Origin of the sequence: Microbulbifer guangxiensis (genome assembly GCF_021729075.1) — a bacterium.
Taxonomy (GTDB): domain Bacteria; phylum Pseudomonadota; class Gammaproteobacteria; order Pseudomonadales; family Cellvibrionaceae; genus Microbulbifer; species Microbulbifer guangxiensis.
In genome coordinates this window covers 115,343-173,013 of the sequence record NZ_JAJSAQ010000007.1, presented here as the reverse complement: position 1 = coordinate 173,013, position 57,671 = coordinate 115,343, and the positions used below count along the sequence as shown (strand labels likewise).

51 protein-coding genes and 1 tRNA gene (1 of these 52 cut by a window edge) are annotated in these 57,671 nt (G+C 61.6%); 25 read left to right on the top strand and 27 right to left on the bottom strand.

Annotation, left to right across the window (positions count from 1 at the left end; translation table 11 throughout):
* The first annotated feature begins 151 nt into the window (after positions 1-151).
* The 3 genes from LVD12_RS15215 to LVD12_RS15205 all read left to right on the top strand — a co-directional run bounded on the left by LVD12_RS15215 (position 152) and on the right by LVD12_RS15205 (position 5,091).
* Entirely contained in the window at positions 152-2,074 is a 1,923-nt protein-coding gene (locus LVD12_RS15215) for a PrkA family serine protein kinase (RefSeq protein ID WP_237068577.1), read from the top strand.
* 159 nt (positions 2,075-2,233) lie between these two features.
* Positions 2,234-3,511, top strand: coding sequence for a YeaH/YhbH family protein (locus LVD12_RS15210; protein WP_237068576.1), 1,278 nt, complete (start codon positions 2,234-2,236; stop codon positions 3,509-3,511).
* Positions 3,511-5,091 (top strand): SpoVR family protein, encoded by a 1,581-nt coding sequence (locus tag LVD12_RS15205; protein ID WP_237068575.1) that lies wholly within the window; start codon positions 3,511-3,513, stop codon positions 5,089-5,091. Before LVD12_RS15210 ends, LVD12_RS15205 begins: the two co-directional genes overlap by 1 nt.
* 90 nt (positions 5,092-5,181) lie before the next feature.
* Here LVD12_RS15205 and LVD12_RS15200 read toward each other — a convergent pair whose 3' ends face one another.
* A complete protein-coding gene (locus tag LVD12_RS15200) occupies positions 5,182-5,748 on the bottom strand; it encodes a response regulator (protein ID WP_237068574.1) in 567 nt (188 codons plus the stop codon).
* Positions 5,749-6,282: 534 nt separating this feature from the next.
* On the opposite strand from LVD12_RS15200, the gene LVD12_RS15195 reads away from it, so the two are divergent.
* Both LVD12_RS15195 and LVD12_RS15190 read left to right on the top strand, forming a co-directional pair.
* Positions 6,283-7,503 carry a multifunctional CCA addition/repair protein gene (locus LVD12_RS15195; RefSeq protein WP_237068573.1) on the top strand — a complete coding sequence of 407 codons (1,221 nt, stop codon included), beginning with the start codon at positions 6,283-6,285 and terminating at the stop codon, positions 7,501-7,503.
* Positions 7,496-8,224: a pteridine reductase gene (locus tag LVD12_RS15190; protein WP_237068572.1), complete on the top strand. Its 729-nt coding sequence runs from the start codon at positions 7,496-7,498 to the stop codon at positions 8,222-8,224. Before LVD12_RS15195 ends, LVD12_RS15190 begins: the two co-directional genes overlap by 8 nt.
* A 50-nt stretch (positions 8,225-8,274) precedes the next feature.
* On the opposite strand, the gene folK is transcribed toward LVD12_RS15190, so the two are convergent.
* The 3 genes from folK to tsaD are packed head-to-tail and all read right to left on the bottom strand — an operon-like array spanning position 8,275 to position 10,198.
* Entirely contained in the window at positions 8,275-8,766 is a 492-nt protein-coding gene (folK, locus tag LVD12_RS15185; protein WP_237068571.1) for a 2-amino-4-hydroxy-6-hydroxymethyldihydropteridine diphosphokinase, read from the bottom strand.
* A gap of 2 nt (positions 8,767-8,768) precedes the next feature.
* Positions 8,769-9,149 (bottom strand): dihydroneopterin aldolase, encoded by a 381-nt coding sequence (folB, locus tag LVD12_RS15180; protein ID WP_237068570.1) that lies wholly within the window; start codon positions 9,147-9,149, stop codon positions 8,769-8,771.
* Positions 9,149-10,198, bottom strand: a complete 1,050-nt coding sequence (tsaD, locus tag LVD12_RS15175) for a tRNA (adenosine(37)-N6)-threonylcarbamoyltransferase complex transferase subunit TsaD (protein ID WP_237068569.1) — start codon at positions 10,196-10,198, stop codon at positions 9,149-9,151. Before tsaD ends, folB begins: the two co-directional genes overlap by 1 nt.
* 174 nt (positions 10,199-10,372) lie before the next feature.
* Here tsaD and rpsU point away from each other — a divergent pair, with 174 nt between their 5' ends.
* From rpsU to LVD12_RS15120, 11 genes are all read left to right on the top strand, one after another.
* Positions 10,373-10,588: a 30S ribosomal protein S21 gene (gene rpsU / locus LVD12_RS15170; RefSeq protein ID WP_020411530.1), complete on the top strand. Its 216-nt coding sequence runs from the start codon at positions 10,373-10,375 to the stop codon at positions 10,586-10,588.
* Between the two features lie 201 nt (positions 10,589-10,789).
* Positions 10,790-11,236: a GatB/YqeY domain-containing protein gene (locus LVD12_RS15165; RefSeq protein ID WP_237068568.1), complete on the top strand. Its 447-nt coding sequence runs from the start codon at positions 10,790-10,792 to the stop codon at positions 11,234-11,236.
* Positions 11,237-11,282: 46 nt separating this feature from the next.
* Positions 11,283-13,295, top strand: coding sequence for a DNA primase (dnaG, locus tag LVD12_RS15160; RefSeq protein WP_237068567.1), 2,013 nt, complete (start codon positions 11,283-11,285; stop codon positions 13,293-13,295).
* Positions 13,296-13,480: 185 nt separating this feature from the next.
* Positions 13,481-15,352, top strand: coding sequence for an RNA polymerase sigma factor RpoD (gene rpoD, locus LVD12_RS15155; protein WP_237068566.1), 1,872 nt, complete (start codon positions 13,481-13,483; stop codon positions 15,350-15,352).
* A 98-nt stretch (positions 15,353-15,450) separates the two neighbouring features.
* Positions 15,451-15,840 carry a diacylglycerol kinase gene (locus tag LVD12_RS15150; protein WP_237068565.1) on the top strand — a complete coding sequence of 130 codons (390 nt, stop codon included), beginning with the start codon at positions 15,451-15,453 and terminating at the stop codon, positions 15,838-15,840.
* Positions 15,841-16,001: 161 nt separating this feature from the next.
* Positions 16,002-17,033: an autotransporter outer membrane beta-barrel domain-containing protein gene (locus LVD12_RS15145; RefSeq protein ID WP_237068564.1), complete on the top strand. Its 1,032-nt coding sequence runs from the start codon at positions 16,002-16,004 to the stop codon at positions 17,031-17,033.
* A gap of 83 nt (positions 17,034-17,116) precedes the next feature.
* Positions 17,117-17,193, top strand: a tRNA-Ile gene (locus LVD12_RS15140).
* Between the two features lie 600 nt (positions 17,194-17,793).
* Positions 17,794-18,342 (top strand): hypothetical protein, encoded by a 549-nt coding sequence (locus LVD12_RS15135; protein WP_237068563.1) that lies wholly within the window; start codon positions 17,794-17,796, stop codon positions 18,340-18,342.
* Between the two features lie 79 nt (positions 18,343-18,421).
* Positions 18,422-18,865 (top strand): RidA family protein, encoded by a 444-nt coding sequence (locus LVD12_RS15130; protein WP_237068562.1) that lies wholly within the window; start codon positions 18,422-18,424, stop codon positions 18,863-18,865.
* Between the two features lie 155 nt (positions 18,866-19,020).
* On the top strand, positions 19,021-19,359 hold the full coding sequence (locus LVD12_RS15125; protein ID WP_237068561.1) for a cupin domain-containing protein: 339 nt from the start codon (positions 19,021-19,023) through the stop codon (positions 19,357-19,359).
* 337 nt (positions 19,360-19,696) lie between these two features.
* Complete coding sequence (locus LVD12_RS15120; protein WP_237068560.1) at positions 19,697-20,074, top strand: DUF805 domain-containing protein; 378 nt, start codon at positions 19,697-19,699, stop codon at positions 20,072-20,074.
* Between the two features lie 600 nt (positions 20,075-20,674).
* On the opposite strand, the gene pepB is transcribed toward LVD12_RS15120, so the two are convergent.
* Positions 20,675-21,964, bottom strand: a complete 1,290-nt coding sequence (pepB, locus tag LVD12_RS15115; RefSeq protein ID WP_237068559.1) for an aminopeptidase PepB — start codon at positions 21,962-21,964, stop codon at positions 20,675-20,677.
* 151 nt (positions 21,965-22,115) lie between these two features.
* Between pepB and LVD12_RS15110 the strand changes: the two genes are divergently transcribed.
* Positions 22,116-23,534 carry a hypothetical protein gene (locus LVD12_RS15110; protein WP_237068558.1) on the top strand — a complete coding sequence of 473 codons (1,419 nt, stop codon included), beginning with the start codon at positions 22,116-22,118 and terminating at the stop codon, positions 23,532-23,534.
* Positions 23,535-23,540: 6 nt separating this feature from the next.
* Here the strand turns inward: LVD12_RS15110 and LVD12_RS15105 are convergent, their stop codons facing one another.
* The 5 genes from LVD12_RS15105 to LVD12_RS15085 form a co-directional block, all read right to left on the bottom strand.
* Positions 23,541-24,944 carry a rhomboid family intramembrane serine protease gene (locus LVD12_RS15105; RefSeq protein WP_237068557.1) on the bottom strand — a complete coding sequence of 468 codons (1,404 nt, stop codon included), beginning with the start codon at positions 24,942-24,944 and terminating at the stop codon, positions 23,541-23,543.
* A 134-nt stretch (positions 24,945-25,078) separates the two neighbouring features.
* The gene (locus tag LVD12_RS15100) at positions 25,079-27,253 is read right to left on the bottom strand and encodes a mechanosensitive ion channel domain-containing protein (RefSeq protein WP_237068556.1); all 2,175 of its coding nucleotides are present in this window, start codon (positions 27,251-27,253) and stop codon (positions 25,079-25,081) included.
* A gap of 148 nt (positions 27,254-27,401) precedes the next feature.
* Positions 27,402-28,079 (bottom strand): DUF6515 family protein, encoded by a 678-nt coding sequence (locus LVD12_RS15095; protein WP_237068555.1) that lies wholly within the window; start codon positions 28,077-28,079, stop codon positions 27,402-27,404.
* A gap of 94 nt (positions 28,080-28,173) precedes the next feature.
* Positions 28,174-28,992 carry a LytR/AlgR family response regulator transcription factor gene (locus tag LVD12_RS15090; RefSeq protein WP_237068554.1) on the bottom strand — a complete coding sequence of 273 codons (819 nt, stop codon included), beginning with the start codon at positions 28,990-28,992 and terminating at the stop codon, positions 28,174-28,176.
* A 43-nt stretch (positions 28,993-29,035) separates the two neighbouring features.
* Entirely contained in the window at positions 29,036-30,124 is a 1,089-nt protein-coding gene (locus LVD12_RS15085) for a sensor histidine kinase (RefSeq protein ID WP_237068553.1), read from the bottom strand.
* A gap of 213 nt (positions 30,125-30,337) precedes the next feature.
* Here LVD12_RS15085 and LVD12_RS15080 point away from each other — a divergent pair, with 213 nt between their 5' ends.
* A complete protein-coding gene (locus LVD12_RS15080) occupies positions 30,338-30,796 on the top strand; it encodes an EVE domain-containing protein (RefSeq protein ID WP_237068552.1) in 459 nt (152 codons plus the stop codon).
* A 66-nt stretch (positions 30,797-30,862) separates the two neighbouring features.
* Here LVD12_RS15080 and LVD12_RS15075 read toward each other — a convergent pair whose 3' ends face one another.
* From LVD12_RS15075 to bioD, 4 genes are all read right to left on the bottom strand, one after another.
* Positions 30,863-31,531, bottom strand: coding sequence for a nitroreductase family protein (locus LVD12_RS15075; protein WP_237068551.1), 669 nt, complete (start codon positions 31,529-31,531; stop codon positions 30,863-30,865).
* The gene (locus LVD12_RS15070) at positions 31,531-31,713 is read right to left on the bottom strand and encodes a DUF3094 family protein (protein ID WP_237068550.1); all 183 of its coding nucleotides are present in this window, start codon (positions 31,711-31,713) and stop codon (positions 31,531-31,533) included. Before LVD12_RS15070 ends, LVD12_RS15075 begins: the two co-directional genes overlap by 1 nt.
* Positions 31,714-31,813: 100 nt before the next feature.
* Positions 31,814-33,595, bottom strand: a complete 1,782-nt coding sequence (locus tag LVD12_RS15065) for an acyl-CoA dehydrogenase C-terminal domain-containing protein (RefSeq protein ID WP_237068549.1) — start codon at positions 33,593-33,595, stop codon at positions 31,814-31,816.
* A 104-nt stretch (positions 33,596-33,699) separates the two neighbouring features.
* The gene (bioD, locus tag LVD12_RS15060) at positions 33,700-34,383 is read right to left on the bottom strand and encodes a dethiobiotin synthase (RefSeq protein ID WP_237068548.1); all 684 of its coding nucleotides are present in this window, start codon (positions 34,381-34,383) and stop codon (positions 33,700-33,702) included.
* Between the two features lie 275 nt (positions 34,384-34,658).
* Here bioD and LVD12_RS15055 point away from each other — a divergent pair, with 275 nt between their 5' ends.
* Entirely contained in the window at positions 34,659-35,144 is a 486-nt protein-coding gene (locus LVD12_RS15055; RefSeq protein WP_237068547.1) for a L,D-transpeptidase family protein, read from the top strand.
* 24 nt (positions 35,145-35,168) lie between these two features.
* On the opposite strand, the gene bioC is transcribed toward LVD12_RS15055, so the two are convergent.
* From bioC to bioB, 3 genes are read right to left on the bottom strand one after another with little or no spacing between them, the layout of a single operon-like run.
* Complete coding sequence (gene bioC, locus LVD12_RS15050) at positions 35,169-36,791, bottom strand: malonyl-ACP O-methyltransferase BioC (protein WP_237068546.1); 1,623 nt, start codon at positions 36,789-36,791, stop codon at positions 35,169-35,171.
* Positions 36,788-38,002, bottom strand: a complete 1,215-nt coding sequence (bioF, locus tag LVD12_RS15045) for an 8-amino-7-oxononanoate synthase (protein WP_237068545.1) — start codon at positions 38,000-38,002, stop codon at positions 36,788-36,790. The genes bioC and bioF overlap by 4 nt, the downstream gene beginning before the upstream one ends.
* The gene (gene bioB / locus LVD12_RS15040) at positions 37,999-39,063 is read right to left on the bottom strand and encodes a biotin synthase BioB (protein WP_237068629.1); all 1,065 of its coding nucleotides are present in this window, start codon (positions 39,061-39,063) and stop codon (positions 37,999-38,001) included. The genes bioF and bioB overlap by 4 nt, the downstream gene beginning before the upstream one ends.
* 335 nt (positions 39,064-39,398) lie before the next feature.
* Here bioB and LVD12_RS15035 point away from each other — a divergent pair, with 335 nt between their 5' ends.
* The 5 genes from LVD12_RS15035 to LVD12_RS15015 all read left to right on the top strand — a co-directional run bounded on the left by LVD12_RS15035 (position 39,399) and on the right by LVD12_RS15015 (position 43,778).
* Positions 39,399-39,887 carry a ComF family protein gene (locus tag LVD12_RS15035; protein WP_237068544.1) on the top strand — a complete coding sequence of 163 codons (489 nt, stop codon included), beginning with the start codon at positions 39,399-39,401 and terminating at the stop codon, positions 39,885-39,887.
* Between the two features lie 204 nt (positions 39,888-40,091).
* Positions 40,092-41,237 (top strand): beta-ketoacyl-ACP synthase III, encoded by a 1,146-nt coding sequence (locus tag LVD12_RS15030; RefSeq protein ID WP_237068543.1) that lies wholly within the window; start codon positions 40,092-40,094, stop codon positions 41,235-41,237.
* A gap of 346 nt (positions 41,238-41,583) precedes the next feature.
* On the top strand, positions 41,584-42,087 hold the full coding sequence (gene alaE, locus LVD12_RS15025; protein WP_237068542.1) for an L-alanine exporter AlaE: 504 nt from the start codon (positions 41,584-41,586) through the stop codon (positions 42,085-42,087).
* A gap of 273 nt (positions 42,088-42,360) precedes the next feature.
* On the top strand, positions 42,361-43,350 hold the full coding sequence (locus LVD12_RS15020; protein WP_237068541.1) for a coiled-coil domain-containing protein: 990 nt from the start codon (positions 42,361-42,363) through the stop codon (positions 43,348-43,350).
* A 74-nt stretch (positions 43,351-43,424) separates the two neighbouring features.
* Complete coding sequence (locus LVD12_RS15015) at positions 43,425-43,778, top strand: DUF4870 family protein (RefSeq protein WP_237068540.1); 354 nt, start codon at positions 43,425-43,427, stop codon at positions 43,776-43,778.
* A 97-nt stretch (positions 43,779-43,875) separates the two neighbouring features.
* Here the strand turns inward: LVD12_RS15015 and LVD12_RS15010 are convergent, their stop codons facing one another.
* From LVD12_RS15010 to LVD12_RS14975, 8 genes are all read right to left on the bottom strand, one after another.
* The gene (locus LVD12_RS15010; protein WP_237068539.1) at positions 43,876-45,123 is read right to left on the bottom strand and encodes a DUF945 family protein; all 1,248 of its coding nucleotides are present in this window, start codon (positions 45,121-45,123) and stop codon (positions 43,876-43,878) included.
* Between the two features lie 129 nt (positions 45,124-45,252).
* Positions 45,253-46,167 carry a hydroxymethylglutaryl-CoA lyase gene (locus tag LVD12_RS15005; protein WP_237068538.1) on the bottom strand — a complete coding sequence of 305 codons (915 nt, stop codon included), beginning with the start codon at positions 46,165-46,167 and terminating at the stop codon, positions 45,253-45,255.
* Complete coding sequence (locus LVD12_RS15000; protein ID WP_237068537.1) at positions 46,164-48,164, bottom strand: acetyl/propionyl/methylcrotonyl-CoA carboxylase subunit alpha; 2,001 nt, start codon at positions 48,162-48,164, stop codon at positions 46,164-46,166. Before LVD12_RS15000 ends, LVD12_RS15005 begins: the two co-directional genes overlap by 4 nt.
* A 15-nt stretch (positions 48,165-48,179) precedes the next feature.
* Positions 48,180-48,977: an enoyl-CoA hydratase/isomerase family protein gene (locus LVD12_RS14995; RefSeq protein WP_237068536.1), complete on the bottom strand. Its 798-nt coding sequence runs from the start codon at positions 48,975-48,977 to the stop codon at positions 48,180-48,182.
* Positions 48,978-49,023: 46 nt separating this feature from the next.
* Complete coding sequence (locus LVD12_RS14990; protein ID WP_237068535.1) at positions 49,024-50,631, bottom strand: carboxyl transferase domain-containing protein; 1,608 nt, start codon at positions 50,629-50,631, stop codon at positions 49,024-49,026.
* A 207-nt stretch (positions 50,632-50,838) separates the two neighbouring features.
* Positions 50,839-52,008: an isovaleryl-CoA dehydrogenase gene (locus LVD12_RS14985; protein WP_237068534.1), complete on the bottom strand. Its 1,170-nt coding sequence runs from the start codon at positions 52,006-52,008 to the stop codon at positions 50,839-50,841.
* Positions 52,009-52,034: 26 nt separating this feature from the next.
* Complete coding sequence (locus LVD12_RS14980; RefSeq protein ID WP_237068533.1) at positions 52,035-52,442, bottom strand: MerR family transcriptional regulator; 408 nt, start codon at positions 52,440-52,442, stop codon at positions 52,035-52,037.
* 164 nt (positions 52,443-52,606) lie between these two features.
* Complete coding sequence (locus tag LVD12_RS14975; RefSeq protein ID WP_237068532.1) at positions 52,607-53,674, bottom strand: hypothetical protein; 1,068 nt, start codon at positions 53,672-53,674, stop codon at positions 52,607-52,609.
* Between the two features lie 109 nt (positions 53,675-53,783).
* Between LVD12_RS14975 and serB the strand changes: the two genes are divergently transcribed.
* Positions 53,784-54,914: a phosphoserine phosphatase SerB gene (gene serB, locus LVD12_RS14970; RefSeq protein WP_237068531.1), complete on the top strand. Its 1,131-nt coding sequence runs from the start codon at positions 53,784-53,786 to the stop codon at positions 54,912-54,914.
* A 5-nt stretch (positions 54,915-54,919) separates the two neighbouring features.
* On the opposite strand, the gene LVD12_RS14965 is transcribed toward serB, so the two are convergent.
* Positions 54,920-55,048 (bottom strand): lipoprotein, encoded by a 129-nt coding sequence (locus tag LVD12_RS14965; RefSeq protein WP_237068530.1) that lies wholly within the window; start codon positions 55,046-55,048, stop codon positions 54,920-54,922.
* 187 nt (positions 55,049-55,235) lie between these two features.
* On the bottom strand, positions 55,236-57,671 hold the 3' portion of the coding sequence (locus tag LVD12_RS14960; protein WP_237068529.1) for an efflux RND transporter permease subunit. 678 nt of this gene lie beyond the right edge of the window; the window shows 2,436 of its 3,114 coding nt (coding positions 679-3,114); its start codon lies off the right edge, out of view; its stop codon occupies positions 55,236-55,238.

Genomic DNA, 57,671 nt, shown 5'->3' with positions numbered 1-57,671 from the left:
CCGCGAAACCTGCCGAGCAGGTCGCGCCCGCATCGTCAGCCGCACGGGTCAGTTGTTCACACAGGCGAAAGCCTCTGCGATACCCAGCATGCACGGTATTGGTGCGACTGGCTGGAAGAGCTGTCCGACACGCCAAAGGGAGTTGTGCACGATGACGATTTTCAACCACTACCTGGAACGGTACGAGGCCATTCAGGATGAAGAGCTCAGCATCCAGGAATATCTGGAGCTGTGCAAAAACGACCGCAGTGCCTACGCCTCTCCGGCGGAGCGCATGCTGATGGCCATCGGTGAGCCAGAGCTGGTGGACACGTCCCGCGATCCCCGCCTGTCGCGCATCTTTTCCAACAAGGTGATCAAGCGGTATTCCGCCTTCAGTGAATTTTATGGCATGGAGGAGGCCATCGAGCAGATTGTCTCGTTCTTCCGCCATGCCGCTCAGGGCCTGGAGGAGAAGAAACAGATCCTCTACCTGCTGGGCCCGGTAGGTGGCGGCAAGTCATCGCTGGCCGAAAGACTTAAGGCATTGATGGAAAAGATCCCCATCTACGCCATCAAGGGATCGCCGGTGTTTGAATCCCCCCTGAGTCTCTTCTCCCCCACCGAAGACGGCCAGATTCTGGAAGAGGATTACGGTATTGCGCGGCGCTATGTGAATACCATCATGTCACCCTGGGCGGTCAAGCGACTGCATGAGTACCGGGGCGATATCAGTAAGTTCCGGGTTGTGAAAGTCCGCCCCTCGATACTCGATCAGATCGCGATCTCAAAGACCGAACCCGGCGATGAAAACAACCAGGACATTTCCGCCCTGGTCGGCAAGATCGATATCCGCAAGCTGGAGGATTTCCCCCAGAACGACCCCGATGCCTACAGCTTCTCTGGCAGCCTCTGCCGGGCCAATCAGGGCCTGATGGAGTTCGTCGAGATGTTCAAGGCGCCGATCAAAGTGCTGCACCCGCTACTCACTGCGACCCAGGAAGGCAACTACAACAGTACGGAAGGCCTCGGTTCCATCCCCTTCAACGGTGTCATTCTCGCCCACTCCAACGAGTCCGAATGGCAGTCCTTCCGCAACAACCGCAACAACGAGGCTTTCCTCGACCGGATCTATATCGTCAAGGTTCCCTACTGTGTGCGGGTACAGGAAGAGATCAAGATCTACAAAAAGCTGCTTGAGCACAGCTCGCTATCGAAGGCCCCCTGTGCACCGGATACGTTGCGCATGCTGGCGCAATTCTCAGTGCTGTCCAGAATCAAGGATCCGGAGAATTCCAGCCTGTTCTCCAAGATGCGCATTTATGACGGTGAGAACCTGAAGGATACGGACCCCAAGGCGAAAACGATCCAGGAATACCGTGACAACGCCGGAGTCGACGAGGGCATGAATGGTCTCTCGACCCGCTTTGCCTTCAAGATCCTGTCGAAAGTCTTCAACTTTGATGCCACTGAAGTGGCCGCCAACCCGGTTCACCTGCTGTACGTCCTCGAGCAGCAGATCGAGCAGGAACAATTCCCGCCGGAGCAGCAGGAGCGTTACCTCGGCTTCATCAAGGAATACCTGGCGCCACGGTATGTCGAGTTCATCGGCAAGGAAATCCAGACGGCCTACCTCGAGTCCTATGCCGAATACGGCCAGAACCTCTTCGACCGGTATGTCACCTACGCCGACTTCTGGATTCAGGACCAGGAATACCGGGATCCGGAAACCGGGGAGATTCTCGACCGCGGCGCCCTGAACGAAGAACTGGAGAAAACCGAAAAGCCCGCCGGCATCTCCAACCCCAAGGACTTCCGCAACGAGATCGTCAACTTTGTGCTGCGCGCACGGGCCAATAACCAGGGCAAGAACCCCGACTGGCGCTCCTACGAGAAACTCCGCGCGGTGATCGAGAAGAAGATGTTCTCCAACACTGAGGACCTGCTCCCGGTAATTTCCTTCAATACCAAGGCCTCCGCTGAAGACCAGAAGAAACACGCCGACTTTGTCGCACGGATGGTCGAGCGGGGCTATACCGAGAAACAGGTGCGGCTGCTCTCGGAATGGTATCTGCGGGTCCGCAAATCGCAGTAATCCGGCAGTACTCGCGGGACGCTACACACGTGCGGCGTCCGGCGGCAGGGATAGCAACCGGTCCACTCCTGGCAACTTCTTCCTGCAAGAAGGGAAAGGTCCAGGAGGCAAGCCTCACGCTGTGCCCGCCGCTGCCACGCACTGGTCAGAGGCAGTAACATGAGCTACATCATCGACCGCCGGTTGAATGGCAAGAAAAAAAGTACGGTCAACCGGCAGCGCTTCCTGCGCCGGTACAAGGCCCATATCAAAAAGGCCGTCGGCGAGGCCATGACCAACCGCTCCATTACCGATATGGACAAGGGCGAGCGGATCAGCATTCCCACCCGGGATATCAATGAACCGGTCTTCAACCATGGCCCCGGTGGCCATGTCGAGCGCGTCCTTCCGGGAAACCGGGAATTTGTCTCCGGTGACCGGATCCCACGCCAGGGGCAGCAGGGAGCTGGCGGCGGTGGTGGCGGTGCCAGTGACAGCGGCGAGGGCGTGGATGACTTTGTTTTCCAGATCTCCCAGGAAGAGTTCCTCGATTTCATGTTCGAGGGGCTGCAGCTGCCCAACATGATCAAGCGGCGGCTTGCAGGTAATGAATCGTTCAAGATGGTACGCGCCGGCTTCAGCAACGAGGGGACCCCCGGCAGGCTCAATGTAGTGCGCTCACTGCGCGCCGCAAACGCGCGCCGCATCGCCCTGACGAGCAGCAAACGTCGTAACCTGCGCGAACTGGAAGAGGAACTTGCGCGGGAAGAAGGCAAGGATCCCGCATTGCGGGACCAGCGCAAGCTCGATACGTTGGGCAAACGTATTGCTGAGTTGCGCGGTCGGATCGACAAGATTCCGTTCCTCGATGACTTCGACCTCAAATACAACCTGCTGGTCAAGCAGCCCAAACCCCGCTCCAAGGCCGTCATGTTTTGCCTGATGGACGTCTCCGGCTCCATGAACCAGGCCACCAAGGATATGGCCAAGCGCTTCTTCCTGCTTCTCTACCTCTTCCTGCAGAGGAGTTACGAATATACGGAAGTCGTTTTCATCCGCCACCACACCAGCGCCAAGGAAGTGGATGAGGAGGAGTTTTTCTACTCCCGCGAGACCGGCGGCACCATTGTCTCCAGCGCCCTTAAACTGATGCGCCGCATCATGCAGGAACGCTACCCTGCCAGCGAATGGAATATCTATGGCGCGCAGGCTTCTGATGGCGACAACTGGAACGATGACTCCAGCACCTGCCACAAAATCCTGATCAACGACATCATGCCGCACGTGCAGTACTTCTCCTATGTGGAAATAACCCCCCGCGATCACCAGGCCCTGTGGGAGGAGTATGAGAGCGTTCGCGCCATTTTCCCGGAACACTTCGCCATGGAGCAGATCGTGGACCTGAAGGACATCTACCCGGTGTTCCGCCAACTGTTCAGTCAGAAGGTGGCCGCGTAATGCTTGATAAGTTTCCCACAGCGCCGGACGCAAAATCGGAAGGGCCCATTTCCACGACATCGGAATGGACTTTTGAACTGATCCAGGAGTATGACCGGGCCATCGCCGAACTGGCGGAGGAGTTCGGCCTCGACACTTACCCGAACCAGATCGAGATCATCAGTTCGGAACAGATGATGGACGCCTACTCCTCGGTGGGCATGCCAGTGGGCTATAACCACTGGTCATTCGGCAAGCAGTTCATCAGTGTCGAAAACAATTACCAGCGCGGCCTGATGGGGCTTGCCTACGAGATCGTGATCAACTCCAACCCCTGCATCGCCTATCTCATGGAAGAGAACACCATGACGATGCAGGCACTGGTGATCGCCCACGCCTGTTACGGCCACAATTCCTTCTTCAAAGGGAATTACCTGTTTCGCAGCTGGACCGACGCCAGCAGCATCATCGACTACCTGCTGTTCGCCAAGAACTACATCGCCAGGTGTGAAGAGCGCCACGGTGTGGAGGAAGTGGAAGCGATTCTCGACTCCTGCCACGCACTGATGAACTACGGCGTCGATCGCTACAAGCGGCCTTACCCGATCTCCGCCGTCGAAGAGGAGCGCCGACAGAAAGAGCGGGAGGAGTACCGCCAGCGTCAGCTCAATGACCTGTGGCGAACCATTCCCAAAATGGGCAATGGCCGAGAGGAAAAGCCGAACTTCCGCTTCCCGGAAGAACCACAGGAAAACCTGCTCTACTTCATTGAAAAAAATGCGCCACTGCTGGAGAACTGGCAGCGGGAACTGGTGCGGATCGTGCGCAAGCTGGCGCAGTACTTCTATCCGCAGCGCCAGACCCAGGTCATGAACGAGGGTTGGGCTACCTTCTGGCACTACACGCTGCTTTCCGAACTGTATCGCCGCGGCCGGGTGACCGAGGGCTTCATGATGGAGTTCCTGCAGAGTCACACCAATGTGATTTACCAGCCCCCGTTCGACAGCCCCTACTTCAATGGCATCAACCCCTATACCCTCGGATTCAGCATCTTTACCGATCTGCGGCGCATCTGTGAGGAGCCAACTGAAGAGGACCGGGCCTGGTTCCCGGACATCGCCGGCAGTAACTGGAAGGAAACCCTCCAGTTCGCGATGCGGGACTTCAAGGATGAAAGCTTTATCCTGCAGTTTCTCTCCCCCAAGGTGATGCGGGATATGAAGCTGTTCTGCATCCGTGACGATGACCGGGAGAGCGAGATCGTTGTCAGTGCCATTCACGACGAGGATGGCTACCGCCAACTGCGTGCAGACCTGGCCGGCCAGTACAACCTGGGCAACCGCGAACCCAACATCCAGGTCTATTCAGTGGATACCCGGGGAGATCGCTCACTGACGTTGCATCACACCCAGTACCGGCGTCGGCCCCTGGGTAAGGATACCCCTGAGGTTATGCGCCACCTGCACCGGTTGTGGGGGTTTGATGTTCACATGCACAGCCTGCATGAGGATGAAGTGACGGCGAGCTATCACTGCCCGGAACGGGGCCGGGACCGAATGGATAGCGAAGACGAGCCAATGCTGATCCCCAAGCCGATTTGATCGGTTTATCGGGGCAGCATAGCGACGATGACAATAGCGCCCCAGTCAGGGCGGACGCGGCACAGATGACCGGCCCGCAGGAGACTGGGCTCAGATTTCCAGCAGCAGCTTGACCTTGGCCACCAGCTCGTTGCGGTCAACCGGGGAATTCACCACGGCGTCGGCCCCGGCGTCCAGCCAACGCTGCTGGTCCTGCTCATTGGCGGGCGCCACGAGCAGGGCGTGCACGTTGGCATATTCACTGCGCGACCTCAGGTGATCGAGAATCTGGAAGCCGTTCAGCTGGCTCAGATTGGCGTCCAGCACGAGCAGCGCCGGTTTACAGGCCGCCATCAGGGTGCCGGCCACAAAGCTGTCGCCCGCAACGTCCACTTCACAGCCGGCCTGTTGCAGCGCCTGGCGGCCGGCCCCGGCAATCTCCGGGTCTGTAGTCAGCAACAGCACCTTGCGGCTGGCAACCGCCAACTCGGCGGGTACCGGCATACCGTTGTCCCGCAGGAAGCCGACGAAGTCCTCAACACAGATCCTGTGGTCTCCGCGACCCGGTAGCTTGTAGGCCTTGAGCTGCCCCCGCTCAATCCAGCGAATCACCGTGCGGAAGTTGACCCCGCAATAGCGTGCTGCTTCGCCGGTAGTGAGCACATGCAGTTCGTTCATTTTTAGAATTCCCCCAAACATCCTGCAAACACTGACAGGTACCTCGGACATACGCGACTGCAATAATCGATGAAAATCAGCAGCTGAACGCGAATTTATCCTGCCAACCCCGGGTACCCTTATAAATTATGCTGCCGCAGACTGCAAAAGCAGACCTAAACTCGGCTTCTCAAAATATTGACGAAAGAGATTCACAACCCCTCAACAAAAAACGCCAAGGCATTGTTGACAGGTAAGACAGGTTGTATAGAATGGTCACAATTTCCGGAGATACAGGTCTTAATCCCGGATAACCGTCTACTGTCCCGGCCCGGCAGCACTTTTTCTGCGGGGTCGCTCGGCAGACACCCCTCCCATTACGAATACCCTAAGACCCTGGGCCCCCTTGTTTTTTCGGGGCCTTTTTTTTATCTTGCCTAAATTCTGCGCACTTCTTTTCACACCGCGGCATGCGGTCAGAGCCGGCAAAGATGGATCTATGGCTGTACTCAGTAGTTTCCGGCCCCTCCCTACCCCGCCAGCGGGGCACCTGACATGAAAATCTATCTGGTAGGCGGCGCCGTTCGCGACAAGATGCTCGATCGCCCGATCCACGAGCGGGACTGGGTTGTCGTCGGCGCTGATGAGTCCCGCATGCAGGCCCTGGGTTACACCCCTGTCGGCAAGGACTTTCCGGTATTCCTGCATCCGGACACCAGTGAGGAATACGCACTGGCGCGCACCGAGCGCAAGAGCGGGCATGGCTACGGCGGTTTCACCGTGCACGCCTCACCCGATGTCACCCTCGAGCAGGACCTGATCCGCCGCGACCTGACGATCAATGCCATGGCAGAAAGCGAGAGCGGCGAGCTGATCGACCCCTACGGCGGGCGCGCCGACCTGGAGGCACGCCTGTTGCGGCATGTGTCTCCCGCCTTTGCCGAGGATCCCCTGCGTATCCTGCGGGTCGCGCGCTTCGCCGCCCGTTATCACCATCTGGGTTTCAGGGTTGCCGAGGAAACCATGGGCCTGATGCAGCAGATGGTTGCCGCAGGGGAAGTGGAGCATTTGGTTGCAGAGCGGGTGTGGAAGGAGATCAGCCGCGCGCTGACCGAACCGGACCCGGATATTTTCATCCTGGTGCTGCGCGAGTGCGGTGCTCTCAAGATCCTGTTGCCGGAAGTCGACCGTCTGTTCGGCATTCCCCAACCTCCGCGGCACCACCCGGAAATCGATACCGGCAAGCACCTGCTGCTGGCCCTGAAAGCTGCGCCGGCCGAATTGCCGGTGCGTTTTGCCGTGCTGATGCATGACCTGGGCAAGGGCATCACTCCGGAGGAAGTCCTGCCGAGCCATCGCGGCCACGAAAAGGCGGGGCTACCGCTGGTGCGCGACATCTGCCAGCGCTGGCGGGTGCCCCGGGAGCTCACCGCACTGGCTGCGGGTGTTTGCGAATACCACCTGCACTGCCACCGCGCGCTCGAGCTGCGTCCGCAGACCATCATGAAAATGTTGCGCGCTTTGGATGCCCTGCGCCGACCGCAGCGCTTCGACCACTTCCTGCAGGCCTGCGAGGCAGACGCTCGGGGGCGGGAAGGATTGGAGAATCGGGACTACCCGCAGGTGGAATTCCTGCAGGCAGCGCGGGCCGCCGCCGCCGGCGTGTCACCGCAACCGCTGATCGAACAGGGCTTTGAGGGCGCCGAACTGGGAAAGGCACTGGATCGCGCCCGTATCGAGGCCATTGCCAGGGTCAGGAAGGAGTACCATGCGTAACGCGCTGATCACCGGCGCCGCCGCACGCCTCGGACGGGCCATTGCCCGCGAGCTGCACCGCGACCACCGCATCATTATTCATTACCGCCGCTCTGCCACCGCCGCCCAGCGACTGGTGCAGGAGCTGAACGAGCAGCGACCGGAATCCGCCGCGGCCCTGCAGAGCGACCTGGACAGTGCGTCCGGTTGCGAACGGCTTGCCCAACACGCCTGCGACCTCTGGGGCGGAATCGATGTGCTGGTCAACAATGCCTCATCCTTTTATCCGACGCCGGTGGGAAGCGCCGACGAACGCGACTGGGACCAGCTGGTGGGCAGCAATCTCAAAGCGCCCTTTTTCCTGAGTCAGGCTCTGGCTCCCACTCTGACCGAGCGCAGCGGCAGCATCATCAACATGATCGACATTCATGCCGAGCGCCCCATGCCACAGCACACGATTTACTGTGCGGCCAAAGCCGGCCTGGTCATGCTTACCAAGAGCCTGGCGCTGGAGCTGGCGCCCAAAGTACGGGTGAACGGAGTGGCGCCCGGCGCAATCCTGTGGCCGGAACAGGAGGAAGTGGACGAGGAAGCCAAGGCGCGGACGCTGTCCCGCATTCCGCTAGGCCGCACCGGCAGCGAAGCGGATATTGCGCGCACGGTGCGCTTCCTGGTCGCCGAACCGTCCTATATCAGCGGACAGGTCATCGCGGTGGATGGCGGGCGCAGCCTGAACATCTGACAGCCCTTCACCGCTGGGAGACTGCCACCACTGATCGCTTGCGACCGCATTCATGGCCAGCGGAAGTCCACCGGCCACAGTTTCTGCTTCATCTTGTCGTACCGCTCCCAGAGCTCGGCATAGCTCTCGCCGCTTAACGGGTGTTGCTGCTGCGGGGCAATCTCGGCCAGGGGCTGCAGGACAAACGCATTCTTCAGAATCTCCCCACGCGGCAGCTCGACGCCGTCAACGGTGCCCGCCAGCTCGTCATAGGTGAGAATGTCGATATCCAGTGTCCGAGCACTGAACTTGGGCCCACCGCGCCGGCGGCCGTTGGCATCCTCGATCTCCCGCAGGCGCAGGGCCAACGCACCCACCGACAGATCGGTATGAATGCCAACCACCAGGTTATAGAAGTTGGCGCCGTCGAAACCCACCGCCTCACTCTCGAACACCCGCGAGACCGTCAAATCACCGAAATCCCGCGCCAGCGCCTCGAGGCCGGCACGGATATGGGCTTCGCGATCAATATTGCTGCCGAGGCTGAGAAAGACCTGCGCCATGCTCACACCCCTGCAGCCGCACCGGTCGCCGGGCGCTGACCGCGCTCGATGATCACGCCGACATCGCGGGATCCGCGCACGGCGCCGGGCTTCGACAGCCGCAGGCGCAGCCAGGAAACACTGAATTCATCGCGCACAATGGCGGCCGCCTGCTCCGCCATCGTCTCCACCAACAGAAACTCACTGCCCTCGATAAAGGCGATCAGCCGCTTGGCAACTGCCTTGTAGTTCAGGGTGTGCTCAATGTTGTCGGTGCGCGCCGCTTCGGCAATGTCGAACGCCATCTCCAGGTCGAGACTGACGGTCTGGCGCACCTCCCGCTCCCAGTCGTAAATGCCAATGATCGTGTCGACCTTGAGGTCACGGATGTAGACGATATCCATCAGCTGGCGAGACTCCCACTGCCTTCCTTAGTTAATTCCGTCATTGGCCAGCGCGGCCGCACATCGACGGCCAAGCCCGTGCGCTCCCCGGCCCTCAGGCGCAGAAAACCCGCGTAGGCAATCATGGCACCGTTGTCGGTACAGAACTCGTGGCGCGGGTAATAGACTGTGGCCCCCTCCTCTGCCAGACGCGTCTCCAGGCGCTGCCGCAGCAACCTGTTGGCAGATACCCCGCCGGCAATCACCAGGGTTCTGTGTCCGGAGGCCTGAATGGCGCGGCGACACTTGATCACCAGGGTGTCCACCACCGCCTCCTGGAAAGCGGCGGCGATATCCGCACAGGTCTGTTCGTCGGGTAGCCCGTCCTCCAGTGCATGCTCCCGCACCGTGGTCAGGGTGTATGTCTTGAGACCGGAAAAACTGAAGTCCAGCCCCGGGCGGTCGGTCATCGGCCGCGGGAAGGTGAACCGCTGTGGATCACCCTTTTCCGCCAGCGCCGCCAACCGCGGGCCGCCGGGATAGTCCAGGTCGAGCATCTTGGCCGCCTTGTCGAAGGCCTCACCGGCCGCATCATCCAGTGACTCACCCATGAGGGCATAGTCACCGAGCCCGCGCACATCCACCAGCTGCGTGTGACCACCAGAGACGAGCAGGGCCACGAACGGGAAGGCGGGCGGGCTCTCCTCCAGCATCGGCGCCAGCAGGTGACCCTCCATATGGTGAACGGCCACCGCCGGGATCTTCCAGGCGTACGCGAGGGCGCGGCCGGCACAGGCACCGACCATCAGCGCACCAACGAGCCCGGGGCCGGCCGTGTAGGCAATGCCATCCAGCTCGGCCGGATTTGTGCCGGTCTGCGCCATCACCTGCCGTACCAGTGGCAGCAGTTTGCGCACGTGGTCGCGGCTGGCCAGCTCGGGCACAACACCGCCGTATTCGGCATGCAGGTCCACCTGGCTGAAGACGGCGTGACCAAGCAGTCCGCTTTCGCTGTCGTAAATCGCGACACCCGTTTCGTCGCAGGAGGTTTCGATACCGAGGACTCGCACTGGTTCTGCTACTCGTGACTGCTTCAGGGGCTCGCTATCATACCGGAAAAGAGGCTTGCGATCGCCGAGCCGAGTGATTAGAATTTGCGCCCTCGCTGTGAACCGGCCTCCGGATTGCAACTGCGAGAGCATTTGCCGGAAAGGCCGAGAGAAACGAATTTTACAGGTATTCTAATGCCCTCAGTACGAATCAAAGACAACGAACCTTTCGATATCGCCCTGCGCCGCTTCAAGCGCTCCTGCGAAAAAGCCGGTGTACTGTCCGAAGTACGTCGTCGCGAGTTCTACGAGAAGCCGACTGCTGTTCGCAAGCGCAAGGCTGCTGCCGCTGTAAAGCGTCACGCCAAGAAGCTGCAGCGCGAAAACCGCAAGTTCCAGCGCCTCTACTAAGAAGCTGCCGCAAGGCACTTTCACAGGGAGGCCTGCCGGGGTCCAACCCCGCGCGGTAACGACAAACGGCGTGCGAGTCCGACTCGCGCGCCGTTTTGCGTTGTGCCGACAAGGCATCAGCAGCGCACTTCCGCGCCAGCCCCCCGGCGCGCTATGCTAGCCGTCAACCGAACAACAATCCTAACAGCCGGACCCACCGCCATGAGCACTCTCAAGGAAACCCTCGCACAAGCCACCAAGGACGCCATGAAGGCCCGCGACAAGGAGCGCCTGGCGACACTGCGGCTGATCAATGCCGAGATCAAGCGCGTCGAGGTGGATGAGCGCATCGAACTGGACGACGCCCGCATCCTGGCTTTGCTGGACAAGATGACTAAGCAGCGCCGCGACTCCATCACCCAGTACGAAAAGGCCGGCCGCCCGGAACTGGCTGCCATTGAACAGGCCGAGATCGATGTAATCCAGCAGTTCCTGCCCGAGCAGCTGAGCGAGGATGAAATTTCCGAGATCGTCGCCGCCGCGGTCCGCGATACCGGTGCCTCCGGCATGGCCGACATGGGCAAGGTGATGGCGCAGGTGAAACCCCAGGTGCAGGGCCGCGCAGATATGGGCGCAGTGAGCAAGCAAGTCAAGGCCCAGCTGGGCTGATCACGGGCACGGGAGTAGTTTCCGCTCTCCCCACCAGAGCGCATTTATGGCCGGCAAGATTCCCCAGCACTTTATCGACGACCTGCTCGCACGTGCAGATATCGTCGATATCGTCGACAGCCGGGTAAAACTGCGCAAGACCGGCAAGAACTATTCCGCCTGCTGCCCCTTTCACGACGAAAAGACCCCGTCTTTCACTGTCAGCCCCGACAAGCAGTTTTATTACTGCTTCGGCTGCGGCGCCAGTGGCAATGCCGTCGGATTCCTGATGGAGTACGACCGCCTGCCGTTCCCGGAGGCGGTGGAAAAGCTGGCGGCGGGCATGGGCCTCGAAGTGCCCCGTGAGCAGCTCGCCCCCGGTCAGGAAAGGCGCCAGCGGGAGAGCCAGTCCCTCTACCAGCTGACAGAGCGGGCAGCGGAGTTCTACCGCCAACAGCTGCGCAGCCACCCCTCCGCCGGGCGCGCCGTCGCCTACCTGCGCCAGCGGGGGCTGTCCGGTGAAATTGCGCGCGATTTCGGTATCGGCCTGGCCCCGCCGGGATGGGACAACCTGCTGAATGCCTTGGCAGAGTCCGCAGAGAAGGCGGACCAGCTGGAGCTGGCAGGCCTTGCCATCCGCCGACAGGACAGCGATGGTCAGACCCAGCCCGGTCGCCGCCACCACTACGACCGCTTTCGCGACCGCATCATGTTCCCGATCCGGGATCAGCGCGGGCGCCCCATCGCTTTTGGAGGTCGCGTTCTCGGCGACGAGAAACCCAAGTACCTCAACTCGCCGGAAACGCCCATTTTCCACAAGAGCCGCGAACTCTATGGGCTCTGGGAGGCACGGCAGGCCAACCGCGACCTGAAACGGCTGATCGTGGTGGAAGGCTACATGGATGTGGTGGCCCTGGCCCAGTTTGGCATCCGCTATGCAGTCGCCACCCTGGGCACCGCCTGTGGCGAGGAACATATCCAGCTGGCATTCCGGCATGTGCCGGAGCTGGTTTTCTGCTTCGATGGCGACAAGGCCGGCCGCACCGCGGCGCAGCGCGCCCTGGAGGCCGCCCTGCCCCAGATGCAGGACGGACGCAGCCTGCGCTTCCTGCTGTTACCCGAAGGCGAGGATCCGGACACCCTGGTGCGCCAGGTGGGTGGCGAACGTTTCGAGCAGCTGATCAATGAACAGGCCCGGCCACTGGAGGACTTCCTCTTCGATCTCCTCGGTGAGGGCATCAACCTGCAGACCATGGATGGCCGTGCGCGGCTGTCCAAGCTGGCCGGCCCGCTGCTGGACCAGCTACCGGATGGCGTTTACCGCCAGCTGATGTTCCAGCAACTGGCAGCGCGTACCGGGCTGGACCGGGCCACCCTGGAAGAAGTGATCAACGCCGAAAAAGCCCGCACCGCCCAGGCGCGCGCACAGGCCCAGCCCCGGGGACCGAGCCCGGAGCAGAAAACGGAGCGCCCACCCTCCCCGGGGCCGCGCCCCGAACCGGCGTACAACCACGCCACCAGTTTGGAGATGCCGCCGGGCCCGTTGGAAGAGGTTCCGCCACCGCCCGAGGCACCGGAGCCCGCATTCAGCAGTGCGGCACCAGCACAGCATCGACCCCGTGGCCAGTACCGGTTGCCGGCGGAGCGTATGCTGATCGCCCTTCTGCTGCACCACCCGCAGCTGGCGCAACAGATCGATGATGTCAGTCGCTTTCGCGACAGCGGCCATCCAGACCTGCAATTATTCGCTCAGCTGGTCGGACTGCTGCAACAGCGGCCAGACTACAATCTGAACCAGTTACTGGGTTACTGGCGCGCTCACCACGGCGCCGATTCCTGCGAGACGCTGGCGCAACTCGCCACCTCGCAACTGGTCACCGGTGCCAGGCAACTGGCAAAGGGTGACACGCAACTGGAATACGATCCGCAGGCAGAGTTTCGCGACTGCCTGCAGAGACTCGAGCGGGCAGAACAGAAGGCCCGCAACCGCAGCCTGCTGGAGCAGCTGAAGAGCGCCGGCGGCCAGCTCAGCCCGGAACAGCGGGCCCTGCTGGCCAACTGGCAGCGCAAACGCGAGTAACCGTGGCAGGCCTTGAAATCTCAGGGCACACCGCCATATCCATTCAACCTAGGACGCCGACCGGGAATACAGAGCAGACAGATCGAACCCCTGTCCCTTGACAGCCAGAGTGGTTATTGCTAGCGCAAGTAAGCTATAATCCCGCGTCTTTGTCCCGTATTTTTTCCTTACTTTCAGGGTTGTGCATGACCGACAACACCCAGCAACAGACTTCACGTATCAAGGAGTTGATTGCCCGCGGTAAAGAGCAGGGCTATCTCACCTACGCAGAAGTAAACGACCACCTCCCCGAGGACATCTCCGACCCGGATCAGGTCGAAGATATCATCGGCATGATCAACGACATGGGTATCAAGGTGTATGAAACTGCACCGGATGCCGAAGAGTTATTGATGGCCGAGGGCGACAGCTCCGCCGACGAAATCGCCGCCGCCGAAGCCGCCGCCGCACTGGCCGCGGTAGAGTCCGACGTGGGCCGCACCACGGACCCGGTGCGCATGTACATGCGCGAGATGGGCACCGTTGAACTGCTGACCCGCGAGGGCGAGATCGCCATTGCCAAGCGCATCGAAGAGGGCCTGAGGGAACTCATGGCTGCCCTGGCCTACTGGCCCGGTGCCGTGCAGCAGGTAATCGACGAGTACCAGCTCATCGAGAAGGAAGAGCGCCGTATCCCGGACGTCATTGCCGGCTGGCTGGACCCCGCCGACGAAGTGCCCCCGGGCGCCCAGGCCGGTCAGGCTGCCCAGGAGAACAAGTCCGACAATAGCGACGACGACTCCGAATCTGACGGCGACGATGACGATGACGACGACTCCTCCCAGGAAGAGGAAGAGAACGTCGGCGGCATCGATCCGGAAGAACTCGCCGAGCGCATGAAGAAGTTGATCGCCGCGCAGAAGAAGGCGGACGCCGCCATCAAGAAGCACGGCCGCGACTCCAAGCAGGCCGGTCAGGCAATGGAAGCCGTTGGCGAGATCTTCCGCTATTTCAAGCTGGCACCGCGCCAGTTCGATCCGCTGTATAACCAGGTACGCAACATTCTCGACGAGGTCCGCCTGCAGGAACGCACCATCATGGCGCTCTGCATCAAGAAGGCCAAGATGCCGCGGAAAACCTTCATCAAGGAATTCCCCGGCAACGAGACCAACGACGAATGGATCCCCGGCATCATTAAGAAAAAGCGCGATTATTCCGACAACCTGCGCCAGGTTGCGGAAGACATCATCCGCTGCCAGCGCAAGCTGGCCCAGTGCCAGGAGCGCGCCGGACTGGAGATCGGCCAGATCAAGGAGATCAATCGCCGCATGTCCATCGGCGAGGCACGTTCACGTCGGGCCAAGAAAGAGATGGTCGAGGCCAACCTGCGCCTGGTGATCTCCATCGCCAAGAAGTACACCAACCGGGGACTGCAGTTCCTGGACCTGATTCAGGAAGGCAACATCGGCCTGATGAAGGCGGTGGACAAGTTTGAGTACCGTCGCGGTTACAAGTTCTCGACCTACGCCACCTGGTGGATTCGTCAGGCGATCACCCGCTCCATCGCGGACCAGGCACGCACCATCCGTATCCCGGTGCACATGATCGAGACCATCAACAAGCTGAACCGCATCAGCCGCCAGATGCTGCAGGAGATGGGCCGCGAGCCGACCCCGGAGGAGCTGGGCGAGCGCATGGACATGCCGGAAGACAAGGTGCGCAAGGTGCTCAAGATCGCCAAAGAGCCGATCTCCATGGAGACCCCCATTGGCGACGACGAAGATTCCCACCTGGGAGACTTCATCGAGGACCAGAACCAGGCATCCCCGGTGGACACTGCCACCCAGACCGGCCTGCACGACGCGACCCGCTCTGTACTGTCCGGCCTGACCGCACGGGAAGCCAAGGTCCTGCGTATGCGCTTCGGTATCGACATGAACACTGACCACACCCTCGAAGAAGTGGGCAAGCAGTTCGACGTCACCCGTGAGCGTATCCGTCAGATCGAAGCCAAAGCGCTGCGCAAGTTGCGACACCCGTCGCGCTCGGAGCACCTGCGAAGCTTCCTCGACGAGTAAGCACCCAAAGCCCGGCACCGCCGGGCTTTTTTATGACAACCGGGTGACAGGGTGAACCAGTCGTTGGCCAGCCTGCTCAGGCAATGGAAAATAAAACCATGCAAGAAGAGTTCATCAACAAGCCCGGCAAGACCGGCATCTCCCGCCTGATCGACGCCACCAACTATTCATGGCAGGGGCTGCTCACCACCTGGCGCAATGAAGCCGCCTTCCGCCAGGAAGTCACTCTCGCCATCTTCCTGATCCCGCTGGCCATCTGGCTCGGCGAGACGGGCGTTGAACGCGCATTGCTGATTGGCGTCACCCTGCTGGTGATGATCATCGAGCTGCTGAACAGCGCCATCGAGGCCACTATCGATCGCATCGGACCAGAACGCCACCCGCTGTCGAAAGTCGCGAAAGACACCGCCTCTGCGGCTGTTTCCCTGTCGCTGTTGCTTTGGCTTTTCACCTGGGGCTGCATCCTGTTGCCGCGCTGGCTTCTCTGAACCCCATGCAACTGGTTTGTCACAATGAGGCAGTCCAGTCGCCGACATAACAGCTCCAGCATACTGATTTCCCTCTGCCGCCCTCACCGGGACGCCGGCAGCCCCTGCTCTTGTCTAAACTCCCATTAACCCAACTCCAGCCATAAACCAGGGAAGCGTTTATGTCTCTCGGCTGCTCCCGGCCGCTGCCGCTATTGATCGTCACGCTGCTGTTGCTGTCGGCCCAGATTACCTCGGCCCAGTTACCCAACGGCCCCGTTTCCACCCGCGAGGAACTCGCCCTGTACAGCCAGATCAAGGCCCTGGCCCAGCAACTTTCGCTGCAGGAAGTAACGGGCTATCAGCAGCGCCGCGGTGAGCAGCGTCTGGGAAATGGCGGCGCCGGCACCGGCGGCTTGCGATTGTTTCACCGCAACGAACAGCTCCAGTGGCGCGGCGACCTGGTGACGGGTTTCGAAGGGAAAATCAGCGGAGCACAGCTCCACCGCCAGTTATACAGCGGCCCGACCTGTCGGGGCTCACAGGAATTGGGCTTCTTCGGCGGAAGTAGCGTGATTCGCGGCGATGTGAGGGCGGCCTTCCCTGATTCCGCCACCTACAGGGCCGGACAGAATGAAATCACCAGCTTTCACGGCGGCCTCTACTTCAGCGACTACCGCCACGACCTCGGCTATATCGACGCCATGGCCAAGGTGTCCTATGTCGTCGCGGACATCGACTCAGCTCGAGGACTCAGTACCCGGGTGACCGGCCCACAACTGACCCTTTCGGCCGAAAGGGGCCTCGCCCTGACAATCACGGAAGGGGTTAACCTGGAACCGCAATTACAGATCATCGCCAATTACACCAACTTCGCTGCCCTGCAGGTTGACGGCGATTTCCTAGATACCGACCCAACCCCCGAGGTGGCACTACGGGCCGGACTGCGGATCTACCCCGTGGAGACCGAGCGGGAAATCTACGTATTTGCCAATTACTGGAGCAACCTGGCAGGGGAAGATGACCTGTACCTGCGCAATGGCTCCCGCCTCAAGCTGGAGCGCGGCGCCCACTGGGGAGAAATCGGCGGGGGGATCACCTTACTGGAGAGCAGTATCGCCAGTGTCTTCCTCAACCTGAACTACCGGCATTCACTCGACGATCAGGACTGGACCGGTGCCGGTGCCAACCTCGGCTTCCGCTGGCACTGGTAGCCACCGGCGACAAGGGAAATCGTTGATTCAGAAGGAAAAATCGGGTACCTTTCCCTGCCGCCGTGGCCAGACACGGCATCTGTGGGCCCTTAGCTCAGTTGGTTAGAGCATCCGACTCATAATCGGCAGGTCCTGGGTTCAAGTCCCGGAGGGCCCACCATACTTCCATCTCCGCAATATCCTATACCCGGCAAACCCTTAGCTTTTCGCACTGTTCATAATCCCAGACAAACTTGCTTGTCCAATTCAAGCAGAGAGAACATTCCACATCTGGGAAGCCCCTCGGAAACTCTCGGCATTAGCCGCCTTTAATAGTCACCTCGGAACATTAACCAACGAAACCTGCGCCAACATTTCGATAATTGACCCGCTAGGCCCGAGCTGCAGCGAATCCGGCAACAATAGTGTTTATACATTTGGGACATTCCTTAAAACTTGCATACCCCAACCGCTGTCACCGATAGACAAAACTATTCTGCATGGCGTCAATCGACTCCGCATACCATATGACTCAGCCCAAGATATAAGCACTTCAACCTAACCCATTGATTTTCAAAGGCTTCCAAAAAAAATAGTGAATAGCTTCCACGCTATAACATGAAGGTGATATAAATTCCTTGGCTGTATTTAATAAGCCACCATCTGTTTTAACGAGTGGGTGCAGCACGCCTTACCTAAGCATAGGCAGTATAGAAAATGGATTGATGATCAAGGCAAGCACTCTAGCCTGAAGAAGCTAAACCAACAAAGGGAAAACGTTATGCGAGCTTCAATATTAATATCACTTTTATTTGTATGCGTTTCATCTTTAAGCAGCGCTAGTGAAGCAGTTGACAAGGAAAAATTGAAATACATTATTGATGGCTGGAGTGCCGGATCTTGGGACCCCGTAGTGATCAGGTATAGGAAAGAGAATGGATGGGTTACCAGCCCAGAAGAGCAGCCAGCAAGCGTAAAAAAAGATGGGCCATATGGCTTAACATTTTATAACTCGAACGGTGAGCCGGAATTCAAAATTGACTTGAGCTCAGGTTATTACGTCACCACGAGTTATAATAAGGAGAAGAAAATATTCGACAAAACCTCCCTCGCCTCTTTCGTAAGTTATGATCTAAAAGCCCCGGATAACTTCACCTTCTTGGTGGCGTGGGAGGACGCTTCCGAGGACGGGAGCAAGAGCTACAGTGAAGGCACACGTATTGGCCCGTATAAAAGTTGGTCCGGCTTTAACATCGACAGTGAAGGCGGGCGAAAGTATAAGTATTCGAACATTTTCAATGCCGAAGGCAATGGGATAGCTTCGAAATAAATAACCTCAAAAGTTTAGGCAATGGAGCCCCCTTAACGGCGCTCCACTTTAAGGCCTTATGCACCATTGAGGCAGGATAATGCTAAGACTGCTCAAAACATTTACGATTGCCGCGCTTCTGAACTCAACTTGCTTTGCAAGTCTCGCTTATGCCAAAGAATCGGAAGATTCAAGATGCCTTCAATTAAACGAAACCCTGGAAAAAGAGTACGGCTATTGTGGGGCTGTAGAGGCCGGAGGGCTTCTATACGTATCCGGCACAGTCGGGTCTGGCGATATTAAGGCAGGGATGGTACAGGCGTATGAAAATCTTAAGATTATTCTCAATAAGCGCGGATTAGACTTCTCAGATGTGGTTCGTGAAACGGTATTCACCACAGATCTTGACACCTTCACTGAGAATCGTGGCCTACGGAAGTCATACTATAAAGGCACGTATCCAGCCGCCAGCTGGCTTCAAGTGGAAAAGCTTTACGGCGGAAAATATTCCGTCGAAATCGAGGTTACGGCAAAACTCAGATAACGGTGCATAACTATGTGGACTTAGCCCCAAAAACAGAAGCAACTGCGATGATTTACCTCAAAACCTATCGACCACAAATTCAAATGACACCGGACAACTCCAACTTATAAAGGCAAAATATAATGCATTGTAAAATAACCGACATGAATCCGCTAATGGACACCCAAACAGCAAAAGTAAATGCTGAAGAGGCTGGCGGAATAACTATCAGCCATATGCAGTTTTCACGTGGCACTGACTTTGCACCATTATTAACCGGACTGAAGGATAATTCTTGTCAATGTCCGCACTGGGGTTACGTTCTAAAGGGAGAAATCATCGTAGACTACTCAGATGGCCATTCTGAGAAGGTTGGCCCAGGAGAGTCTTACTATCTGCGACCTGGTCATTCGGTAAAATTTGAGAAAGATACGCAAATGATCGAGTTCAGCCCAACAGATGAGCTGAATGAAGTTTTAGCGCATGTTGGCCAAAAGATGGCTGAGCTTGCCTAGACGGCCGACCATCTAACAAGGGCTTTTGGGACGACGCCTTAAACTTTGCTTCGTTTTTTCGTTCTCTGCACTTGCATTTTTACACAAAAGCGGCGCGTTGGCTGGCAAGTATCTAGAGAGACTGGGGGCGATTCAAGAAGCAGGAGGAAGCTTCGCAAGTCATATCGCCGTGCACTTCTGCTTCCCGGGTATTTATCACCGTACTGTGGCGTGGAGGCTGATAGCGGGTGCAGAGCACTCCCTGACACCTTCGGCAAAGTAACCAGCATAACTGGTCTAATGTAAACAGACTTATCGAAGATTTCGACAACACAGATAGTCACGGAGCCATAGTGTTATGCACTGGTATCTCAAAGTCCTGAGAAATTACACCAACTTCCACGGCCGCGCCCAGCGGCGGGAGTACTGGTTCTTTGTTTTGTTCAACCTGCTGATTGCATTAATGTTGAGCACTATCGACGGTGTGACCGGTCTTTATAGTGAGGAATACGGGGTGGGTCTCCTGAGTGGGGCCTACGCGCTGCTCGTCCTGCTGCCCTCCCTTGCCGTGACCGCGCGGCGACTGCACGATACCGGGCGTACAGGGTGGTGGATACTGGTGAGCCTGATCCCGCTGGTCGGCTACCTGGTGCTGCTTGCTTTTATGGTTTTCGACAGCGAGCCTGGCACCAATCGCTTTGGCCCCAACCCCAAGGAAACTTCTGTGGAAACCTGATTCGCCCCTCGCTAGCTGCTGCAACTTCGCAATGCTGCGAATGGCAGTGAATGTGGCCGCCAACAGCAACAACAGAAACTAGATCAAGTCCAGCATCAGAAACTTGCACACGGTTATCCACCAGACCTGGCTATAGACCCGGTTCTGCATCAGTAGCAGGTATAGCGGCATCCACCAGAAGATTTCCGATCTGGCGTAATCAACTGACCACTACAACCGCAGATGCGCGCCCGCTATCGCAGCCTGTATCGGGGGACAACAGCATACTCGACTGGGGGCAAACCCAGCTGGAAATACAGCGACACCAGACTGCGCACAAGGCGAGAATCCAAGACAAAAGCATATTGAGGAAGTCACTGGGGACAGCGGAAAATCGGCGGGTCATGCCGTCGAGGGACTGGCCGCAGGCATAACAGAACCTGTCCGCCACAGTTAGCACATGGGCTACCCACAGGTCCGGCAAGTGGCTCGACGGGGGGACGGTTTGTGGCGCGAAGTTGAGCTCCACGATGTCAGAACTGCCTGCTCGCATTGTTATATTTTTATCGCAGCTGGCTGGCAGGATCGGCGCCCCTGGGGGCGCCACCCATCTCTCTATGGTCAGTTGTCCTGCAGGAAACGCGCAATCGTGCGCAATCCGTGCCCCTTGGCGCCCTGGGCCCACAGATCACTGGCGCCCGGCTGATAGGAGCCTGACAGGTCCATGTGCACCCAGTCGCGACCGGTATCGCGCACGAAACGGGCGAGGAAGGCAGCGGCAGTAGAAGCGCCGGGGCTGCCTTCGATACCGACATTGGCGATTTCCGCAAAACCGGATGGGATCTGCTCGAGGTGAAATTTCTCCAGCGGCAGACGCCAGGCCTTTTCGTGCTCTGCAGCAGCTGCGGCCAGCACCCGCTGGGCACTGTCGTCCTCGAAACTGAACACGCAATTATAATCGCGGCCGACCGCCATCTTGGCGGCACCGGTGAGGGTGGCGGCGTCGAGAATCCAGCGGGGGTTCTCCTCCGATGCGGCAATCAGACCATCGGCCAGCACCAGCCGGCCCTCGGCATCGGTATTGAGGATCTCCACTGTCACGCCATTCTTGTACTTGATGATGTCACCCAGCTTGAAGGCGTGGCCGGAAATCAGGTTTTCCGCACAGCACAGATACAGTTTCACGCGCTTCTGCAATCCCCGCGCAATCGCCAGGGCGAGACCGCCAGTCACCATCGCTGCACCGCCCATATCAGACTTCATCGTGGCCATATTGTTGGACGGCTTGATACTGTAACCACCGGAGTCGAAGGTAATGCCCTTGCCTACCAGACAGGTATCCACCGGCGCATCGTCCTTGCCAGTCGGGTTGTAGTCCACCTGCAGCATCACCGGCTCGCGCACGCTGCCACGACCGACATTGTGAATACCGGCAAAGCCTTCCGACAGCAGTTCGTCACCGGCAATCATGCGATAACTGACGGCGTCCGGCGCGAGTTTCTGCAGCATTTCCGCCGCGCTCTCCGCCAGTACCCGCGGCGACACGTCCTCGGGGGTACCATTGGTGATACTGCGCACCCACTCCGCTGCCGACTGCCGCGCCTGAAGCTCCTTGAGTTCACGATTGTTGCCTGTGCCCCAGTCCAGTTCGCTGTCGCGATTGGGGTTGTAGTAACCCGCCCAGAAGGCCCAGCGGCTCTCGGTACTCCAGCCATCGCCAACCAGCTTCACCGCGGGAATACCCATACCGTCGAGCCGCCGGGCAGCGCGCTGGGCTGCCACCTCCGCGGAGCCGGTGGCCTCAGTCACATGAATACGCGCGCCACCAGCGGTGAAACTCAGCAGCGCCTTTTCTCCCCAGCTGGCCGCTGCCGCGGATGTCACCAGCTCAACTTCCATTGCCTTTGCCATACCACTTGCTCCAAAAAAATCCTGTTTGTGTAGGGTGCTGGGCTTCATTCTATCAGCCCCTGCAACAGTCACGCCGCACAATGCAGTTTGCGCCAGAAGGTGCCTCGTCGCTAAACTGCGCCGAGGACAACCAGCACAGGGAAGAAAAAACATGGCCGAGTCCTGCAACTATCACTCCTCCAGGGAGGCAGGCTGGCTCTGCCAACCCTGTGAGCGCCACTTCTGCAATGAATGTGTGCCGGGCAGCCCCGCCAATTACCCGACCGGCCGCGCCGAGTGCCCGCTCTGCCACAAGCCACTCGCCGATATTGCCGCCAGTAACAGCGCCCGCCCGTTCTGGCAAATGAGCCCTTTCTTTTTTCGTTATGCGCTCGAACCAGGCCCACTGACAGTGATCGGACTCGCCACCGGCGCCAGCCTGCTTATTTCCGGGCTGGGAATGATCTCACTGCTGTTACTGCTGGCCGCCGTGGCCCTGCTGACCCGCTATAACCTGCTGGTGATCGAACACCTGGCCCACGGCAAATTGCAGGCACCGGCGTTCGGCGAAGCCCTGGATGGCCGCAGCGCGCCGATGTTCCTGAAAGTGATTGCGATGGCACTGATCGCCGGCTTTGGCGGTTTCCAGTTGGTACGCCTGTTCGGCGAGGGCGGGATCCAGCTCTATTCCATCGCGCTCTCCGTGCTGGCGCCAGCCGCAATGATCGTGCTGGCACTCGAGGGCAGGCTGCGCTCGGCAGTCAACCCGCTCAAGCTACTGCATTTCACCGTGGTGATTGGCTGGCCCTATCTTTTGCTATGGCTGGCCACCACTGCCGTTTCCGCGGCACCCCAGTACCTGATGTTGGTGGTGGCGGACAAACTGCCCAACTGGGCCATCATGCCGACCGTTGCGGCGAGCACCAGTTATTTCTACATCGTCACCAGTGCCATGATGGGTTATATCTGCCTCGGCAAGCAGCAACCCCTTGGCATCTCGGCGAGCCGCGATGACGATGAGGATATCCTCGAGGAGAACGAGTTCGACCGCGCCCGCGCACTGTCGGAAGCGCAGATCCTGATGCGGGAGGGGGAGCACGGGGCGGCACGGCGGGTGCTGGTGGATGCGCTGCGCCGCTTTCCCAATGAGGCTGCGCTCAACGAGCGCTACTACCGGCTGCTGCTTGCCAACCATGACCAGAAGGCTCTGCGGGAACTGGCGCCTCACCTACTGGAAAAGCTCATAGGCCTCGGGCACCCCCATCGGGCAGCGGAACTCTACCTTGCAACGGACCCCCTGCCAGCCATCGACAAGTCCACCCTCCGCCACGGTCTCGCCGATGCCCTGTATCACGACCGCAAGTTCGGGCCCGCGGCGAAGCTGCTCAACAATCTGCACAAGGAAGACAGCGATTACCGGCACCTGGACCAGGCGTACCTGCTATTAGCCAGGATCTACCTGGACGGGTTCAATCGCGAAGACCTGACGAAACAGCTGTTACTGTTTCTGCGCAAGAAATTCCCGGACAGTGAGGTCCAGGGTGAGGTGCGAACGCTGGCCAGGGTGCTGCAGGCGGCACAGACCGCCTGAACTGGGTTATTCGGAAAAGCTCGCCGGGCGAACCAGTTGCTGGATCTCCCGCGCCCGGACTTCCTCGCCCAACCGGCGATAGTGGTCCACCAATGCCCTCGCCAGGCGAGGCAGCAGTGGGTGTTCGACCCCCTGCCCCTGCAGGCGGCGCAACAATTCTTCCAGCCACCCCCACTGTTTCTCCCGCGCGGCGCGCCGGGCGAGCAACAGGCAGACCCTGGCAGACAATGCACGGGGCCGACTGGTGCTCTGCAGGTAGCGGCGGTAGCTGTCAGCCAGCTGGCCCACCCCGATGGCCTGCTCATCTGCGAGTGCGAACAGCGCCAGATGGGCCCGGTGGTAGGGCTCACTGTCCGGCGCCACCGAAGATAACTCGATCGCCCGCTCGATCAGGTCGATGCTGCCGGGGTGCTGGCGCACTCCGGCATGGGCCGCCTCGCCCGCTTCCAGGTACTTACCCTGCTCCTGCAGACGGTCAATACGGGCCAGCACCCGCTGTTCAGCCGTTGGGACGCCGTACTCCACCGGCATCTGCGCCAGCGCGGGCCGCCGGCTGAGCAGGACCATGGTCGCCACGAATCCGGCCAGCAGCCCGCCCAGATGTGCCCAGTAGGCGATGCCCGCATCGCCCCAGAAGTAGCCGAACAGCTCCTTGGCAAGCCAAAGGGGCAACACCAGCAGGGCCGGGGCACTGAATTCGCCGAACATAAAGCCGATGGTGTAGAAGAATCGCAATCGCTGGACACCGTAGACCGCCACGAACATGCCCATCACCGCGGAGACGGCGCCGGAGGCGCCCACCATCGGCATGGGGCTGCCCGCCTCCACCATCATGTGCAAGCCAGCCGCGGCCAGCCCACCGAGCAGGTACAGGCCGGCAAACCAGGCTCCGCCAAGGGCCAGTTCCACGGAAAGGCCAAACAGCAGCAGGAAGACCATGTTGCCGATCAGGTGATCCCAGCTGCCATGCAGGAACATATGGCCGAACAGGCCTGCGAGCGTCGGTTCTGCGGGCGTAAGGCCGAGAGCGAAGGCGCTCAGCCGGTTACGCAGCTGGTCAAAGTGCTCCCGCTGGGCGAGCCATTCAGTCTCCCCCTCGGCACGCAGTTGCGGCAACAGCCACTGGTGGAACTCGCGGTTACCCAATAGCTCGCGGTAAACAAATTCTTCCCCCTGGGCATCCATATGCATGCGCCACTCGGGGTGCTCCTCGTTGATGTAGATCAGGAAGCGCTGTTCTTCGAGTACCGGCAGGTCACTGGAAAAGTAGTATTCCTCCGCCGCGTGCCAGCGGGTCTCATCCCGCCCCTGGTACAAGACAAACACCAGCAGGTTCAGCGCGATCAGGGCAAAGCACATCAGCGGCGGGCGGCGCCAGTCGGGCTTGTTCTGTATGGGGATAATCAGCAAGGGCGGGGATCCTGTTCCAAAAAATACGCCGCACACAGCCCCCGGGGGGCGTCGTCACAAGCCCTGCAGAATACAGGGCTGGCGATTGCAGAACAAACATTCCGTCGATTAATTGAACGATTGGAACCCTTTGGTCACTGGCCGTTGCGGCGTGCAAGAGACAGCGGCGGCTCCCAGCTGCGCAGGTGCAGGTCCCGCTGCGGGAAGGGGATCTCGATACCGCGCTCATTGAATTCCCGCAGCAACTCCAGGTTGTACAGCGCATAGGGGTCGCCCAGCGGAGAGACCATGTTGCTGTTGATCCACACCACCAGCTTGAAGTTAAGCGCACTGTCGGCGAATTCCATCAGCCACACCTCGGTCTTGCGCTGCCAGTCGGTGTGGGTAATCGGCACCCGCTCTGCCGCAGCGGCGGCCGCCTCCCGCACCAGGTCCGGGTCAGAGCCGTAGGCCACGCCGAAAGGCACATGAATGCGGCGCACCGGGTCATCCAGGGTGTGGTTGATCACGCGACCAGCGACAAATTCGGAGTTGGGCACCAGGATGTCGACGTTGTCGCGGGTGGTGATGCGGGTGGAACGCACGTTGATATCCCGTATCCGCCCGAACACTCCTGACTCCAGTTCCACCAGGTCGCCCACCCGCAGGGGCTGCTCGAAGAGCAGGATCAGCCCGGAGATGAAATTGGAGAAGATCGCCTGCAGGCCAAAACCGATACCCACCGACAGCGCGCCGGCCACCAGCGCCAGCTTGGAGGCATCCAGCCCCAGCATCACCAGCGCGATCAGCAGGGCAATACCGATGATGCTGTAGTGCAGCACCCGTGCCAGGGTATACATGGAGGACTGACTGGCGTGCTGCTTGTGTACCAGCCGGTTGAGGAAGCGACGGGTCAGGCCCGAGATCATCCACGCGCTCAGGAGCACGAACAGCACCCGCGCCAGGATACGCAGCGTGACCGGATTCTGGCTGATGGTAAACAGCTGGTAATCCGCCAGCTCGCGCCAGCGGGTACTGGCGATGTTGCTCAGGTGACCGACGCGTTCACGCAGCGTCGCCCACCAGCCGCGTCGCTGCTGGAAGACCTGCAGCTGGGCAGTCTCATAGCGCAGCACATCTTCCAGCAGTTCATCGGCGCGCCCGAGGGCGCTGTCGATCTTCTCGAACTGCCGCCACCAGGTGCGCATGGCGCCTCGGTCTTCATCACTCCAGGCTACTACCTGTCGCTGACGCAGGTTCAGGTCCCGGCTGAGGGCGCCGATGGCAGTGCGGGCTGTCTCCACCAGGTCCCGATCCCGCACCAGCTGGGGCTCCTCCCCCTCCGGGTTGAGTACTGCGTTCATGGACTGCAGCAACAATGCCTTGCGCTGGCGCAGCTCGTTCTCCAGCTGGCCCACTTCGTTGTCCATCAATTGCAGGTCACGCTGCAGGTTCTGCTGCGGGTCGGTGGACTCCAGTGCCTGTCGCTGCAGCTCGGCACGCTGGCTCACCAGAGCTTCCCGTTTCTCCTTCAGTTCTGCCAGGGACTTTTCGAGGGAATCCCCGGCTTTGTCGCTGTAGATCAGTGACAGCAACACATCCTCAAGCTGGCTCTCTGCCAGCTGAATCTGCTCCTGCCAGAGCGTCATCTGCTCTTCCAGCAGGCTCCGCTGTTCGATGATATTGAGATGGTCGATCTGCACACGGAGGAGATTCAGGGCCGCGGCCTCGCGGTTGACACCCGGGGCAGCATCGCGAAGAGCGAGCACCCGCTTGCGCAGTTCTCGCAGTGACTGGGCGAGAGATTCGTCGACCTGACGGGCTTCCAGTTGCAGGCTCTGCAGGCGCTGCTTCCCCCGTGCGATGGCTGTATCCGCCTCGGCCCAGTCGAGTACCGACGGCTCCTCGGGAAACTCCACATCCGGCAGCACCGCCACCTTTTTGATTTCGTCAAAACTGTTCCAGGTGACGTTCAGGCGCTTGAAGCTGTCGTTGACCGCTTCTGCCTGCACTTGCAGTGCCTCATTTTCCGGCAGCTGTGCACTCCACTCCATCCAGGCACCCACCAGCTCCTTGCGCCATTCCTGGCGCTGCTCACGGGTGGCATCCGGCCAGGCGGTCCACCAGTCTGCCGCGGGTGCAGAGAAATCCGGGATAACCGGCGCAAATTCCTTCGGTTTGGTGCCGGGAAGCTGCGCGGAAGCGCCGAGACTGAACAGGGTCAGGAAAAATGCCAGGGCCAGGGAGAGAAACCGCTGCAACCAGGCACAAGAGTCCCGGTGACAAACGGACATGGATCTGAGGAAGGCGTAACCGCTGCCATCCTTCATAAGTCGCCGACTCCGTGGCAAAACCCGACACGAACGAGGAGGCGGAGAAAATGCCCCGCTTGTTCAGTGTAGTCCAGCGGGCTCCGCCGCCCCGGCGGACCCTTGCCTCAGCGGCGCTCGTGGAGTTCCGCCTCTCAGGGCAGCCGCGTTAACGCATGCAGCGCTCAAACTCATCCCGGTAACTGCCAGGCTCGCGGCGATAAGGGCCGACGTCGCCGCGGCGGGATTGGTCAGAGGCGATACGCCGGCAGGTCGCACGGCGCTCCCGGTAACTCTGGTCGCCGATATAGTCACGGAAGCCATATCGGCCGTAATAGCCGCCGCCGGGGCCAGCGGGGTAAGTGCCGCGATACTCGGCGTAATAGCCGCCACCCGCCCGGAACCCGGGACTGAGCCGCGGATAGGCCCGGGAAACGATTGGCGCCTGCGGTACCGCTCGTGGTGCAGCCTGCGGTGCAGGCAGAGACCGGAGCCCCGGCGCCCCCCTGTCATAGTCACGCCAGCCGTAGGGCGGGGGTACGACCGCAAAGTCATCACCGCTGGGCTCGTAACGCAAGAAGGCCCCACTGCGTGTGACGAAGTAGCGGTCGCCGCCCATGGTGAAAGTGCGGCTGCTACCGGGCGCATAGGGCACCCGTGCACCCAGCGGCGGTTCCACGCGTGAATACCCTCCCCTCACCAGGCGGTAAAAGGAGCCGGCAGAATAGTAATAAGTTTCACCGCGCACCAGAATTTGCGAAGCTCCGGACGGCAGGGACCGTATCAGGTCCTGTGCCCAGGTGAACGAAGCGGCACAACTGAGAAGGAGTGCTATGGCGTAGCGCATGTCGGCGCCTCCTTTCGGGCAAACTACTAAGTATCGGTAGTCTACTGAGCGGCGACGCCCATCCCCAATCGCACGGACGTTGCGTCCGCCTTCACTAGAGGAAGTGCTGCACTTTGTTCTTGTAACTGCGGCTCATCTTCAAACGCTCACCGTTGTGGAGCACGAGGTAATACTCGCCATTGATATGAGCAGAGATCTCGCTGACGCGTCCGAGGTTGACGATGGTGGAACGGTGGATGCGCTGGAAAACCCGCGGGTCCAGCTGCTGCTCCAGCTCCTTCATGGTGATACGCATCACATGGGTCTCCCCTTTGGCGTGCACACACATGTAATCGCCGGCGGCGTCGATCCAGTCGATCTCCTTTGCCGGTACCAGGGTGATTTTGCCGGCATCCTTGATGGCAATTTTTTCCGGATAGCGGGTACCGGCGAGTTCGCCACTGGCCAGTTTCTCCGCCAGAACCTCAGGGGATTCCTGGGTCAGATCGGCAACCGCTTCCAGCAGCTGCTCCCGCTGCGCCGCCAGATCAGCGCTGGTCCGCTTTTCCCGCACCCGCTCCAGTGCCCGCTGCAAGCGTTCCTCCTCAATGGGCTTGAGGACGTAGTCCACCGCATTGACCTCGAAGGCATCCACGGCATATTCGTCATAGGCCGTAACGAACACGATCTGCGGTAGCTGCTCCCTCGGAAGGGCCTGCACTAGCTGCAAGCCATTGATCCCGGGCATCTGGATATCCACAAAGGCGATATCCGGCTTCAGCTCGGGAATCCGCTCGCGGGCCTCGCGTCCGTTGCTGCACTCGGCTACCACTTCCACCCCGCCCAGGTTTTCCAGCCGCAGGCGCAGTCCGCGCCGTGCCAGGGGCTCATCGTCAACGATGATCGCCGTCAGTTTTTCTGCACTACCCGTCATGGTTCCATTCCTGCTCTCTGTTCCTGCCCGCCATCGCCGCACGCTACTCCTGTTCGAAGGGAATACGGATGTGCACCGCCAGGCCACCACCGGGCTGGTTGCGGAAACGCACTTTCTGTTCTGCGCCGTACAGCGCCCGCAGGCGCTCGCAGGTATTGCGAATCCCCACACCGCGGCCGGTACCCAGGGATTCCAGCTCCTCAACACTCATGCCGGGGCCATTGTCACTCACTTCCAGCAGCAATTCGCCGGCGAATACCCGGGCGCGAATGGTGATCTCACCGCCCCACTCCCGCTGGGAGATACCGTATTTGATGGCATTCTCCACCAGCGGCTGCAGCAGCAGGCTCGGCACCAGCGCCCTGGGGGAGTCTCCCTCCAGGTCCACGTTGACGCCCAGGCGGTCGGCGAAACGGACCTTCTCGATATCCAGGTACAGCATCAGTGCTTCCACTTCCCGCGCCAGCGTCACCTTCTGCATGGGGTCGTTGTCGAGCGAGTGGCGCAGGAACTGTGACAGGCGCGAGACCATGGAGTTGGCGGTACGCCCCTCGTTGTCGAGGATCAGTGTGGATATGGCGTTCAGGGTATTGAACAGGAAGTGGGGGTTGAGCTGGTAACGCAGCATCTTCAGCTGCGCCTGGTGTGCCGCGGATTCCGCCAGCAGCATTTTCTCCTGCTGGTCCTGGGAGGCCTGGTAGTACTTGATGCCGTAGTAGAGCGCAGCCCAGGTCATGAGCAGCAGGAACGAATACGAAAACCAGTACACCGCCATCACTGCCGGATGTTCGTCGCTCTCCTTTCCGTAGAGCCACAGAGAACCACCGAATTTGATCGCTGCCCATACCGCCGCGGCCACGATAACCACGAGTAATGAGCCGAAGAAGCGGATTGCCGGCGGCCGGTGCCACAAGCGGTGGAATCCGCGCCGCATGAGCTCCGACAGGGCCACGCCCGACGCCGTCGCCACAGCAATATAACCGGAGTGCAACCAGTGGTTTTTCACCCAGAAAAAGCTGCCAACGAACGTCAACAGGGTGTAGCCGCCCCAGCCGGACGCCTGCAGTGCCCAGTACTTCCAGCGCTGCGAGGCCAGCCGCTCAGACAGCCATTGAAAAGCCTTGTTACCCATATGCTCCCGTACAGGCCCGACGCTTCAGCGGCAGGCCGTATTGACACTTCTACAGACGTTCATACTAAATGGCGCCCCGAGCCGGCGAAATACCGCCCGGCGCAGCGAGAACACCGGCTACCGCAGATTTCCCGCTATACACATCACAGCCTTTGAATCCTCGGGCACTGCCCGGACATTGCCCAGACACTTACTTGAGGGAGGGTGAAGAGAGTGAACCACTGGCTCTTCAAATCGGAACCGGACGAGTACAGCATCGACGACCTGGCGAGCGAACCCGGCCAGACTGGCCACTGGGACGGGATCCGCAACTACCAGGCGCGCAATTTCCTGCGTGACAAGGTGGCGGTGGGGGATGGCGTGCTCTTTTACCACAGCGCCTGCAAGGTGCCGGCCGTGGTGGGCACCGCGGAAGTCGTCAAGGCTGCCTACCCGGACCCTGCCCAGTTCGACCCCGACAGCCCCTACTTCGATCCCAAGGCCAGCGCCGGGGCTCCGCGCTGGTTCTGCGTCGACCTGCATTGGCGCAGCACGTTTGCCCACCCGGTGCCGCTGGCGCAGATCAAGGCAGATCCGCGGCTACAGGAAATGGTGCTGGTGAAGCAGGGACGCCTGTCCATCCAACCCGTCACAGCGGAGGAGTGGCAGATCATCAGTGAGCGCGGCTCCTGACCATCGATCAAAGCGGCTGCCGCGGACACACCCTGTCAGACCGCGGCAACAGCCCGCACAGAGTCTTCAGAGAAAGTCTGCGATCTCCGCCAGCGGCTTCTTGTCGATTGCCGGCACCTCGACGCCCTCAGCGGGCAGGCCCGCCACCAGAATCATGTAAGGCTTTTCCGTGGAGGGCCGGCCGAGAATTTCATTGAGAAACTTCATCGGGCTCGGCGTGTGTGTCAGGGTGGCAACGCCGGCGTTGTGTAACGCCGCGATCAGCATGCCGGTGGCGATGCCCACGGATTCGGCAGTGTAGTAATTCTTGAGCTTCTCACCGCTGTCGCTGCTGGAGAACTTCTTCAGGAAGATCACGATCAGCCAGGGCGCCGTCTCGAGGAACGGTTTGTGGGCATCAGTCCCGAGCGGTGCCAGCGCATCCAGCCACTCGGCCGAGGCGCGGCGCTGGTAGAACTCACGCTCTTCTTCCTCGGCGGCCAGCCGGATCTGTCGCTTCAGCTCAGCGCTGCCCACCACCGAGAAATGCCAGGGCTGCATGTTGGCACCGCTGGGTGCGCTGCCGGCAGTACGGATCGCATCTTCAATCACCGTTCGCGGTACCGGCGCGTCAGAGAAATCACGCACGCTGCGCCGCTGCTTCATACGGGTGAGAAAGTCCCCGCTGCGGCGCAACATTTCCTCGTCGCTCAGCCTGTCGAACTGCAGCGGCACAAAGCCGTCGCTTTCCGCCATCAGACCACTCCCTTGGTTTGCGCGATCAGCAGGCTGACCAGCGACAGCACTGTCAGCACGGCGACAATAATGCCGAGCAACAGGAACGGACGGAAAGGTTTGCGTTCGACACGGTTCACGCCGGAGTGCAGGTATTTGTCGACCTTGGCCTGGTCTTCATCGGTAAGTTTCTTGTCGGACATGGCGTTGTTATCGGTTTTATTCAGGCACCATCGAGTTTAGGAGAAACGCCAGAGACAAAAAAGCCCCGCAACGCGGGGCTTTCGGCTGATGGACGAAAAATCAGAAAAGCTCCTCCTCCAGATCCATCAGGGTACCGCTGCCGGCATCGACACTCGCCGCCAGCGCCGTGGCCTGGGGCAGCAGGCGGGCGAAGAAGAAGCGTGCCGTCTTCACCTGACCCGCATAGAAGCTGTCCTCGCCAGTCTTCGGCAGTGCGGCAGCCGCGATGCGCGCCCACATGAAGGCGTAGGCCACGTAGCCGAACAGGTGCAGGTACTCCACCGACGCCGCACCTGGCGCGTGGGGATCTTCCTGGGCTGCCGCCAGTACGCGGGCGGTGACGTCGCGCAGGCGTTGGAGCTCTGAGGAGAGCGGCTGAATGAATTCCGCCAACGCCTCGTTATCCACCTGGCTGTCGATGAATTGCTGCACGTCGTCAGCAAACAGGTTGAAATAGGCTCCGTTGTTGGCGACGGTCTTGCGGCCGATCAGGTCCAGCGCCTGGATACCGTTGGTCCCCTCGTAAATCTGGGTGATGCGCACATCCCGCACCAGCTGCTCCTGGCCCCACTCACGGATATAGCCGTGGCCGCCGAACACCTGCTGGCCCAGTATGGTGCAATCGAGGCCCTTGTCGGTAAAGAATGCCTTGGCCACCGGCGTGAGCAGGGCCACCATGGCCTCGGCCTTCTGCTTCTCTTCACCTTCGCCGAACTTGGCGATATCGAGCCACTGGGCCACATACGTGGACAGGGCGCGGCCACCGCCGATCAGCGCCTTCTGGGTCAGCAGCATACGGCGCACGTCCGGGTGCACCAGAATCGGGTCGGCGGCCTTGTCGGCCTGCTTCGGACCCGCCGGGGAACGACTCTGGATGCGCTCGCGGGCGTATTCCACCGCATTCTGGTAGGAGCGCTCGGAGGCGCCGAGCCCCTGGATGCCCACCCCCAGGCGCTCGTAGTTCATCATTGTGAACATGGCGGCGAGCCCCTTGTTCAGCTCACCCACCAGCCAGCCCTTGGCACCGTCGAAGTTCATCGCACAGGTGGCCGAGGCCTTGATGCCCATCTTGTGTTCGATCGAGCCACAGTTCACCGCATTGCGTTCGCCAATGCTGCCGTCCTCATTGACCAGGAACTTCGGTACCAGGAACAGGGAAATGCCTTTCGGCCCCCTGGGTGCATCTGGCAGTTTGGCCAGTACCAGGTGGATGATGTTTTCGGAAAGGTCGTGGTCACCGCCGGTAATGAAGATCTTGTTGCCGGTGATCTTGTAGGAACCATCTTCCTGCGGCTCCGCCTTGGTGCGGATGATGCCGAGGTCCGTGCCCGCATGGGGTTCAGTCAGGTCCATGGCACCGGACCAGGTGCCCTCGTACATTTTCGGCAGGTAGCGCTGCTTCAGATCCTCGCTGCCGTGGGCATCCAGTGCCAGGCAGGCGCCGGCAGTCAGCACCGGATAGAGGGCGAAGGAGATATTGGCGGAGTTGATCATCTCCTCCACCTGGGCACCCAGCATCTTGGGCATGCCCATGCCACCGTACTCCGGGTTACCCAGCAGGGCGCCCCAGCCACCCTCGCAGAAAGTGGCGTAGGCCTCGGGGAACCCCTTCGGCGTGGTGACCACGCCATCCTCCCACTGGCAGCCCTCTTCATCGCCACTGCGATTGATGGGGTCCAGGGTATTGGCGGCCAGCTTGGCCATTTCCTCGAGGATGGCGTCGGCGGTCTCCCGATCCACCGCACCCTCCAGGCCCGGCAGGCGCGCCCACAGTTGGTCAGCGGCAAAAACCTCGTGTAAAAGGAAGTTCATTTCCCGCAGCGGTGCCTTGTACTCCGCCATGATCGGCTCCTCAGTCGACTGTTTCAAACGATTGTTTGAATCTAGGTGGGCGGGACCGGCTTGTCAACTGGCGGCGGCGCCGTATGGCCGGCAGGGAGCATCTCTCAGCCAAGCAGCGGCGCGATCTGCAGGTGCTCTGCGGCAGCGCGATAATCGGTGGCTTCGTCGAACGGCACTACACCCAGCAGTGGGGCCGGCAGCAGGGTTCGCAGTGTTGCCAGGTTCTCGTCGGGGCGGGCCATGCCGTCGCGGACAAAATTCGCCACCCAACCCGCCAGCGCCAGGCCATCCCTGCGAATCGCCTCGGCGGTCAGCACGGCGTGATTGATGCACCCCAGCTGCATGCCGACTACCAGGATCACCGGGATATCCAGCTGCTGTGGCAGGTCAGAGAGGTATGATCGCGGCCCCAGGGGCGTACGCCAGCCACCGGCTCCCTCAATCAGCACCAGGTCGGCTCCGGCGGACATGACCCCGCGGCAAACCCCCTCCATTCTCCTTGCGTCCAGCCGCCTGCCTGCTTCCATTGCGGCAATGTGCGGTGCGATGGCGGGCTCCAGGGCAATGGGGTTGACCTGCTGGTAGGGGAGGTCCATGGTCATGGCCTCCTGCAGCAACAGGGCATCACTGTTGCGCAGCCCTTCATGGGTAACTTCACAGCCGGAGGCCACCGGTTTGACCGCTGCCGTCTGCAAGCCCTCGCGGGCCGCGCACTCCAGCAGGGCGCCACTGATAAAGGTTTTTCCGACTTCTGTATCTGTTCCGGTCACAAAAAACGTTCTGGTCACACCTGACTCTCCGTTCAGAGCTTTTTTTCTTTGACGCCCTTTGAAACGTCGCCTACTTGCTGATAAATTACCCGCTCAGATCATTTTTTAATCAACCCGTCCACTGATATGCACCGGGGTTAGGATAACGTCCTGACACGTTGCCCGGCCGGGATCTGGTTGCCAGCGAAGGACAACGCTGTCATGAATCGCGCCATCCCGCCCTGACTGCGGCGGGATGAAAGCACGGAAGCTGCCGTTCCACGGATCACTGACAAACACGGTTTGCCAACACTATGCGATACCTTGCTTTTGCCCTGCTACTGCTAGCGCCCATGCTCTCCTCTGCCGCCATCCAGAAAGCGGACGAGGTGGTCGTGTACAAATCGAAATCCCTGATGCAGCTGAAGCGCAACGGCCGCGTGCTGAAGAGCTACAAGGTGGTCTTCGGTGAGAACCCGCGCGGCCACAAGGTCATGCAGGGCGACGAGCGCACGCCGGAAGGCCGCTATACCCTGGACTGGAAAAACCCGAAGAGCCGTTTTTACCGCTCCATCCACATTTCCTATCCGAACGCGCAGGACAAGGCCCGCGCACGACGCCTGGGCGTGAATCCCGGTGGCGACATCATGATCCACGGTATCAAGCCGCAGTGGAAAGGGATGGAGAGCTACCTGACCAAGATGAACTGGACCGACGGCTGTATCGCGGTGACCAACCGCGAGATGGATGAAATCTGGGCCATGGTGGATACCCCGACGCCGATTTCCATCTACCCGTGATCCAGGCCGGGCCCTGACCCGGTCTCAGCTGCCAAGCTCATAGACGCCGGCCCCTGTGCCGGCGTCTGCCGTTCTATCCACACCGCTGGCCTGTTCCGTTGTCTCGCCACGGTGTGCAGTGCAGTGCAGGTCCAGGTAGATGACCTCGTAACTGGCCGGCAATCCGGTGGCGGTGCGCCAGGGCTCGTAGGCCCGCGACAACCGGCGCAGGCGATCGCGGCCGGTGAGCCCCCGGCCTGCGCCGCGATTGACGTTGTGGGCACCGATGCGTTTCAGGTCCCGCATCAACTCCACTGCCGTGGCGTAATGCAGTACCCGCTCCTCCACGCCCCGGATCCCACCCAGACCCGCCGCCCGTGCCGCTGCAGACCATTCATCCGCCGAGAGAAAACGGTTTACATGGACACCGTCGTCCACAGAAGCCCAGGCCGCCTTCAGCTCCCGAAGAGTACCGGGCCCCAGCGTGGACACCAGCAGTCTCCCGCCCGGCGCCACAACCCGCTGCAGTTCGGCAAAGAGTTGCGGCAGCCGGTAGCACCACTGCAGCGCCATGCTGGAGAAAACCAGGTCAAAGCTGTCATCGGCCAGCGGCAGCTGCTCCGCATCGGCAGCGATGTAGCCATCAGCGGCCGGCCGACGCTCGCGGGCATAGGCCAGCATGCCCTCGGCCAGGTCCAGGGCGATGATCTCCGCGAAGGGAAACCGCTGGCGCAACAGTTCACTGCCGTAGCCGGTGCCACTGCCCAGGTCGAGAATGCGCCGCGGCTCGGTGCCCTCCGGCAAGCTGGCGAGCAGGTGCCGGCAGACGGCACGCTGCAGGTGGGCGGCGGCGTCATAGTCGGCTGCGGCGCGGCCAAACGAGCGAGCGACCGCCTGCTTGGCAAACGGCTCTGCCACCTCGGCTGCACTTTGGTCAGCGGTGTGCGCCCGCACAAACTGTTCGATGGTGGCTCCGAGCAACCGGGGTTGGCCCAATGGCAACACATGCCCGGCAGCACTGATCACCTCTGTCGGCACTCCCAGCGAGTTCAGCGCGTCGGCGCTGTCGGCAGGCACCAGGGCATCCCCTTCAGCCAGCAGATGCAACTGTGGTTTCTCCAGCTGCTGCAACGTCTCCCGGTTGTCCAGCTGCCCCAGGCAACGCAGTGCTGAAACCCAGGCATCCCCCATCGCTTCGGGTGCCAGCCCGCGAAGTTGTTTCAGCAGGGCCCGCGCATTGCGGTCCCCCTGCACCTGCAGGCCGCAAAAGCGCAACCAGGTTTTTTCCCCAGACTGGGCAAATGAATGGTAGAAAGCCTCGAACACACTCGGTGCCATGCCCGGCCAGCCCGGCGCGGCGGTAAAACGTGCGTTGGCGGCCAGGGTGATTACGCCGGCGACCCGATCGCTCCGGGCTGCCAGGCGCACGGCCAGCATACCCCCGAGGGAATGGCCCATCAGAAGGCTGCCGGCGGGAATCCGCTCATTGAGTTCATCGAGCAGGGCGCTTGTCTCCGGCCAGGCTTCGCGGTGTCGCGCACCGAAACCCGGCAGTTCCAGCACGCTGACCGGGAGTGCCAGTCGCTTTTCAAGCTCGGCCTGCAGCGGTGCCCAGAGGCGCCCGTCGCAGCCCCAGCCATGCAGCAAAACCAGATGTTGGAACTTCACGGAGATACCCCGTCGGCCACAGTCTGCCCGGGTACCGTTGCGGCAAGTGCGGTTGCGAGGGCATCGAGCAGGGCTTCGATCTGTGCGCCGCTGTGAGCGGCACTCAGGGTGATACGCAGGCGCGCCGTGCCCGCTGGCACCGTGGGTGGACGGATGGCGCCCACCAGGAACCCGCGCGAAGCCAGCTCTGCGGCGACGGTCATCACGGCCTGTTCAGCGCCCAGCAACAGGGGCTGGATCGCGCTGGTGCTGTCGCAGAGCGGCAGACCGCGCTCAGCGGCACCACGGCGGAAGTGGGCGATATTGTTACCGAGGCGCTGCCGCAGCTCTGGCTGCCGCTGCATGATTCGCACCGCAGCCAGGGCTCCGGCAGCAACTGCCGGCGGCATGCCGGTGGTATAGATATAGGTGCGGGCGAACTGCACCAGGTAATCGATCAGCTCACGGGAACCCGCCACGAAGGCACCGGCATTGCCCGCTGCCTTGCCCAGGGTCCCCATCAGCACCGGCACCTCCTCCTCGCCGAGACCAGCCGCAGCCACGCTGCCGCCGACCGGCAGTATGTCGCTGCCCATGACACCGAAGCCGTGAGCCTCGTCCACCATCAGCCAGGCACCGTACTGACGGCACAGCCGGGCGACCTCCGCCAGCGGGGCACAGTCGCCGTCCATGCTGTAGACACCGTCCACCGCCACCAGGGTGTTGCCGCCGGCGGCCGGTGCGCGCACCAGCTGGCGCTCCAGCGCCGCGGTATCACTGTGGGCGAAGCGCAGGCTGTCGGCGCGGGACAGGCGCGCACCGTCGATCAGCGAGGCGTGGTTGAGCTTGTCGGAAACGATACTGTCGCCGCGACCGATCAGGGCGCAGATGGTGCCCATATTGGCGGCGTAGCCGCTGGAGAACACCAGCGCTGCCTCGCGCCCCGTCGCCGCCGCGATCTCTTCCTGCAGCTCCTCGTGGATCCGCAGGTGCCCGTTGACCAGGTGTGAGGCCGTGGCACCGGCACCCAGGCGCGCGCCTTCCTGCTGCGCCGCGATCACCTCCGGGTGGGTGGCCAGGCCGAGATAGTCATTGCTGCTGAAAGTGACCATCGGCAGGCCATCGACCACAGCGCCGGGGGTGGGCGCGGCGTCCAAGATCTTCAGCTGGCGGTAGAGCCCGCTTTCGCGACGCTGAGCGAGCCGTTTCTGCAGGGTGGCGCGGAGACTCATTTGGCCGCGTCGTAGAAGTAAGGATCGTTCTGCTGCTCGACGATACGGGAGGTCAGCTCTGCCTCCACCTCGGCCTCATCGGCATACTGCTGGTACTCTTCCGGCTGAATACCGAGGCGTGCAAACAGCTGCATGTCTTTATTGGCTTCCGGATTGCCGGTGGTGAGCAGTTTTTCGCCGTAGAAAATAGAGTTGGCACCGGCCAGAAAAGCCAGCGACTGCATCTCGTCATTCATGGCCTCGCGGCCCGCCGACAGGCGCACGTGGGATCTGGGCATCATGATGCGGGCCACGGCGATACAGCGGATAAACTCGAACGGATCCAGGTCTTTTTCCTGCTCCAGCGGCGTGCCCGCCACTTTCACCAGCATGTTGATGGGAACAGACTCCGGGTGCTCGGGCAGGTTGGCCAGCTGCATCAACAACCCGGCGCGATCCTTCTCCCCTTCGCCCATGCCGATGATGCCGCCGGCGCAGACTTTCATACCGGCCTGGCGTACGCGATCCAGGGTCTCCAGGCGATCCTGGTAGGTGCGGGTGGTGATGATCTCGCCGTAGTACTCGGCGGAGGTGTCGAGGTTGTGGTTGTAGTAGTCGAGGCCGGCATCCGCCAGCTCCTTCGCCTGGTCGTCGTTCAGCATGCCCAGGGTCATGCAGGTCTCCAGCCCCAGGGCCTTGACCTCGCGTACCATCTGGGTGACGTAGGGCATGTCCTTTTTCTTCGGCGAACGCCAGGCGGCGCCCATGCAGAATCGGGTGGCACCGCTGGCCTTGGCTGCGCGGGCCTCCTCCAGCACTTTCTCTACCTTCATCAGCTTTTCCCGCTCCAGGCCGGTGTCGTAACGGGCGCTCTGCGGGCAGTAGGCGCAGTCTTCCGGACAGGCGCCGGTTTTGATCGAGCAGAGGGTGCTCACCTGCACCCGGTTGGCATCGAAATGGGCGCGATGCACCTGCTGGGCGGTGAACAACAGGTCGTTGAAGGGCATGGCGAACAGCTCCAGCACCTGCTGGCGGGTCCAGTCGTGACGGCTCTCGAGGTAATTCACAGAAGCGGAAGGCATTTGCTGGGTGGCGGTCACTGGGGGTAGTCTCCCTGGTTCATTGTTGTGGTCCGGCGCAGGCGCGGCGATTGTTGGGAATTTCGCCAGTGTAGCGGCGGGCCGGTCACTGTCAACCGAGCGACCAGGGAATGGTTTACAGCGATTGGCGACACTCCACACTGCTGCGCTGTGTCCTCTGCGGCGGCTGTGCTGAACCGCGCTTCGGGCTCTGCTCCGGCTGCGCCCGGGATCTGCCGCGCCTCGACAGCGCCTGCGCGACCTGCGCCATACCGCTACCGCCCGTGCCAGCCGGGCCCACGCGGCAGTGTCCCGCCTGCCAATCCCGGCCGCCAGCCATGGCGGCGAGCCGCTGTGCCTGGCTGTATGGCTTTCCGGTGAGCCCGCTGATCCAGCGGTTCAAGTACGAGGGCGACCTGGGGGCTGGCCACGCCCTAGCCAGCCTCGCGGCCGAATCACTGGCAGGGATGGCCGAATCACTGGACCTGCTGGTGCCGATGCCCCTGCACTGGCGCCGATTCTGGCAGCGCGGCTTCAACCAGGCGCAATTACTGGCCGAGACATTCAGCCGCGCCTGGCAGCTGCCCACCCTTCCCCGGACCCTGCGTAAGTGCCGTGCGAGCGACCGCCAGCAATCCCTGCAACGCCGCCAGCGCCTGCGCAATCTCTCCGGCAGTTTCCTCGTCCGCGGTGACGTCGCCGGCCAGCGGATTGGGCTGGTGGACGATGTCATCACCACCGGTGCCACCATGGAAACGGCAGCCAACGCCCTGCTTGCAGCCGGAGCTTCCCGGGTCGTGGCCCTCGCCCTGGCCAGAACCCCCTGATTACTGGCTGGCAGCAACGCCCGCAAAGTAGACCGAAACTGGCATTCCCGTCACAATACGCGCCATTTTTCGCCCGCGCTGCCCTACCCCGAAACCCAGCGTGACGCGTCGAGGATTTCCGCGGTCCGCCCGTTCGGACTGCTAAGGTTTTTATTAATGACTAAGGGCTCGCGAGCCGTCGACCGGCGAGCCGAGGATTCAGCGATGACAGAATTTAAGTTGCCGCGCGGTATCGTGATCAGCGGCACCGGACTGTGGACGCCGCCAGATGCCATCAGCAACGAAGAACTGGTGGAGGCCTACAACAGTTATGCCGAGCGCTTCAACGAGCGCCACGCAGCGGAAATCGAAGCCGGGGACATGGCGGCAAAACCGCTGTCTTCGGCGGAGTTCATCGAGAAGGCCTCTGGCATCAAGAACCGCTACGTGATCAGCCGCGAGGGTATCCTCGATCCTGGCCGGATGCGCCCCTACCTGCCCGAACGACCCGATGAGGAGATCAGCCTGCAGGCGGAAATGGGTCTCAAGGCCGCCAAGCTGGCGCTGCAGAAAGCCGGCAAGACGCCGGCGGACATCGACGCGGTGATCGTCGGTGCCTCCTATATGCAGCGGGCCTATCCGGCTATTGCCATCGAGATCCAGGGGGCGCTGGGCATCGATGGCTTTGCGTTCGATATGGAAGTGGCCTGTTCTTCTGCCACTTTCTCCCTGCAACGGGCCTTGGATGCCGTGGCCGCCGGTTCCGCGCGCTCGGTGCTGGTGATCAACCCGGAGCTGGCCTCACCGCAGATCGATTTCACCGATCGCGACAGCCACTTCATCTTCGGTGATGTGGCCGTGGCCAGCGTGGTGGAGAGACGGGACACCTGTGCAGTGGACAGCGCCTGGGAAGTACTCAGCACCCGCGCCCAGACAGTCTTCTCCAACAACATCCGCTCCAACTTCGGCTATACCGCCCGCGCCGCCGATGTGGACCCCTTTGGACCCGGCAAACTGTTCCGCCAGAACGGCCGCAAGGTATTCAAGGAAGTCTGCCCAATGGCGGCCGCCCATATCGAGGAGCATGTAAGGAGCGCAGGCACTGAGCCGGCGGAGGTGAACCGTTACTGGCTGCACCAGGCCAACATCAATATGAACAACCTGATCGCCAGGAAGCTGATGGGGGATGATGCCAGCGAGGAGCGGGCACCCATCGTGCTGGATCGCTACGCGAACACCGGCTGTGCCGGCTCGGTGATCGCCTTCAACCTGTACAGCGATGACCTGGCGGAGGGCGATCGCGGCGTGATCTGCTCTTTCGGCGCCGGTTACTCGATCGGCAGCCTGGTCGTGGAGAAAGTGAGCCTCTGACCTGCCGTGGCCCCGGGGAACCCTCCGGGGCTCCCCCGCCCCCCAGCTCCTCCGACAAGCACCTTTCCGGAAAATTCTCCCTTCCGTTCCTTCCCCCCGGTATGCAAAGGCTGATTCGCCGCCTCGAACCTCCTGTTCCAATCGCCACGCGGAGCGGGCTGTATTTTAGAACAAAGAGCCTACGCGGGAGGCCCAAATGGGCAGAATGCCATCATCACTTACCGCTCCATACAAAATACTCATACTACTTTTAATAAATTTATAACAATATCAATCTAGCATTCGGCGAAACTGTAGATATAATCGCCACCCTGTTCAAAACCACGTCGATGAGATAGCTGTTCCCATGTCGCCGCCGATCATTGCACCGCCCATTGAGACTGAGAAACCCGCTGCTCCGGCGCCGACGCTCTGCCGTCGCCGGGAGCTGTTGCTCGACATCTTCGCCATGAACAGCTTCTCCTGGGCCATTGCCATTCCCATCGAGCTGCTGCTGGCGGGCATGAGCCTGCAGGAGCACCTGCAGGTGCGCCTACTGGCCATCATTTTCAACACCCTGATTGCCCGCCCCTTCGGACTCTACCGCCTGTGGGTCTATGGCAGGATTCCCGGGCAGGGACGGCTGCACGCCTACCTGGTGGACACTTTCGTATTCCTGAGTTTTCAGCTGCCCCTGTACACCGCCAACATGCTGCTGGGCGGCGCCAGCTGGGTGGAGATTGCCACGGCGAGCACCACTTTCATGTTGCTGGCCGGCGCCATGGGCCGGCCGTACGGCATCTATCTCGACTGGTTGCGCCGTCATTGGATCAGGCGGCGCCTCCACAGTCAGTCGCGGGCACTCGCCTGATAGCACGGCGTTTCCACCAGGGTGTCAGAGAATTTCGGCTATCTTTAGGGCGAGCCGACAGGGACGGGGCAATAATCCAGGCGAGCTCTCAGGACTGTTCATTGATCCAGGCCCCCCACCAGTAACCCCGCCCAACCGGCTCCGACGTGCGCACAATTCCCTTGTGTTGCACGGCCAATTGCAGTATCAAGCACGCGAGGGTCAGGCTGTACCGTTTGACCCGGTTAGTCATTGATGGGCCGCAGGAACTGGCCCTGCCAGATGGTGACAAGGATGAATAAACACCATTTTTCCGTGGGCGCGGGTAGCCTCCCACGCCCGTTGCCCGTGGGCATCGCTACCGCTGCTTTCCTCGCAGTGCCATCCCTTTCCTTTGCCCACAATCCGCCCGATGTCGATGCCGGAACGGTGCCAATGCTCTGGGCTGCCAGTCTTCTCGCAGCACTGCTGGTTACCCTGACCATCGGCGTCCTGCTGTGGCTGCGGCTGCGGCAGCAGGTGAGATCGATTGCCGGACGCCTGGCAAAACTGCAGTCCGAACGCGACAGGCTCGACGGGCAGTTGCGCCACTACGGCCGGGAAATCAAAGAGCGCGACAAGAAGCTGTCAGAAGCAACCCGCCGCGTCAGTGAGCTGCGCCAATCCAAGGATGACCTGCAGGCAGTGATTGGCCATCAGTTACGGCGGCCACTGGAAAACCTGCGCGAGACTCTGCAGCGGCTTACCATCAGCGCCCAGGGAGACAGCGCCACCCTGGCGGAAAGGGCCCGCAGCCAACTGCAGCCGATCGTGCGATCCCTGGACCAGATCCAGCGACTCGGCAGGGTACAGACAGTGGCGGTGGCCAGCGCTCCGCAGGCCGCAACAACAGAAACGATTGATGTAGAGTCGCTGAGGGTACTGAACCTGCAGGCGCTGGAGCGCAAGCGCGCCACGCTTGGTCACCAGCCGTTTGCCGACCTCATCAACCGCCACTCTGCCGGCCTGCCCAAGAAAATTACTGAACTCACCAGTGCCCTGACCGGCCGGCACTGGCTGGATGCGGAAAAACTGGCACTGGTCATCGCCGCCAACTCAGAGGAAATCGGTCTGGATGCCATCGCGGGTCACCTCCGCAACCTGGCTGCCCAGCTCGGCATCGACAGCGAGCGTGAGCGCTGTCGCCAGCAACGCACAGAACTGCTCAACCTGATGCGTGTTTCGATTCAGCAGCTGCAGGAGTGGAAAAGCAGTAATCTGCATACCGAGTGGGCGCTGCGATAAACGGCCACCGCGGTCGCTTGCAATGCCGGCCGGCGACCGCACAATAGGTCTTTTGAACCGTTGCGAGAGAGCCCATGCCCGAGCAGTACCCCGTAAAAACCCCGGAAGCCCGCGAGCAATCAGGACGGGACCTGGCCACCCTGGTCTACCTGATCCAGGCCATCAGCCTGTTCACGGCGGTGCCGTTTTTCATCGGTGTGATCATCAACTACGCCAAGCGCGGCGACGTGCGGGGCACCCTGGCGGAATCCCATTTTCGCTGGCAGATCCGCACCTTCTGGTTCAGCATCCTGTGGTTCGTGGTGGGCTGGGCAACCGTGTGGATTTTTGGCCTGGGCTTCCTGATCCTGGGCATCAGCTGGATCTGGGTGGTGTACCGGGTCATCCGTGGCTGGCTGGTGCTGGCGGACAATCGCCCTGCCTATTGAGGATCAGCTTGCACAACTTCAAAACCAACGCCAGAACGGAAAACGCCGGTTCTCAAGCCGGCGTTTTTTGTCTTTCGGTGCGGACATCCCACGGTCGTTAAAACTGGCCGGTAATCGCCATCAGGAACAGATCCGGCGGCAATGGCTGGCCGTTGACCTTCAGCTCTCCGCGATCCACTTCCAACAGCATCTGCAGTTCACCATCGCGCTCTTCCAGCAGCCCGTACTTGCGCAGCAGCAGCGCCTGGCCGATCAGCGGCGACTGCAACAAGGCGGGCTCCGCTGCCGATAGTGTCATTGTGCCAGTCATGGGAGTCAGCCACTGGCCCGGGGCCTGGCTCACCGGCCGCGCACCGGTGCGAAAGCCGCGCCAGTTGATGTCAGCATTCATTGTGATCGGGCCATTGGCCGATTCCACCTGCAGCTGCTGCTGCCCGGCGAGCGGTGGCTCAAACACCTGCTGCCACTGGCGCTCACCGGAAGCCGGCACCAGTTGTGCCAGGTAGTGCAGCAACACCGCAGGAGTCGCCCTGGGGATTCTGATGCGCTGGTTGACCGCATTGACCGGTGTCGCTGACTGCACCTGCGGCGCCGCCAGCTCGCTTTCCCACTGCCAGTGGCCGGCATCCACTCTCGTCAGTGCCAGATTCAGCGCCACCTGCCGAAGCTCCAGCGGGCCGGATTCCGTGTCGGCTTTCAGCAGCGGCCAGTTCAGGCCGCCCTCCAGCGAACACCCGGGCACAATGGCCAGCTCGCCAGTGGCCGGCGCGCTGTAAAACTTTTCCCGGCCACCCGCACTATGGCGAATACCACCCAGTTGAACGGTGCCATCCAGCACGGCCCCGGAGTAGTCGGTCTGGAACTGCAGTTCCGCCCCTTCGAATTGCAACTCGCCGCCGGCGTCACTGCGGACGAAAGACTCGAGGTGCAGGGTGTTCTCAATATTGTTGTCCATGCCCACGACCGTCTCCAGTCGCAGCGGGCTGTGGGCAAGGCGGCCGTAGAGCCCTTCAAGTTGTGTGCGCAAAGCGGCGGGGAGATGCTCCGGGACCAGCGTGGTCACGCTGTAGACCGCCCCGAGACGCGGTCCACTGGCAGTAAAAAGCAGCGGTCCATGCTGGATCTCGCTGTGCAGTTCCGTCGCCCCCTCTGTACCGGTAATCCGCGTGCGCGCCTCGGCCCCGAACCAGCCCCGTTGATAGTCCGTAGCCTCGGCACCCTGGAGGTTGGCCAGCTGCTGTTGCCAGATATCTTCCACACGGGGGGCGATGACACCGGGCGCCACAAGCGCAGCCAGCAACAGAAGCCCGGCAAGTACGAGAAAGAGATTGCGCAGTATTTTCATAGAGGTAGACAGGTCGGCACTGAATTCTTGATGCCGATGGTAACAGATTCCCCGTGACGGCAAGGTGAACACCAAACCGTGACTGCCAGGCTCACAGTGGCAGTCACGAGGGTGACGAATACATCCCGATCACGCGGGCGACATCGCCCGGGCAACCCGCGAGCTACTCTCACGGCCGAGTTCGGCGGAAATGAAGTTGCCCGCCGCCACCAGCTTATCCAGATCCACCCCGGTGTCGATCCCCAGACCCTGCAGGAGGTAGAGCACATCCTCACTGGCCACGTTGCCGGAGGCACCCCGCGCGTAGGGACAGCCGCCCAGTCCGGCCACGGCGGAGTCCACCACTGCCACCCCCATTTGCAGGGCAGCGTAGATGTTTGCCAGCGCCTGACCGTAGGTATCGTGGAAATGCACAGCCAGTTTCTCCACCGGAACCCGCGTGGCCACCCGCTCGATCATGCGCTTGGCACGCTCCGGCGTACCCACGCCGATGGTGTCGCCGAGGGAAATCTCGTAACAGCCCATTTCCAGTAGCGCGGCACTGACCTCCGCCACTTTTTCGGGGGAAATCTCACCTTCATAGGGGCACCCCAGTACGCAGGACACATAGCCGCGCACGGGGATGCCGTCTTTGGCAGCACGTTCCAGTAGCGGCGCAAAGCGCTCCAGGCTTTCCGCGATGGAGCAGTTGATGTTCTTCCGGGTAAACGCCTCCGAGGCGGCGCCAAACACGGCCACCTCATCGGCCCGTGCCTCCAGGGCGCGCTCATAGCCTTTCAGGTTTGGCGTGAGGGCACTGTAGGTCACCCCGCGCCTGCGCTCGATACCGGCCAGCACCTCCTCGCTGGACGCCATCTGCGGCACCCATTTCGGGCTCACGAAACTGCCGGTCTCGATGACCGGCAGGCCTGCGGCCGACAACCGGTCGATCAGGCCGATGCGCGTCGCAACCGAGATCGGCTGCTTCTCATTCTGCAGGCCATCCCTGGGCCCTACTTCCACCATCTTGACCTGCCGGGGCAGGTCCGGGTTTGCCGGGGTCATGACTGCTCCTCGCTTTCGAAGTCGACCAACAGGCTGCCGCCATCTACCAGGTCACCCTCCGCACAAAGGTATTGCTGCACCACGCCCGCCGCAGGCGCGCGCAGGGTGTGTTCCATCTTCATGGCTTCCATCACCAGCAGCGGCTGATTTTCCTCCACGCGGCTACCCGGTTCCGCCAGCAGCGCGATCACGGTGCCATTCATCGGCGCTTCCAGGCCCTCCGCATGCTGACCGCCCTCACCCAGGTCCGGTGGTAACACACGGAATTCCACCTGCCGGTCGGCCACGAACACCGCGCCGCCCTCGGCGGTATCGACGCTGGCGAAGCTCATGCGGCGGCCGTCGACCAGAGCCAGTTCACGACCGGGCAGCAGGCGGATCTCACCCCGCCCGGTGTCGCCGAGAACCGGGCAGTGCCAGGACACGGTCCCGTCACTCACTTCCGTCACCAGCTCTACATGGCGCCCGTGGATATCGACATTGTGTCGACGGCGTGCAGACAGTCCGCTGCGCCAGTTGTCGCCGGCATGCCATGGGGAGTGGCGGTCAGCGACCGGCGCCGCTGCGCGCAGGTCCCGTATTTCACGCTCGTGGAGGTAGGCCGCAATGCCGGCACACTCCAGCGGAGTAAGTGCCCGCTCCGCCTGCAACAGCTCGGATTCATGGTCTTCGATAAAGTGGGTGCTGACCCGGCCGGCGGCAAAGTCCTCCTGATTGATGACCCGGCGCAGGAAATCGATGTTGTGGCGCAATCCGGCGATCTGGTACTGGCCCAGCGCCCGGTCGAGCCTGGCCAGCGCCTCGCGGCGGTTGCGGCCGTGGCAGATCAGCTTGGCGATCATCGGGTCGTAGTGCACGCTGATCTCGTCGCCACTCTGTACCCCGGTGTCCACGCGCACAGACGCGCTCTCCTCCGGCGGGCGATGCCGTACCAGAGTGCCGGTGGCCGGCAGGAAATCGTTGTCCGGGTCTTCGGCATAAATCCGCACCTCGAAGGCATGGCCGTCGATGGCCAGCTCCTCCTGGCGTTTGGGCAGCGGCTCTCCGGCGGCCACGGCCAGCTGCCATGCCACCAGGTCCTGGCCGGAGATCATCTCGGTCACCGGGTGTTCCACCTGCAGGCGGGTGTTCATTTCCATGAAGTAGAAGCTGCCGTCGGCATCCAGCAGGAACTCGACGGTGCCTGCACCCTGGTAGCCGATGGCATGGGCTGCGCGCAGGGCGGCTTCCCCCATCTCGGCACGCAGTTCCTCGGACAGGCCCGGAGCGGGCGCCTCCTCCACCACTTTCTGGTGGCGACGCTGCACGGAGCAGTCCCGCTCGAACAGGTAAACGCCGTTGCCCTGCTGATCGCAGAACACCTGGATCTCTACATGGCGGGGGCTGACTACATAGCGCTCCAGCAACATCAGGTCATCGCTGAATGCATTCATGGCCTCACGCTTGGCCGCATCCAGAGCGCTGCGGAATTCCCCATGACTGTCGACCCGGCGCATGCCTTTGCCGCCGCCACCGGCGGCCGCCTTCAGCAGGATCGGGTAGCCGATCCGCTGCGCGTGCTCCTCGAGTACGGCGGGATCCTGTTCCTCGCCGTGATAGCCCGGCACCAGCGGCACCTTGGCCTCCTCCATGATGCGCTTGGCCGCGGACTTGGAACCCATGGCCTCGATCGCGGACGCCGGTGGGCCGACAAAAATAATACCGGCCTCCTGACAGGCCCGGCAGAAACCGGCGTTTTCTGAAAGGAAACCGTAACCGGGGTGAATGGCATCGGCATTGGTGCGCTTTGCAGCGTCGAGGACCCTGGCAACGTCCAGGTAGGAATCCCTCGCCGGAGCGGGCCCCAGACGCACCGCTTCATCTGCCAGCTGCACGTGCAGGGCATCGGCATCGGCATCGGAATAGACAGCGACGGTAGCAACGCCGAGACGGCGGGCGGTCTTGATGATGCGGCAGGCAATCTCGCCGCGGTTGGCTATCAACAGTTTGCGAATCATAGTGCGTCCGAAAAGTTATTCCTCGCCACTGCCCATCCAGCTGGGCGCCCGTTTTTCCAGAAAGGCACTGAGCCCCTCCTGCCCTTCCGGGGAAACCCGCACCGCTGCGATCAGCGCGCTGGTCTGGCCCTGCAGTTCCTCGTTGATCACCCGGTTGGACATGGACATGGCCAGCTGTTTGGCCATGGCGACCGCCCGTGGGCCATTGTCGACGATGGTGTTGACCAGCTTCTGTACTTCCAGATCCAGCTCGCCTTCCTGGCAGATCTCGGAGACCAGGCCAATTTCACGGGCGCGCTGCGCCGAAAAACGCTCCGCAGTGACGAAGTAGCGACGCGCATGGCGGGCGCCGATCGCGTTGATGACATACGGGCTGATGGTCGCGGGCAGCAAACCGATTTTCACTTCCGACAGGCAGAAGCTTGCACGCTCCGCAGCCACCGCCATATCGCAACAACTGACCAGGCCCACTGCGCCACCAAACGCCGCCCCCTGCACACGGGCGATAGTCGGTGCCGGAAAGGTATCGAGCTTGTGCAGCATCGCGGCCAGTGCGGCAGCATCCCGGCGGTTGTCCTCCTCGGAGTATTCCGCCATCCGCTTCATCCAGTTGAGGTCGGCACCGGCGGAAAAATTCTTGCCGTTGGAAGCGAGCACCAGTGCGCGGATCTCCGGCCGCTGAGCCAGGCTGTCAAAGGTTTCGCCCAACTGGCGGATCAGATCGTCATCGAATGCATTGTGAACATCCGGGCGATTGAGGGTGACCGTGGCAACGCCCTCGCTGTCGATTTCGGTCAGCAGTTTTTCACTCATGAATTTTCCTTGTTCCGTTTTGCGGACAGAATTTCTCACTCGGGCATTACATGCGGAAGACGCCGAAGCGGGTCTCCTCCGGCTCTTTGTGGGTGGCCGCAGCCAGGCACAGGCCGAGCACCCGGCGGGTATCCGCCGGGTCGATGACGCCGTCGTCCCACAGCCGCGCCGAGGCATAGTACGGGTGCCCCTGGTGCTCGTAGGTATCGACGATCGGCTTGCGGAACGCCTGTTCCTCCTCCTCACTCCAGCTCTCGCCGCGGGCAGCTTTCTGGTCCCGCTTGACCTGGGCCAGTACGCCGGCGGCCTGCTCGCCACCCATTACCGAAATGCGGGCATTGGGCCACATGAAGAGGAAATTCGGATCGTAGGCCCGACCGCACATACCGTAATTGCCGGCGCCGAAGGACCCGCCGATCAGGATGGTGATCTTGGGCACCTTGGCCGTTGCCACTGCAGTCACCATCTTGGCGCCGTGCTTGGCAATACCACCCGCCTCGTACTGCTTGCCCACCATAAACCCGGTGATGTTCTGCAGAAATACCAGCGGGATATTGCGCTGCGCACAGAGCTCAATAAAGTGCGCCCCTTTCTGCGCGCTCTCCGCAAACAGGATGCCGTTGTTGGCCACGATCCCCACCGGGTAGCCATGGATTCGGGCAAAACCAGTGACCAGGGTGGTGCCATACAGCGCCTTGAATTCATCGAACTCCGAGCCGTCCACGACCCGCGCGATGATCTCCCGCACGTCGTAGGGCTGGCGCGAGTCCGCCGGCACCACACCATAGATTTCTTCCGGCGGATAGATGGGCTCCACCGGTTCGCGGATATCCAGGCCGGGATTTTTCACCCGGTTCAGGCGCGCCACCGAACGTCGCGCCAGTTGCAGCGCGTGCACATCATTGTTGGCATAGTGGTCCGACACGCCGGAGGTGCGGCAGTGTACTTCCGCACCGCCCAGCTCTTCGGCCGACACTTCCTCACCCGTTGCCGCTTTCACCAGCGGCGGGCCGGCGAGGAAGATGGTGGCTTGCTCTTTCACCATGATGGACTCGTCCGCCATGGCGGGCACATAGGCTCCACCTGCGGTACAGCTGCCCATCACCACGGCAATCTGCGGGATATTTTTTGCAGAGAGGTTGGCCTGGTTGAAGAAGATGCGGCCGAAGTGCTCGCGATCAGGAAACACCTCATCCTGGCGCGGCAGGTTGGCACCGCCGGAGTCCACCAGGTAAATACAGGGCAGGTTGTTCTGCTCGGCAACGGTCTGCGCCCGCAGGTGCTTCTTGACCGTCAGCGGGTAATAGGTACCACCTTTCACCGTCGCATCGTTGGCAACGATCACACAGGGCTGGCCGGAGACGGTGCCAATACCGGTGATGATGCCGGCGGCGGGCACGTCTTCCCCATAGACCCCGTAGGCAGCGAGCTGGGATAGCTCCAGAAAGGGACTGCCCGGGTCCAGCAGCGCATCGATACGGTCCCGCGGCAGCAGCTTGCCCCGGGAAAGATGTTTTTCCCGCGCCCGCTCACCACCGCCCTGTGCGATGGTCTCCAGCTTGGCTTTCAGGTCCGCAACCACTGCCTGCATTTTTTCGCGATTGCTGGCGAAGGCTTCGTCGCGCGTGTTGATCTTGCTCTGTAGCTGATTCATAGGTGTTGGCTTGCTGGTGGCAATGTTCTTGTACGTTTGGTGGCGCCCTCGCCGCCGGAGCCCCATCCGGGACACGCCGTGAATGCATCCCTGCAGGCTCTCTGCGGCCATCCATGGCCGCCGAAGGTCCCGGATGGGGCTCCGGCAGCGAGCGCTTTGCAGCTGGGCCACCATCTCGATCGACGATGATGGCTTTCTGCCAGTGTCTTAACGGGTTTCGTTGAACAGCTCGCGACCGATCAACATACGCCGCACCTCGGAAGTGCCGGCGCCGATTTCATACAGCTTGGCATCCCGCAGCAGGCGGCCGGTGGGATACTCGTTGATATAGCCGTTACCGCCTAGGGTCTGGATCGCCTGCAGGGCCATCTGTGTGGCGCGCTCCGCAGTGAACAGGATCACCGCAGCGGCATCCTTGCGCGAGTCCTCCCCGCGGTCACAGGCCTGGGCCACCGCATAGAGGAAGGCACGGCTCGCGCTCAGGTCTGCATACATGTCCGCCAGCTTGCCCTGCATGAGCTGGAATTCGCCGATCGCCTTGCCGAACTGCTTGCGCTCGTGCACATAGGGAACCACCACATCCATACATGCCTGCATGATGCCGACAGGGCCGCCGGAGAGAATGGTGCGCTCGTAATCGAGGCCGCTCATCAGGACCCGCACACCACCGTTCAGCTCCCCGAGGATGTTTTCCTCCGGCACCTCGCAGTCCTCGAACACCAGCTCACAGGTGTTGGACCCGCGCATGCCCAGCTTGTCGAGTTTCTGCGCCTGGGAAAAGCCCTTGAACCCGCGCTCGACGATAAACGCGGTAATACCGCCGGAACTGATACCCGGCTCGGTGCGCGCGTAGATCACGTAAGTATCGGCATCGGGACCGTTGGTGATCCACATCTTGTTGCCGTTGAGGATAAAGCGGTCGCCTTTCTTTTCCGCACGCAGCTGCAGGCTCACCACATCGGAGCCGGAGTTGGGCTCGCTCATGGCCAGGGCGCCGACGTGCTCACCGGAGCAGAGCTTGGGCAGGTATTTTTCTTTCTGAGCCTGGGTGCCGTTCTTGCGGATCTGGTTCACACACAGGTTCGAGTGGGCACCGTAGGAAAGTCCTACCGAGGCGGATGCGCGGGAGATCTCCTCCATGGCCACCGCGTGGGCCAGGTAACCCATACTGGAGCCGCCAAACTCCTCTTCCACCGTGATGCCCAGCAGGCCCATGTCACCGAACTTCTTCCACATATCGGCGGGGAACTGATTGTCCTCATCGATCTGCGCAGCGCGGGGGACGAGTTCTGCCTGGCAGAACTTGTAGACCATGTCGCGCAACATATCGATCTCTTCACCGAGATTGAAATTGAGGGTGCGGTAAGCGGTGTTCATAGCAGCTCCGGAAATCGGTTAGCAGTTCACGGGGAAATATTCTTCGCGAGAGAGGCGCGCGCGCGCGACTCCGCCTCGTCCAGTTCGCCCATCAGGCTCTGGATATCGCGCAGCTGCTGCTGCAACTGTGCGCGCTTCTGTTCGATGCCCTGCAGCAAGCGCTGCAGCTGTTCCACGTTGCCGTGGGCCGGGTCGTACATCTCGATGATTTCCCGACTCTCGTCGAGGGAGAAGCCCAGCCGCTTGCCCCGCAGGATCAGCTTCAGCCTGACCCGGTCTTCCGGGGAGTAGATGCGGGCCTGGCCACGGCGCTCGGGACTGAGCAGCCCCCTGTCTTCGTAAAAGCGGATGGCACGGGTGGTGATGCCGAACTCCCGCGACAGGTCGGAAATGCTGTAGACGTGGTTTTCGGCCTGTTTCGGTGAGGACTTCATCGGGCTCTCATTGGGCTCTTCTAACAACGCAGGCAAGCCTAGCAGAGGGTTACGTTGACGTAAACGTAAAGCAGGCGACAAAACTGAACCCGGCGGGGCGATCGGTCGGGGCCCGACGGTCGAGGGGAGATTGCGGCAAACCAGAACCGGGTGAAGGGGCGACCTCAGGCCTGGACCAGCTGCTGCAACTGGCTGTCCAGCAGCTTCTGGTATACCGGCGCCAGTGCCGTGACCTCCAGCCCGGCGTCACTCTCATGACACTGGATTCTCTCGGCCAGGTCTTTTTCCTCCAGCAGCTCCCGGTGCAGGTAGAGGCTGCGCGGCTGGGCCAGCAGGCGGTCCGCGGAGAAATCCTCCAGCTGTCCGGGGGTCACCGCCAGAGCCAGCTGCAGGCCGCTCACCGCACTCGCGCCCTGCAGCTCCCGCAGCAACAGGCCGCAACAGACAGCCCGAAAGCACCCATCGGCGCCAGTGAAACCCAAGCCCTGCTGGGGACCGGCATCCTTCAGGGGGCGGGCATCGTAGATGCGGCACAACAGGCGCAGCCGCTCCTGCAATTGCTGCTCCAGTTTCTCCAGCGCACCCCGGCTCAGCTGATTGCGCAATTGCGCCCAGTTCAGCGGCCGCAGGTAGAGCCCTGCAACGAGCGGCGGCTCCGGGGCCGGCACCGGCTTGGCAGGTGCCGGCGCAATGACCGGCGTGCCCCGGCGCGCAGGCAGCTGTGCAACCGCCAGTGCCGCCACCGCACTGACCGGCAGCGCGAAGACGAGACACAGCAGCAGGCTCGCCCATGGGAAACGAACGTCCGCCCCCGGCACATAATTGACCGCCACGCTGCCGGCCAGGCTGTCGTGCAGCACCACCGGCGCTGTCACGGTGATACCGCGGTCGATTTCGCCCACCTGGGTCAGCGGGTAAGACTCCACATCCTGCACGGTTACGCCTGTCACTGCCGGCAACGCCAGCAGCTCCTGTGCCAACAGTTGCAGGCTGATGCGGTCCCCCGCCACGATGCGCTCCAGGCTCTGGCGGGCCAGTACCGCGGCAGCAGTCTCTGCGATGATCTTGTCCCGCGTCTCTGCGGCGGACTTCTGTCGCCCGTAATCGTGGCTCAATGCCGTGGCACAGAAGGCGGCGACCACCAGCCAGACGGCCAGACCGACCAGCTGTTGGCGGGCATTGGGGGACAGTGCGTTGAAGAGGCGGGAAAAGTCCGGGCGGGTGACTGGCATGAGGGGCACACTTATTGTCTTTTTTGGACGGCAATGGCGTGGATTTTAGCGGATATTGCCGGCGGGGCTATAATGCCCAGCCAACTTTGCGACGCCACGGACACTGAACATGGATGCCTCCACTGAAACCTCCTCCCTGCAGCTGCCGTTCGAACAGATCGCTGCATCCACCGGCGATGCGCCGCTGCATTTCCTGGAGTTTCATCCACGGCTGGCGTCAGAAGCGCTGATCGGACTGGGCCGGGCTGGCGACGCGCAATTCAGTGGCGCGCGACCGCTTGAGCACCCCGTGCCGACCCAGCCCGCTGCCAGTGCGGTGACCAGTCCCTGGTGCCTGACCCTGCTCTCTCCTGCCGCCAGCCTGGCGCAACTGCGCGGGGTACTGGATTTTATTCGCGTGCGGGGGGCGTCTACCGAAGCGGTGGACACCCTGTCCCGGCGGCGCGACTGCACTGTACTGCGCTTCCAGATCGATGGTGAACTGGACTTCGATGAAACCCGCCGCGCCTGCCTGGCACTTGCAGAGGAAATCGGCGCCGACCTGGTCCTGCAGGCTGGCGACAGCCAGCGCCCGCCCTCTCTCGCCGGGTTTGATATGGATTCCACCCTCATCGACGCCGAGGTGATCGACGAACTGGCGAAGATCACCGGCATCGGCGATCAGGTGGCCGCGATTACCGAGGCGGCCATGCGCGGTGAACTGGATTTCCGCCAGAGCTTCAAAAAGCGCATGCGCCTGCTGAAAGGATTCCCGGAGACGGAACTGGCACGGATCGCGCCACAACTGCCTATCAAGCCCGGCGCCGAACGGCTGCTGCGGGCGCTGCGGGCGCTGGGGTGCAAGACTGCAATCCTGTCCGGCGGCTTCACCTATTTCGCCCACTACCTGCAGTCGGAGCGGCTTGCGGTAGACATCGTGCACGCCAACGAGTTGGAATTTGCCGACGGTGCGCTTACTGGTGAGGTCATCGAGCCGATCGTGGACGGGGCGCGCAAGCGCGCCCTGCTGGAAGATATGGCGGAAGCGATGGGACTGCCGCTCTCCCGGGTGATTGCGGTGGGGGACGGCGCCAATGACATCCCGATGCTGTGCCTCGGCGCGCTGGGAATTGCTATCCACCCCAAGCCCAAAGTACGGCAGGAAGCACCGCAATCCATCGACCGCTTTGGCCTGGATGCGGCGCTCTATCTGTTCGGGTTGAATGACGGCCAGATCGCCGGGTTACTGGACAGCGACTGAAGCACTCAGCGCAGGATGCCCGCGTGGGGGAACATCGGCCCCGGTGATGGCAGCGACGGCCGCTCGTCACAGACCTGGCGGCTGCACCCGGCAACCACCAGTATTAGCAAGATCAGAACAGTTACTCTACGCATAACCCCATCCCCTACCCTTCAGGGGCCCCTCCCTGGTAAATTCGCATCTGGCGACAAGCGAGCATACTTTACCGCCTTTTATCGCCTTCACCCACCACTTTGACAGGGGCACGGCAAAAAATGTGCATCAGTCTGGCGCGACCACAAGGGTTTGCGCGCCAGGCACACTTCACGGTTACCGGCTGGCTCAGCCGGCCGGCGGGTGCTCCCCCTCGAGCTGCGCCACCGCGCGCCCGACTTCACCCGGGGAGCCGGTGCGGCGGGCGAGCAGGTCATAGGCAGCGGGCACCACAAAGATGGTGAAGACCGTCGCCGCCAGCACGCCAAACAGCACCACCACACCGATCACCGAGCGGGTTTCCGAACCGGCCCCACTGGAAAGCAATAGCGGCAGGGAGCCGGCAGCCGTGGTGATACCGGTCATCAGGATCGGTCGCAGGCGTGTCGCAGATGCACGGCGCAGGGCCTCGCCAAACGCCAGCCCGCGGTCGCGCAACTGGTTGGCGAACTCCACGATCAGGATGCCGTTTTTGGCCGCCAGGCCGATCAGCATGATCAGCCCCACCTGGCTGTAAAGGTTGAGGGACTGGCCGGTCGCCAGCAGCCCCACCAGCGCACCCGCCATCGCCAGTGGCACAGTGATCATGATGACCAGCGGGTGCACAAAACTCTCGAACTGTGCCGCCAGCACCAGGAACACCACCAGCGCTCCCAGCACGATCGCAAACACGATGGTGCTGCCAGAATCCTGGAAGTTCTTCGACTGGCCTTTGTAGTCGACCACCGGTGCGCCGACGATGGTGCGGTCCACCACGTCGTTCAGGTAATCGATGGCATCACCGAGGGCCAGGTCATCGGCCAGGTTCGCCTCCAGGGTGATCGAGCGGATGCGGTTGTAGCGCTGCAGATTTGGGCTGTCCGCATACTCGCGTACTTCCACAAAGCTCTGCAGCGGCACCAGTGCACCACTGGCGGCGGAACGGGTGTAGATGTTGTCGAGGCTCGACGGGCTGCGCTGCATGTCGCGCTCACCCTCGAGGATTACATCGTACTCTTCGCCATCATCGATGAAGGTGGTAGCGCGCAGGGACCCGAACATGGTCTGCAGGGTGGAGCCGATATCGCTCACCCTTACCCCGAGGTCCGCTGCCCGCTCGTAGTCCACCGCGATGCGCATCTGCGGCTGGGTCTCCTTGTAGTCCCAGTCCACCCCCAGCAGGCCCGGGTTGGAGCGCGTGATCTCGGCATCGATCTGGTCGCGCCACTGGGTCAGCTGCTCGTAGCTGGGGCCGCCGAGAACAAACTGAACCGGCTTGCCGAGCCCGCCACCGAAGCCCTGGCGCATGACCGGGAAGGCGCGCACACCACTGAGGTCGGCCATCTTTTCCCGCACCATGTTCATCAGCTCGAACCCCGATGGCCGCTCGCCGAACGGCGCCAGGGTAAAGATCACCATGCCCGTGTTGAACGTGGCCGAGTTGCCGAAGGAACGGGGCGCACGCACCAGCAGGCGGCGCACATAGCCCGCATCCACCAGCGGCATCAGCCGCTGCTCGATGATGTCCATGTATTCCTGCATGTACTCGTAACTGGCACCCTCGGGACCGTTGACCAGCAGGAAGAAAGAACCGCGATCCTCCCGCGGTGCATATTCGCTGGGGATCAGTTTGAGGGCCAGCGCGGCAAACACCATCACGCCGGCAAAGCCCGCCACGGCAATCCAGCGATGGCGCAGCAGACCGTCGAGGGCGCCGCGATAACCCCGCTGCACCCGCTCCAGCTGGCGGTCCATGGCGCGGGTCACGGCGTTGTGGCCGTCGCTCGGCTTGACCAGTTTCGAGGCCAGCATCGGCGACAGGGTCAGTGCCGTCAGCGAGGAGAAAATCACCGCTGCCGACATGGTCAGGGCGAACTCGGAAAACAGCCGGCCGATATCCCCGTCGACGAATGTGATGGGCACGAATACCGCCACCAGCACCAGCGTTGTGGCCACCACCGCGAAGCCCACCTCGCGGGCACCCCGGTAGGCCGCAAGGAGCGGCGGCTCACCGTATTCATCCATGCGCCGGAAAATATTCTCCAGCACCACGATGGCGTCATCCACCACCAGGCCGATGGCCAGTACCAGTGCCAGCAACGTGAGCAGGTTGATACTGAATCCAAACGCATACAGCAGAATGGAGGTGGCGATCAGCGAGACCGGCACCGTAATCGCGGGCACCAGTGTCGCCCGCCAGTTGCCGAGAAACAGGTAGATCACCAGCACAACCAGGATCACCGCGATGCCGAGGGTGGTGTAGACCTCCTTGATGGCCTCGCTGACGAACACCGAGGAGTCGTAGCTCTCGGCCAGGGTCATGCCCGGCGGCAGCGTCTCGTTGACCCGCTTTAGCTCCCGCTTGGCCGCCTCGGCCACGGCAATGATGTTGCCGGTGGACTGCTTGGTGATGCCGATACCCACCATGGCCTCGCCGTTGCCGCGGAAGGTGGAGCGCTCTTCCACCGAGCCCAGCTCGACCCGCGCCACATCCGCGAGCCGCACCACATGCCCATTGTCGCCGGTGGTGACAGCGAGGCGCTCGAATGCGGCCTCACTGCGGAACTGGCGCTGCAGGCGCAGGGT

Coding starts and splice junctions, on each gene's coding strand:
- LVD12_RS15215 (WP_237068577.1), top strand. CDS start 152: ATGACGATTTTCAACCACTACCTGGAACGGTACGAGGCCATTCAGGAT.
- LVD12_RS15210 (WP_237068576.1), top strand. CDS start 2,234: ATGAGCTACATCATCGACCGCCGGTTGAATGGCAAGAAAAAAAGTACG.
- LVD12_RS15205 (WP_237068575.1), top strand. CDS start 3,511: ATGCTTGATAAGTTTCCCACAGCGCCGGACGCAAAATCGGAAGGGCCC.
- LVD12_RS15200 (WP_237068574.1), bottom strand. CDS start 5,748: ATGAACGAACTGCATGTGCTCACTACCGGCGAAGCAGCACGCTATTGC.
- LVD12_RS15195 (WP_237068573.1), top strand. CDS start 6,283: ATGAAAATCTATCTGGTAGGCGGCGCCGTTCGCGACAAGATGCTCGAT.
- LVD12_RS15190 (WP_237068572.1), top strand. CDS start 7,496: ATGCGTAACGCGCTGATCACCGGCGCCGCCGCACGCCTCGGACGGGCC.
- folK (WP_237068571.1), bottom strand. CDS start 8,766: ATGGCGCAGGTCTTTCTCAGCCTCGGCAGCAATATTGATCGCGAAGCC.
- folB (WP_237068570.1), bottom strand. CDS start 9,149: ATGGATATCGTCTACATCCGTGACCTCAAGGTCGACACGATCATTGGC.
- rpsU (WP_020411530.1), top strand. CDS start 10,373: ATGCCCTCAGTACGAATCAAAGACAACGAACCTTTCGATATCGCCCTG.
- LVD12_RS15165 (WP_237068568.1), top strand. CDS start 10,790: ATGAGCACTCTCAAGGAAACCCTCGCACAAGCCACCAAGGACGCCATG.
- dnaG (WP_237068567.1), top strand. CDS start 11,283: ATGGCCGGCAAGATTCCCCAGCACTTTATCGACGACCTGCTCGCACGT.
- rpoD (WP_237068566.1), top strand. CDS start 13,481: ATGACCGACAACACCCAGCAACAGACTTCACGTATCAAGGAGTTGATT.
- LVD12_RS15150 (WP_237068565.1), top strand. CDS start 15,451: ATGCAAGAAGAGTTCATCAACAAGCCCGGCAAGACCGGCATCTCCCGC.
- LVD12_RS15145 (WP_237068564.1), top strand. CDS start 16,002: ATGTCTCTCGGCTGCTCCCGGCCGCTGCCGCTATTGATCGTCACGCTG.
- LVD12_RS15135 (WP_237068563.1), top strand. CDS start 17,794: ATGCGAGCTTCAATATTAATATCACTTTTATTTGTATGCGTTTCATCT.
- LVD12_RS15130 (WP_237068562.1), top strand. CDS start 18,422: ATGCTAAGACTGCTCAAAACATTTACGATTGCCGCGCTTCTGAACTCA.
- LVD12_RS15125 (WP_237068561.1), top strand. CDS start 19,021: ATGGACACCCAAACAGCAAAAGTAAATGCTGAAGAGGCTGGCGGAATA.
- LVD12_RS15120 (WP_237068560.1), top strand. CDS start 19,697: ATGCACTGGTATCTCAAAGTCCTGAGAAATTACACCAACTTCCACGGC.
- pepB (WP_237068559.1), bottom strand. CDS start 21,964: ATGGCAAAGGCAATGGAAGTTGAGCTGGTGACATCCGCGGCAGCGGCC.
- LVD12_RS15110 (WP_237068558.1), top strand. CDS start 22,116: ATGGCCGAGTCCTGCAACTATCACTCCTCCAGGGAGGCAGGCTGGCTC.
- LVD12_RS15100 (WP_237068556.1), bottom strand. CDS start 27,253: ATGAAGGATGGCAGCGGTTACGCCTTCCTCAGATCCATGTCCGTTTGT.
- LVD12_RS15095 (WP_237068555.1), bottom strand. CDS start 28,079: ATGCGCTACGCCATAGCACTCCTTCTCAGTTGTGCCGCTTCGTTCACC.
- LVD12_RS15090 (WP_237068554.1), bottom strand. CDS start 28,992: ATGACGGGTAGTGCAGAAAAACTGACGGCGATCATCGTTGACGATGAG.
- LVD12_RS15085 (WP_237068553.1), bottom strand. CDS start 30,124: ATGGGTAACAAGGCTTTTCAATGGCTGTCTGAGCGGCTGGCCTCGCAG.
- LVD12_RS15075 (WP_237068551.1), bottom strand. CDS start 31,531: ATGGCGGAAAGCGACGGCTTTGTGCCGCTGCAGTTCGACAGGCTGAGC.
- LVD12_RS15070 (WP_237068550.1), bottom strand. CDS start 31,713: ATGTCCGACAAGAAACTTACCGATGAAGACCAGGCCAAGGTCGACAAA.
- LVD12_RS15065 (WP_237068549.1), bottom strand. CDS start 33,595: ATGGCGGAGTACAAGGCACCGCTGCGGGAAATGAACTTCCTTTTACAC.
- LVD12_RS15055 (WP_237068547.1), top strand. CDS start 34,659: ATGCGATACCTTGCTTTTGCCCTGCTACTGCTAGCGCCCATGCTCTCC.
- bioF (WP_237068545.1), bottom strand. CDS start 38,002: ATGAGTCTCCGCGCCACCCTGCAGAAACGGCTCGCTCAGCGTCGCGAA.
- bioB (WP_237068629.1), bottom strand. CDS start 39,063: ATGCCTTCCGCTTCTGTGAATTACCTCGAGAGCCGTCACGACTGGACC.
- LVD12_RS15035 (WP_237068544.1), top strand. CDS start 39,399: ATGGCGGCGAGCCGCTGTGCCTGGCTGTATGGCTTTCCGGTGAGCCCG.
- LVD12_RS15030 (WP_237068543.1), top strand. CDS start 40,092: ATGACAGAATTTAAGTTGCCGCGCGGTATCGTGATCAGCGGCACCGGA.
- alaE (WP_237068542.1), top strand. CDS start 41,584: ATGTCGCCGCCGATCATTGCACCGCCCATTGAGACTGAGAAACCCGCT.
- LVD12_RS15020 (WP_237068541.1), top strand. CDS start 42,361: ATGAATAAACACCATTTTTCCGTGGGCGCGGGTAGCCTCCCACGCCCG.
- LVD12_RS15015 (WP_237068540.1), top strand. CDS start 43,425: ATGCCCGAGCAGTACCCCGTAAAAACCCCGGAAGCCCGCGAGCAATCA.
- LVD12_RS15010 (WP_237068539.1), bottom strand. CDS start 45,123: ATGAAAATACTGCGCAATCTCTTTCTCGTACTTGCCGGGCTTCTGTTG.
- LVD12_RS15005 (WP_237068538.1), bottom strand. CDS start 46,167: ATGACCCCGGCAAACCCGGACCTGCCCCGGCAGGTCAAGATGGTGGAA.
- LVD12_RS15000 (WP_237068537.1), bottom strand. CDS start 48,164: ATGATTCGCAAACTGTTGATAGCCAACCGCGGCGAGATTGCCTGCCGC.
- LVD12_RS14995 (WP_237068536.1), bottom strand. CDS start 48,977: ATGAGTGAAAAACTGCTGACCGAAATCGACAGCGAGGGCGTTGCCACG.
- LVD12_RS14990 (WP_237068535.1), bottom strand. CDS start 50,631: ATGAATCAGCTACAGAGCAAGATCAACACGCGCGACGAAGCCTTCGCC.
- LVD12_RS14985 (WP_237068534.1), bottom strand. CDS start 52,008: ATGAACACCGCTTACCGCACCCTCAATTTCAATCTCGGTGAAGAGATC.
- LVD12_RS14980 (WP_237068533.1), bottom strand. CDS start 52,442: ATGAAGTCCTCACCGAAACAGGCCGAAAACCACGTCTACAGCATTTCC.
- LVD12_RS14975 (WP_237068532.1), bottom strand. CDS start 53,674: ATGCCAGTCACCCGCCCGGACTTTTCCCGCCTCTTCAACGCACTGTCC.
- serB (WP_237068531.1), top strand. CDS start 53,784: ATGGATGCCTCCACTGAAACCTCCTCCCTGCAGCTGCCGTTCGAACAG.
- LVD12_RS14965 (WP_237068530.1), bottom strand. CDS start 55,048: ATGCGTAGAGTAACTGTTCTGATCTTGCTAATACTGGTGGTTGCCGGG.